Source organism: Streptomyces venezuelae (assembly GCF_008642315.1).
GTDB lineage: Bacteria > Actinomycetota > Actinomycetes > Streptomycetales > Streptomycetaceae > Streptomyces > Streptomyces venezuelae_D.
Genome location: NZ_CP029192.1, coordinates 4,549,895 through 4,607,565, shown reverse-complemented (window position 1 = coordinate 4,607,565; position 57,671 = coordinate 4,549,895). Strand labels below are relative to the sequence as shown.

Below are 57,671 nucleotides of genomic sequence, written 5' to 3'. Positions count from 1 at the left end.
TTCTCCAGGATCACCTGCTGTGTGGGCCCCTCCTCCGCCAGCCGTGCCGCAGATGCCTGCGTCTCCCGATCGATGGCGCGCTGCTCGCGTTCGTCGCGGGCGTCCGCTCGCCGCAGCACTGCCTCGCTGCGGTTCAACCGCTCCTCACTGGTCTCGACCAGAGCACGGGCCCGGGCCAGCTGTTCGTATGCCCGTTCTCGGGCAGAGGGGGCGTGCCGCGCCGGCTCAGGGGCCGGACTGTCCAGGGAGGTTTCTCGCTCCGCGAGCTTCGCTTCCCGCTCGTCGGCGGCCTGCTCCCGCTCGTCGGCGGCCTGCTCCCGCTCGTCGGCGGCCTGCTCCCGCTCGTCGGCCACACGCTCCCGCTCATCGGCTGCGACATCCCGCCGGTCGGCACCAGCGGCTGCCTCTCGTCTCCGCTGTCCGTCCCGGCGAAGGCCCTTGCTGGAGCGGTGCTCGGCGTCCGAGCGCTCATTCCCCATACAGTCAGTATGCGCAGTTGAGCATGTGGTCATCACTCGTTCGTCCTGCCCCCTATGCCCCCGGTGGCAGGCCCCGTTCGAGCGCGGACGCGGTCCACGCCTGGTCCACACGCACTGATCCACCACATGACATTCGCGGATCAAGGTGGGACGGCCGCCCACGACAAAGGGTGTCTCCCAGTGAGAGACACCCTTCTGCCCAGTCAACACGCTGACCTGCTGCGGTGGGTGTGGGATTTGAACCCACGGTGGCGTGAACCACGACGGTTTTCAAGAGCGTCGCGCTGCTCGGGCCTTCCCGGCTCTGACCTGGCACGATGCGTCGACCGTTCCGTGTTCAGTGCGCGTTGGCCCACACATGGCCCACGGGCTCCGCACTGAGACTCACTACTGACCGCTCAGGCGCGACGCCATGCTTCGAAGAATCGCTCGCGATCCTCTGACGTTTCGCACTCCCGCTGGCTGGCCATCGCGACGCGCCGCGCACTCATCTCTGCGTCGCGTAGCCCCAGCTCGCCCCTGTACCGGCCGCTGACGCCGATGGTGCCGCTGTCGAGGGCTGAGCCGGTGACCTCTCCGCCACCTAGAGGAGATCGTATATATCCTCATCCGGCTCCGGAACCAGCTCATCGAATGCCCGCAGTAGTGGGTAACCTACGTCTGGCTCGACTGCGGCGATATAGCATGCCCAGCCCAGCAGACGACGCCGAAGCATCACCTCGTTCGCGCCGCCGAACTCGCTCATATAGGTGTAGTAACCGAATTTCGATATCACATGCAAGATCCATCGCATCTTACGCTTTACCTGACGCGGGATCCGTGGCCCGCCCGATTCGCCGACATACAAACCGGTTACGTATTGCGGACCACCGCGGCGCATGAAAGCGGTTTTGCGCGTGTTCACCGACCAGCCGGCGTCGTCGAGGATCTGAGCGATATCCACTGAATGGCGGTCAGTGACATCACCAGAGAATGTTAGATCGTCCACATAACGTGTAAACGACAATCCCTCTGACTGTGCATACTCGGCGAGGGATCGGTCTGTGCTCAGGAAGGCCAAATTAGACAAGAGGGGTGAAGTGCTAAGTCCGATCGGTAGCTTGCCGCCGATAGTGACGAGATTGACGGCAATGTCCGCGGCCTTCTCTTCGTAACCTTGCTCTCCCAACGTAGCCTTTATTGTTGCGGCGCCAATTGACGGAAAGAAATCCTCGAGATCCATGCGCAAAACGCACGGTTTTGCTAGGTGCTGACCGGCATTGCTGACCGTGGAACGCCCGCGAACAAATCCGTGAACATGATTGGGCGGATCATACGAGAACAGGTGCAGAAAGCTTCGATGCAAATTCTTGCTAATAGTAGCCAAGGGTTGCCTTGGATTGAATACTTCTCGTATTCCGCCGTGCTTCTTGCGGTATATTCGTTGATCGTAGAGCCGCCCGGCGCCCGCAGGGAGAGCCGAGGATAGCGCTTCTAGGATTTCGACCGATACACCGGCTTGCTCCGCCAGGTCATCAACCAAGTATGGCACTGCCCCCCCTGTAATGGGACAAAAAGAGGTAGGGCCGCACTCCCATGCAAGGACTATCATGCAACGCACGCGAACTCGCGTACAATGTTGACCGCGACCCTACCTCGCCCGCGATTATATCATACTTCAATGAAGTGGGTCCTTCCGGCTGGAGATGCGACCGAGCTCGAATGAATAGAGCATAGAAATGGACGGCTCGATCTCGCGGAATGCCCTATAGGCCCAGTCTTTCGTTTTTGTGGTGCAGCTCGCTTGGAGCCATCTACTTACTGCTGCCATGGCATAGTCGATGATGGCCGTAGACATGTAGTCGCTCTTGGCGACCATTGTGATCTTCATCTGCGGCAATGGTGTGACCTTGCCGATCGTTTTGCAGGCCTGCCTGGCGACGTTATCGGGAAGTCGGCGAATAATTGCAGCCATACCCTCGCTCTGCTCTATGTAGCAAAGCAACTCAGATTCGTGGCGATGACGGATCAATAGATCACTCAGCAATTTCACATACATGGACTCGATCGCCCCGGATTCCGTGCTGCTAGGGACACCCGTTCGATCGGTTACGACCATGTATGATCGAAAGAAGATGGTCCGCATGAGCTCTAGAAATGGACCGGAGACTTCTAGCGGATCGGTTGAGCTGTGAAAACCGTTCTTGCGAAACTCTTCGAAGCTGGGAAGTCCGGCCAGGCTACTCTTCGCAGATAGCCTTTTATGCAGATCTCGAATCTTTCCCTCTATGTCATCTGCATCTTCACCGAGTTCAACCGCGCCGACGATCAGCGGCTGGTAGGTATTCCCGTTTCCTGACTCGTCCATAAATAGCTTCACCGCAAAGAGCCTTTCGTGAGGCCTACCGCAAGGCCGCCAAGCCGTCCGCGTCGTCGCGCTGGTATTGACAGCCGCGAGAGTTGCACCCTCATCGGGTACGGGACAACCCCTAGGGTGCGCTGCGACGGCGTCAGCTCCTCTGCTTGAGGGCAGTGTCGGCTCAGCTCAGTAGCCTGCGCCACGCTACAGGTAGTCTTCTGGCGATTCCATTATTTCGTCTAGCATTTGATCTATGCGGCGATTTAGTGGGCCGTTTGCTGATAGCTCAGAGAACCTGCCATCGGGCCTATCGCGACGGTAACAGATGGTCTGGGCAACCTCTTCGATCTCCCTAATCGTCACCTCGGCGTCTTCATCGCGCTCGCTCTCGAACAAAGGGCACGATCGAGCGGCTAGGTCGAAACCCACCGCACACGGCTGGCCATGTTGCTCAAGGATTAGACTCCTGCCGTCTAGGGCTGGAAGTTCAGGATTGAAACGGCGCCAGTATCGAGGCCCTCTGGGAGTATCCTTCAGAACCACTCCGGGATCAACCGACATTCGCACACAGTCCTGCGAGCAGGCGTCCAAGAGCTCACTTTTTAGATAGCTCCACATGGGGCGCAGGAAGCTTTGCCGCCAACCATCCGACGATCGTGAGAATTTCTCCCAGTCTCCGTCAAGGTATTCGAATGGGTTGTACAAAAGCTTTCTCACGAAGTTTGCTGGCAAGAGTGGCAGCGCCCATTGCATGAGGTAGGCGCTCGTCGCTGTCGCCTTGGCGTCTGCAAGAACTTTCGTTCTAAGCATCACCATTGGTAGGCCGACGAGTGCCTGCACAGCCGCATCTATAGCTTTTGAATCATGGATGATGGCGGCCCAAGGACGTTCCGCCAGGTCACCGAGAACAACTTCCGCGTAGGTTAGGCATGCGACTTCTCGAGCCTCCGTCACCCATTGCTGGTTCTCCCAGAAGTAGGAAAGATCCTCTTCTAGCGGCATCCGACCGACATGTTCGAATTGCTCAACCAGTAGGGAGAGCCGCTCTTTCCCTTGAATGATTTCAGGGATCACTCGTGCGGAAATCACCGGATTATCACGAACGAGCTTGTCTAGAACGTTTTTATCCCAGAGACGCACCCGCGGACGCCTGTGCGTGCGCTGCCATTCCTTGACCCAGTCGCGAGTCGGGTTCGTGTAGTCACTATTCGACGCAACTACCAAAACGTCCACGTCATCATTTCCTGCCGCATTGAGGACGGCAGACTTTACGGCGAGGGGCTCTACGGATTTCGATCGCCCTTTAACTTCGACCCACCATTTTTCTCGGTCTACGTCGCCGTCGGGAGTTGGATGCAGGAAGCTAACTTCGATGTCGCGCCCTCCATCAGCAGCTCCGTCCCCGGTCCCACCGGTTCGCCAAGTTACATCGACTCCACCCATGGCACCTAGGAGCTCAAATAGGAGCTCCTCCAGCATTTTTCCCTTTACAGTTTTCCATGGGACGTCCCAAGCGGCTGAACTTGCGTGCATGCTTACCCCTTATTGCGGACGACTTCGTCAGGGCCAGGCGCAGGTACGTTCGACAGAGCAGGAGGCAAATCCACTCACCGCTTGCGCGGCTCCATCTGCTCCGGTGTCGCTATGCAACGGAATCCAGTGTCGTCGTCGTGCATCGTGTCGTTCGCGTCATTGGGAACCGCTGGCACTCCCCGAAACAGAGGGCTCGTGAAGGCACTTCCACGGAGTTCGTAACGACCGGGCGTTGTCGGCGTCGAAAGCCACTCCCACACATTGCCCACCATGTCGTAAACCCCGTATGGAGAAACTCCGCTGTGGTACCGAGATACGGACGTCGTGCGCTCCGCCCCAGTCTCGCGGACATTGCATTTTGCAGCAGTCTTCTGGTCGCCTCATGGGAAGGTACGGCCGGATGTCCCACGCGCCGCCTTCTCCCACTGCTCGGCTGTCGGCAGAGACTTCCCTGCCCACGTCGCGTACGCGCTCGCGTCGCGCCAAGTCACGTGCACAACCGGATGGTCGTACAGTTCACGCGGACACCGACCGTTCTCCCAGTGCTCCGGCACCGGGTGCCGAGTAGCCGCACAGAATCGCGCGTAATCGGCGTTCGTGGTCGGGAAGGTGTCGATGTGGAATTCATCCACCCACAGCGGTTCGTCGTCCTCACCAGATGAGAAGATTCCTTCGGGCACGCGCGCCATGAGCTTTCCGTCTCCGGGATGCTTCACGTACTCGCCACTGCTCGTCTGGCCTTCGTCAGGATCGATGACCGCTTGGGTGGGTATGTCATCCGCCGCGAGGATGCCGACGAAGCGTCCCTGGGCGTCCTGGTCGGCTTTGGCTAGCAAGGTGTCCAAGGCCGCCTGATTCACCATGCGCAGGGTGGCTCGCTCGCCGTCAGCTTCCCACCGCGACACGATCCGGTCGGACACCCCGAGTCTCTCGGCGAACTCCATGAGGCTCATCCGTACAGCTTCACGCAGTGCCTTAACTTCACGGCCGGTCCATTTCGTAACGAGTGGCATGGGCTACCTCTGTCGTGAATCGCTGCCCCAACGGGTAGCGGATCGCGCCTACAGTCGGTCGCCGGAAATTCCGACGTATCCGACGCGCAGCGCTTCGAGCACGGGGTGATCCTGCGGGAACTGCACGTCGTCGATCACGCTCACGGAGCGCACGCCGATCGTTGTGTTCGTGGCAAAAGCCGCGGCCATGTTGGGAAGGTCGGCGAGCTGTACCGAGGCTGTGACCTGCCTGGGAGCGTCCAAGCTTTGGAGGAGGAGCATCGTCGTACCGGGGAGGACAGGGGCGTCCGGCCACGTGACAGTCCCGTCCTGGTCGACGAAGCCCAGGTTCCACGTGCCGCCCTCAGAGACGCGACCGTCCGGCTCGACGAACACCGCATCGTCAAAACCGGCGAGCTGTGCATCACGCCGAATCCGGAGCTGCGAGTGAAGACCGATGTGCTTCACCACCGCACTGTCCCGGGTGAAGGTGAAGGACTTGGCGGTAAGCGGGAGCGGGGGCATGGCGCCCGCCGGCCGCAAGTTCACGAGAACATGGGGGTCCTTGGCATCACTGGGACGCCCCATGTCGATCCCAGGGTCGAAAACCGTGACTCGGAGACCGGCAATCCCGGTGACGCCTTCCGCTGCCTTACGGATGTAGCTCAGCGTCCGCTCGCGGTCCAACTCCACCCCGAAGACGATGCGGCAGTCCCGAACCAACCGATCGAGGTGAAGCGACAGGCCACGAATCGTGCCGTCCTCCATGCGCATGGAGGTGAAGTGGCCGTAGTTGGTGAGGGCAAGGCTCTGGAGTTCGTCGAGGGTGACGGGTTTCCCGTTCAGTTCAGCCATGGGGCCAGTCTTACAGCCCCTGACGATCCGCCAACACCCAGCTAAACGGCGAAAGTTCGGATTAGTTCGGTGCGGGGGCGGCGAGAGTACGTACTCACGGAGCGCTCGCCGGGACACGCTATGAGCATGATGGCGGACACACCCCGAGAGACGCTAAGCGCCGGGCTCCTCGTTGGCGGGACCCACGACCGCTTCAAGCTGCTTGACGCGCTCGACAAGGCCGGCCAGTTCGGTCGAGACGCGCGCGACCTCGGCTTGCAGCTCGGTCAGGCGCTGAGCGGCCTCACGGGGCGCCTGCTCGCCGGGAGCGGGGTCACGGACGTAGGTGCCGCTTCCCGTGCGGCCTTCGACCAACCCTTCTTCCAGGGCGCGGGGAAGTCCACCGGCGGGCGGATGCTGATCCGGCTCATCGAGGGCATGACGGGGGACCTGCGTCGCGCCCCGAAGGACGAGGACAACCTGATCGCGGCCGTGGCCGCGGGATGGGTCACGGCGCTGGACAACCTCTCCCACATGACCCCGGACCTGTCCGACGCCATGTGCTGCATCGTCACCGGAGCCGAGAGCGTCAAGCGCGCCCTGTTCACCGACGGAGACGTCTTCCGCGCCCGCTACCGCCGCCCCCTGCTCCTGACCGGCATCGACGTCGGCGTCATCCGCCCCGACCTCGCCGAACGCCTCCTCCCGCTCCGCCTGGAACGCCCGAAGGTGCGGCGCACTGAAGCGGAGCTGTGGGCGGAGTACGCCGAAGCCCTGCCCGTCATGCTCGGCTCCCTGCTGGACCTGACCGTCACGGCCCGCGCCGCCACCGCCGAGACGCCAACCGACCTGCGGATGGCGGACTTCGCCCACCTGTGCGCGCAGCTCGACGCGGCGATGGGCCTCGGGGCGCTGGCGGCCTACCGGGCCGGGCTGGACGACCTCAACGACGACGTCATCGAGGGCGACCTGCTCGCGCAGACCGTGCTCCAGTACGCGGCCGGCATGCAACCCGGGGCACAGGAACGGATGGCGTCCGCAGAGTGGCTGCACCTCCTCACCCGGCTCTACAGCGGCGAGGACTGCCGCCCACTGCCCAAGGGGTGGCCGACCACCGGCAAGGTCCTCTCCGACCGGCTCAAGCGCCTGCAGCCCACCCTCGCCGCCCGCGGCCTGGTCGTGGACTGGGGACGCACCCGCGAGGCCCGCTACATCGAGCTCACCGAACCCGCGCCGGCACCCGGGCCGCAACAGGGGGCCGCGTTCTGAACGCGAGGTCACCGCACAACAGCAAGAAGAACACCCGGGCCGACGCGGCGATGGGTGCTCCTCTTGCTGTTCGGTGCGCAGCACCGCCCGAAGGACGTGCCGCGCAGCGGCTCCTTCTTCGCGCTCTGAGCCGCGCACAACAACAGACACCACCCCCTCTTTTTTCCTAAGTAGGGGAACGCTGCGTCACCTGCGTCACGCGCGACAGAACACGGCCCCTGAACAGCCGGAAGGAGCGTGACGCAGAGCCGATCCGTCTGCGTCATCGTGCGTCACCTGCGTCACGCCACCGTGACGCAGGTGACGCGGCAGTGACGCACCCCCGCCGTGCTGTGTCACGGATTCCCCCAGGTCAGGACCCTGGATGACGCAGGTGACGCTGTGACGCAGAAATCCGAACCTCGGACAGGTGCCAGCCCGCCATGACCAGAGCCTCGAAGGAGTCGACTGTGGCACGCCCTCAGATGCTCAAGCTCCCCGAAGTCCTCGCAGAGATCAAGATGAGCCGCGCCGCCTTCTACCGCATGCGCGCCCGCGGCCAAGCCCCCCGCCTCCGCAAACTCCCCAACGGCCAAGTCCGCGTCAGCCGCGCCGACCTTGATGCCTGGTGGGAGCGCTGCGAGCAGCACGCCGCATAGATCAAACCGCTTCACCGGGGCCCGCGCTGAGCGCGGGCCCCTCGTCACGTCTGGAGAGACATGCTCACGTATGACGTCGATATCTGGTCCATCCGCAAGCGCGCCGGCCGTCCCAAGCCGTGGGAACTGCGCTGGAGGGTTGGCGAGCGACCCCACTCCCGCAGTTTCAAGCTGAAGCCGCAGGCAGATGGGCGCCGGGCCGAGTTGATGGCGGCCCTGCGGGATCAGCAGCAGTTCGACGAGGAAACGGGCCTGCCTGCACGTGAGTTGATGGCTCTGACCTCTCCGTCGTGGTACGAGCACGTGACGGAGTATGTACTCATGAAGTGGCCGCGCGCCGCCGCCAAGCACCGGGCGAGCATCGCGGAATCCCTCGCGGTCGTGACACCCGCGCTCGTTACAAGCAAGCGGGGGGCGCCCCACCCCTCAGTGCTGCGTGACGCGCTCTATCAGTGGGCATTTCGCGCAGTTCGAGGGCCGGACGGCACCTGGGTCCCGCGCCACGCAGTCGAGGAGCCCCCGGCGGAGATCCTTAAGGGCGGTCAGCAGAACTCCAACGACCTCATCTCCCGCGCGCTCGACGAAGGGGAAGAGTCCTGACCCTGGCCCACAGATGGCCCATACGTACTGGTCAACGCTGGGATATGGGCGAGAAAGGGTGAGACAGGGTCCATGCGGAAGGGGTGCCGCTCCGGAGAGTGGCACCCCTTCTGACCTGCATAGCTTCTGACCTGCGCGGTGGGTGTGGGATTTGAACCCACGGTGGCGTGAACCACGACGGTTTTCAAGACCGTTCCCTTAGGCCGCTCGGGCAACCCACCCCGCGCCGCCGTCCACCGGAAAGACGTCCGGAATCGGACGGCGCGGGGACAAGACTAGCGGGTCAGCTGTCGCCCTTGCGCTGGCCCAGCGTCACGTCGGCCGTGCGCTCCTTGCCGTCGCGCTCGTATGTGATCTTGACCTTGTCGCCGGGCTTGTGGGTCCAGATCTGGCCGATCAGGGTCGGGCCGCTGTCGATCACCATGTCGTCCAGCTTCGTGATGACGTCGCCGGGCTTCAGGCCCGCCTTGTCCGCCGGACCGTTCGGAGTGATGGGTTCCGAACCGCTCACGGCCTCCCGTGAGATCGTCGCGCCGTTCGCGCCCTCCTGCTGGAGGGAGACCGACGCGCCGATGACGGGGTAGACCGGCTGGCCGGTCTTGATCAGCTGCTGGGCGACCTGCTTGGCCTGGTTCACCGGGATCGCGAAGCCGAGGCCGATGGAGCCGGACTGTCCCTGGCCGCCCAGGCCGCCACCGCTCTCCGCGGGCTTGATCGCGGAGTTGATGCCGATGACCGCGCCGCGCGAATCCAGGAGCGGGCCGCCGGAGTTGCCGGGGTTGATCGAGGCGTCGGTCTGCAGCGCGCTCATGTACGAACTCTTGCCGCTCTGCCCGCCGTCGCTGGAGGTCACCGGGCGGTTCTTCGCGCTGATGATGCCGGTGGTGACCGTGTTCGAGAGACCGAAGGGCGCGCCGATGGCGATGGTCGAGTCGCCGACGGCCACGCGGTCGGAGTTGCCGAGCTTGAGCGGCTGCAGGCCGGACGGGGCGTTCTTGAGCTTGATGACCGCGACGTCGTACCCCTCGGCGCGGCCGATGACCTCCGCGGCGTACTTCTTGCCGTTCGAGAACGTCACCTGGAGCTTGCCGCCCTCGGCCGCCGACGCCACCACGTGGTTGTTGGTGAGGATGTGGCCCTGCGTGTCGTAGACGAAGCCGGTGCCCGTGCCGCCCTCGCCGCCGCCGCTCTGCGCCTCGATGGTCACGACGCTGGGCAGGGCCTTGTTCGCGATGTCGGAGACCGAGCCGGGCTCGCGCTTCAGGTCGGCGGGCGTGTCGGGCGCGGAGACCGTGGTCGAATTCGTGTCGCTGTCGCCGCGCTCGGCCGCCCAGTAGCCGACACCTCCGCCGATGCCGCCCGCGAGCAGGGCGGCCGCGAGCACCGCGGCGACCAAGCCGCCGCGCCGGCCGCCGGGCTTCGGCTCCTGCGGGTGGTACGAGGCGCCCCAGCCCGAACCGGAGCCACCGCCCGTCGCGTACGAGGGCATGGCGGGCGGCTGCGGCGGAGGCCAGTTCCCGGCGCCGGAAGCGGCCTGCGGGCCGGCCTGCGGAGCGCCGTGATGAGCACCCTGGTGGGTGCCGGAGTGGATGCCGGGGTATGTGCCGTGGAGCGTGTCATGGGGGGCAGCCCCGTGCGGCGCTCCGTGCGGAGTGCCCTGCGCGGAGCCGTAAGGCGCCCCCTCCGGAGGAGCCGCCTGAGGAGCATGGCCCGCAGTCTGACCGGACGCCGCCTCGGAGGGGGCGTGCGCGGGAGCAGAAGGCGCCCCCTCGTGCCCCTGCTGCCCGGCGGAGTCGGTGGCGGCAGTGGGGGCGGTGGAGGCGGCGGAGTCTGCGGGAACAGCGGGAGCGTCCACCGGCGCGGGGGGCGCGGACGGGGCCTGGGGTACCTCGTTGCCCTCGTTCTCGGTGCTCACAGCTCTTCTCCTCGGTCCATGCTGTCGTTACGTGCGTTCTCGGTCACGGCCTGGCGGTGCCGACTGTGCAGTTGTCTGCAGTCAGCTTTTCCCATGGGCTGTCAGGGCACCATAAGCCGATCCTGTGTGTCCGGCGCTCCGGGAGGGCCTCGCCCGGCGAGCCTCCGGGTACCCCGTGATGGCACCATGACGCGGTGACCCTCGCACGACAGCACCAGATTCAGGTCGTCGCCCACCGCGGAGCCTCCGAGGACGCTCCCGAACACACGCTGGCCGCCTACAGGAAAGCGGTCGAGGACGGTGCCGACGCCCTCGAATGCGACGTACGGCTCACCGCCGACGGCCACCTCGTCTGTGTCCACGACCGGCGCGTCAACCGTACGTCGAACGGCCGCGGCGCCGTCTCCGCCCTCGAACTGGCCGATCTGGCCGCCCTGGACTTCGGCTCCTGGAAGAAGCACCACGGAGAGGCGGAGGAGGACCCCGACTGGGCCTCCGCGACGGGTGAGGCCACGGGTGCGGACACCTCCGTCCTGACCCTGGAGCGCCTCCTGGAGCTCGTGGCCGAAAGTAACGCTTCGGGCCGCCGCGTACGGCTCGCGATCGAGACCAAACACCCCACCCGTTGGGCGGGCCAGGTGGAGGAGCGCCTGCTTCTGCTGCTGAAGCGGTTCGGCCTGGACGCGCCGCCCGCGGAAGGCCCTTCGCCGGTACGTGTCATGAGCTTCTCGGCACGTTCGCTGCACCGCGTCCGGGCCGCTTCTCCGACGCTGCCGACCGTCTACCTGATGCAGTTCGTGTCGCCGCGCCACCGTGACGGGCGCCTCCCCGAGGGAGTACGCATCGCTGGTCCGGCCATGCGGATCCTGCGCAGCCACCCTTCGTACGTCGCGAAGCTGAAGCGTGCGGGGCACCAGGTTCACGTATGGACGGTGAACGAGCCGGAGGACGTCGAACTCTGTGCGGAACTGGGCGTCGACGCGATCATCACCAACCGCCCCAAGCAGGTTCTGTCACAGCTGAACCAACTGGGACTCCATTAACTCCGGTTACAGGGAGTGCACCGGCGCGTTCGGTCCGTATTCGATCGTCACGAGTGCGTCACCGGACGTGGTTTGGCCGGTTTCCGGTCCAGTCCAATGGGGCATCCACACCGTGGCGTGGGGCGAAGGAGGTCTCGGGGGTGGCGTTGGTGGTGGCACGGGAGGTGCCCACGTCGTCGAGCATGGCCGTTCCCCATGGCCCTGCGGGCGTGGGGGAAGCAAGGCACCACATGCGCAATCAGCTGCGCATGAGCGGGGTGTCCGAGTCGGTCGTCGACGACGCCGTTCTGATCCTGTCGGAACTGCTCAGCAACGCCTGCCGGCACGGCAGGCCACTGGGCCGAGGAATGGTCGGAGACGGCGACGTGCGCGTGGCGTGGCACGTCGACAAGACGGGCCGGCTGACGGTCGAGGTGACGGACGGCGGCGGCCCGACCCGCCCGGTGCCGGCCACTCCGTCGGTCACGGCGCACGGCGGCCGGGGGCTCAACATCATCACGGCGCTCTCCGACGCCTGGGGCGTGCGCGACGACGTGCACGGCGAGGTCACCGTGTGGGCCGTCGTGCAAGGAGGGCACCATCACGAGGATTTCGCTACGCGCGTCGCCGCCCCGTCGGCGGCCGCGATATCCGAGCTCGCCTTCGTGGACCCCTTCGACGATCTGGACTGAATCCGCGAACGGCTAGGCTCGCGCCCGTACGGAAGAGTGCAACAGAGCCGCAGCCGGGAGACACCCAGATGGCCAAGAAGCGCCCTCAGACCAAGGGCAAGCAGCAGTCGCAGGTCAAGGACGGAGCCCGCACCGGCGGCGCGGAGAACTATCCGGTCGTCGGCGCCCGTGAACCCTGCCCCTGCGGCTCGGGCCGGCGCTACAAGGCGTGTCACGGCCGGGCCGCCGCGCACGCGGTGACCGAACTGGTGCAGCGCCCCTTCGAGGGTCTGCCCGGCGAGTGCGACTGGATCGCGCTGCGCGAGCTGGTGCCCGCCGCCACGGTCGAGCTGACCCTCAAGGACAAGCTGCCGGACGGCATTCCGTCGGTGTCCCTCGCCACCGTGCTGCCCATGGCCTGGCCCGCGCTGCGCCGCGACGACGGTTCGGTCCTGCTCGGTCTCCAGAACGACACCGCGTCCGGCGACATCAGCCGCGACCTGGCCGACACCCTGCAGCGCGCGCTGGAGGCCGAGCCGGGTACGCCGGTGAAGGGCCGCCGCGCCCCGGCCGAAGGACCGCGGCTGCAGGACCTGATCGACCCGGAGGGCCGTTTCGAGCCGGTTGTGCACTCGGGCTTCGAGTTCTGGGTGCCGGACGCGGAGAACGCCACGCCCGAGGTGTCCGCATCCCTCGAACGGGCGAACGACGCCGCCATTCCGACGGTGAAGCTGACCGGCGTGGACGCCGCGTACTGGTGCGAGACGCCGGACAAGAACCACCTGCGCTGGGTCATGCCGCACCCCGAGGAGCAGCTCCTCGACGCGCTGGCCCGGCTGCACGCGGCCGGTACGTCGAGTCTCGGCGAGGGCACCCGGCTGGTCGGTTCCTTCCGTGCGCACGGTCTGACCGTCCCGGTGTGGGACCTGCCGACCGGTGTCTCGGCGGCCGATGTCGAGAAGCCCGCGGCGGAGTTCGCCGAGCGGCTCGCGGCGGCACTCGCCTCGCAGACCCCGCTGACCGCGGACGAGCGCCGGGCGCGCGGTGGCCTCACCAACCGCCAGGTCACGCTCAGCTGACCCCGCCGCCCTCGCGCGTGCCGTCCCGTACCGACTGACGCACCGGTCAGTCGGTACGGCTGCGAACGGAATCGGTGACTCCAGTCACAACTCCCGGTAGCGGTAAGTAAATCCCTGTCCGGATAACTGGGATCGAATTTGCCAAGAGCCGATCTCTTGTTACCGTTCAGGTAGCCCGGTTGCTGGTGCATCCCCCGTCGCCAGCAACCGGGCCCTTGCATGTCCGGGGACCGGTCGAAGGCTCAACTGTCCTGCGAGGGCGCCGAGTTGCTGCCCGAACGCAGCAGCAGTCCGGCCGTCTCGCCCGCCGCGTACTCCGCCACCGCCGAGTACGCCGCCGCGTCGCCCGCCGACCGCTCGCGCGGGGTCTCGCACGCCGCCGGTTCGTCCCCCGCCTCCACCTCGCAGTGCATCTGCACGGTGCGTCCGCCGGGGCCCATCAGGGTCAGGACGGCGGTCAGCTCGTCGCCGGTGGCGTTGCGGTAATAGGTCCGCGCCCAGGTGTCGCGGCCCAGGGTGAGCACACAGGTCTGGGCCTCGATGCCGTCGGGCGAGGAGAGTTCGGGGCCGCACCGGGACGCGGTGTCCGCGCGCGGCTCCGCAGGGGTGTTCGAAGGAGCTGCCGAGGGGGTGGGGAGGGGCGACTTCGCGTCACCGTCGCCCACGGGCCCCGCGGACGCCCCGGCGAGCGGCAGGAGAACCGTGACGGCCGCGACGCCCAAGAGCATGATCAGGCGGGGTTGCATGGACCGAAGATAACGACAGCGGGCGCGCGGTCAGCTCGCCGCGCGCCCAATTCCCCTACAACTCGGGCGCGCTCACACCCGTACGAGTGAGGGCGTCGACGACGGCGTCCACGACCGCCTCGACGTCCGGCACCCAGGGGGCGGCCGATCCGGGCAGCGGCGCGCGCTCCCAGCTGACCTGACCCTGTCCGGTCACGGAGGGCGGCAAGGCGATGTAGCCACCCTCGCCGTGGAAGCGGAGGGATCCCGGGACGTAGTCCTTGGCGTAGAGGAGCTCGCCCAACTGGGCCAGCGAGTACGGCGCGACGAGGATGTGGAGTCTGGCGTCGGTGGCGACCACCGGGCCGAGCCTGATGCCCGCCTCGTCGAGCGCGGCGAGGGCGCGCGCGCCGGCTTCCGCGGGGAGGCTGACGGCGCACGGGGCGCGGTCTCCGGTGGCGAGGACGATGGGCGCGCCGGGTCGGTTGGTCCACCACCAGCGGACCATCCGCTCGTCGGTGGTGGCGGCGAGGAGGCCGGGGTCGAGGGGGTGCGCGCCCGGTACCGCGCAGTCGAGGTCGGGGCAGGCGCACCGGGTGCCGTCACGCCGGTCGAGACCGACTCCTGGCAGTACGGGCCACCGCCATGCGGTCGCGAAGGTCAGAGCCGCGCCGAGCTGTCCGGCGCTCCGGCCGGGCTTCCTTCCGATTCGCCAGGACAGGAGCCTGCGTCGCCTTCCGAGGATCTCGCGCATGAGCGCTCGTTCCTTTCCGTTGCACGCCGGCGTTAGCCGGGGAGACTGCGGGCCACATCACACCATGTGTGGATCACTTCGCTGTACGTACGAGCTGGCACATCTGCACCCAGCCTGCGGCATGGGGAACCACTCTGAACCGAGCGTTGACGTGGCGTGGGGTGGCGGCGCCTGGCGTTTGCCGTCCCGCGATATTGCTTGCCGCCTCCGCCACGGGAGGATGGGGCACGGTCGTCGTGAGTTAGGACGCCCGGGTCCTTCGACAGGTTCCGGATCGATCCCAACTGCCCCTGGCCATCACTGAGTACGTACCCAGCGCGACCACTGCAACGCTTTACCGAACAACGTCAGTCGACCCTAATATGCCCTAACCCGGCGCTGTTTTCAGCCAACTTTCCAAGATCTTTTACAGTTCACGGAATTCCCCCGAACACCATGAATCCCGGCAGGACAATGCTGGACATCCCCTCACCAGTGCGTGTACATCTGGAGACATTGCTAGCGGCGCATAACGACATGGGGGTTTGCGATGCTTTTGAGCATTACGCACCGGCCGGAAAGCCGTCAGCCATGAACGCCCCGCACCTTCCGAAAGTGGCCGGAATCGATTCCACAGTTCCGCCACCGGCACACACTGTCGCGCCCATCGCGCCGACCACACCCGCCGCGCCACGCGCGGAGGGCACTCCCGTACCCAGCGCCCCCGGAGCCCTGATCCAGGACCGGCTCGCGGGCTGGGTCTCCGATCTCACCACGCTGCACGAACTCACCGAGCGGCTCGCCCGCACGGCCGCCCTCGACGAGGCACTGCGCGAGCTCCTGCGCGCCGGAGCGGCCCTCGTGGGCGCCCGGCGCGGCCTCGTCGTCATCGAACCGGCCGACGGACTCGGCCCCGAGACCACGATCGGCCTGGGACTCGACCGCGCGGACCTCGGGCACATCGAGACGGTGCCGCGCCGCGCCACCTCGTACGGCAGGCTCCTGGACGCCGCCGAGGGCAGACCCGGCACCGTGCCGGACGAGATCGCCCAGCCAGACCTCCTCGCCGACGAGGGCCTCGACCCCCGCCACCGCGAAGTCGCCGCCGTCCTCGGCTACGCGGCGAGCTACGCACTGCCCCTGGCCACCGAGACGGCAGGCCGGATCGGCGCCGCCGTCTGGCTGTACGACGAGCCCGCCGAACCGGACGCGCGCCGACGCCACCTCGTGGGGCTCTACGCACGCCAGGCGTCCGAGCACGTGGCGCGGCTGCTCGTCCTGGACCGCGCCCGCACGACCGAGGCCACCCTCCGCGAGGAGCTCATGCCCTCGCGGCTGCCGCGGGTCGCCGGGGTGCAGCTCGCCGCCCGGCACCGCACCGGGCCGCGCGGCGGCGGCGACTGGCACGACGCGCTGCCGCTGCCCGACGCCGCGCTCGGCCTCGCGGTCGGCTCCGTCACCGGGTCGGGCCCGAGCGCCGTGGCCGCGATGGGGCGTCTGCGCGCGTCCCTGCGGGCGTACGCGGTGATGGAGGGCGAGGACCCCGTGGCCGTCCTCTCCGACCTGGAGCTGCTGCTGCGGCTGACCGAGCCCGCGCGGTCGGCGACGGCACTCTTCGCGTACTGCGAGCCCGCCCTGCGCAAGATCGTCCTCGCCGGTGCCGGGCACAGCCCGCCGCTGATCATCGGGGAGCGGCGCACGGAGTACGTGGAGACCTCCCTGTCCGCGCCACTCGGCATGCTCGCCTGCTGGGAGGCGCCGAGCGTGGAAATCTCCCCGGAGCCCGGAGAAACGGTGCTTCTCTACACCGACGGTCTCCTGCACCGCACGGGCGACCCGATGGACCGGGCCTTCGCGCGGCTGCACGCGGCGGCGGCGAGCGTCCCCAAGGGCATCAGGGACGACCCCGGGGCGATCGCCGACCACGTGCTGCACACCGTCCTGCCCGACGGGCTCGACGTCGCGGACAGCGACGAGGACGTCGTGCTCCTGGCGGCACGTTTCGAGTGATGCGTGTCCACGCGCGCGTGGAGGCTTCCCGGTGAGGCTCCGGGCACGCTGTGTAAGTGGCCTTCCGGCCCTGGGACCCCTTCCGTACGCCCGTACGATGGAGGGTGGCCCAGTGTCGTACATAGGAGGCAGATCGTGTCGGAGGCGCTCAACCCGGCGACCCCGGAAGAGACCGAAGAAGAGCCGATCAAGCAGCGCAAGAACGGCCTGTACCCGGGCGTTTCCGACGAGCTCGCCGAAAGCATGAAGTCCGGCTGGGCCGACACGGAGCTGCACGACCTGCAGCCGGTCGCGCAGGCCGAGAACACCGCCGCCCGCCGCGCGGCGCTCTCCGCGCGCTTCCCGGGCGAGCGTCTGGTGATCCCCGCGGGGAACCTGAAGACCCGCTCGAACGACACCGAGTACGCCTTCCGCGCCTCCGTCGAGTACGCCTACCTCACCGGCAACCAGACCGAGGACGGCGTCCTCGTCATGGAGCCGGTCTCCGACGGGCACAAGGCCACGATCTACCTGCTGCCGCGCTCGAACCGCGAGAACGGCGAGTTCTGGCTGGACGGCCAGGGCGAGCTCTGGGTCGGCCGCCGCCACTCCCTCACCGAGGCCGGGAAGCTCTACGGCATCCCCGCGTCCGACGTGCGCGAGCTGACCGGCAAGCTGAGCGAGGCCACCGGCCCCGTCCGTGTCGTGCGTGGCTACGACGCCGGCATCGAGGCGGCCCTGACCGACAAGGTCACCGCCGAGCGCGACGAGGAGCTGCGGGTCTTCCTCTCCGAGGCCCGCCTCATCAAGGACGACTTCGAGATCGGCGAGCTCCAGAAGGCCGTCGACTCCACCGTCCGCGGCTTCGAGGACGTCGTGAAGGTCCTCGACAAGGCCGAGGCCACCAGCGAGCGCTACATCGAGGGAACGTTCTTCCTGCGCGCCCGCGTCGAGGGCAACGACATCGGCTACGGCTCGATCTGCGCCGCGGGCCCGCACGCCACCACCCTGCACTGGGTGCGCAACGACGGCGCCGTCCGCTCCGGCGAGCTGCTCCTGCTCGACGCCGGCGTGGAGACGCACTCGTATTACACCGCGGACGTCACGCGCACGCTGCCGATCAACGGCCGCTTCGACGCGCTCCAGAAGAAGATCTACGACGCCGTGTACGAGGCCCAGGAGGCCGGCATCGCGGCGGTGCAGCCGGGCGGCAAGTTCCGCGACTTCCACGACGCGTCGCAGCGCGTGCTCGCCGAGAAGCTGGTCGAGTGGGGCATCGTCGAGGGCCCCGTCGAGCGCGTCCTCGAGCTGGGTCTGCAGCGCCGCTGGACGCTGCACGGCACCGGTCACATGCTCGGCATGGACGTCCACGACTGCGCCGTCGCGCGCACCGAGACGTACGTGGACGGCACGCTGGAGCCCGGCATGTGCCTGACGGTCGAGCCCGGTCTGTACTTCCAGGCGGACGACCTCACCGTGCCCGAGGAGTACCGCGGCATCGGCGTCCGCATCGAGGACGACATCCTCGTGACGGCCGACGGCAACAAGAACCTGTCGGCCGCGCTGCCGCGCACGTCCGACGACGTCGAGGCGTGGATGGCGCGGCTCAAGGGCTGACATCCGAGGCTGTACGGCGAAGGGCCGGTTCCCCCGGAGGGGAACCGGCCCTTTCAGTGGGCGACGCGCTCGTCCTCGCCCGCGACCTTCGCGGTGCTCAGGGCGATGCGGTTCCAGGTGTTGATCGTGAAGATCAGGGCGAGGACCCGGGCCAGTTCCGCCTCGTCGAAGTGCCGAGTGGCCTCTACGTAGACGTCGTCCGGGATGCCGCCCTGTGCCACGAGCGTGACGGACTCGGTCAGGGCGAGGGCGGCCTGCTCCTTCTCCGTGAAGAAGTTACGGGCCTCGCGCCACACGGCGACCATGTGCAGCCGCGCCTCGTCCTCGCCCGCCTTGCGGGCGTCGGAGGTGTGCATGTGGAGGCAGTACGCGCAGCCGTTGAGGAGCGAGGCACGGATCTGGATGAGCTCTACGAGGGCCGGGTCCAGACCGTCGCGGGCGGCGGCGTCGAAGCCGATGAGGGCCTTGAAGGCCTTCGGGGCGGCCTTGGCGAAGTTGAGGCGGGGGGCGGGGGTGGTCTGCGCGGCGGTCGTGGTCTGCGTGGTGTTCGTGTTGTTCGTCATGACTATGAATCTAGGCGTGCGAAAGACCTCCAGTAGGGTGCATTTCCATGCCGGAATCATGGGTCAATTTGGCGGAGCGCATCGGCAGTGACCTGCATGTCGATCTGTCAGGTCCGGGCAGTCGCCGGGCCGTTCTCGCTCGCGCGCTGCGGGATGCCGTACGTGAGGGCAGGCTCGCCCCCGGCACCCGGCTGCCGCCCTACCGTTCCCTCGCCGCCGACCTCGGTCTCGCGCGCAACACGGTCGCCGACGCCTACGCCGAACTGGTCGCCGAGGGCTGGCTGACGGCGCGGCAGGGGTCGGGGACGCGCGTGGCGGAGCGTGCGAAGCCGCCCAAGCGCCCGCGGCGGCCGAAGCCCGCTCCCACGCGCCCCGAGGCGCCCGCGTACAACCTGCGCCAGGGGCAGCCGGACGCCGCGTCCTTCCCTCGCACGGCCTGGCTCGCTGCCGCCCGGCGGGCCCTGAACGCCGCGCCCAACGACGCCTTCGGGCCCGGCGACCCGCGCGGCCGCGTCGAGCTGCGCGAAGCGCTCGCCGACTATCTGACGCGGGCGCGGGGAGTGCGCGCCGACCCCGAACGCGTCGTGGTCTGCTCGGGGTTCGCGCACGCGCTGCGGCTGCTTTTCGCGGGCGCGCGCGGATCGGGCGGCGGTGTGCTGCGCGGTCCGTTCGCCGTTGAGTCGTACGGGCTCGGGTTCCACCGCGAGATCCTGGAGGACTCGGGCGTACGGACGGTGCCGTTGGGCCTGGACGAACAGGGCACGCGCGTGGAGGAGTTGACCGGCGAGCAGGCTCCACGCGTGCGTGGTGTGCTGCTCACGCCCGCCCACCAGTTCCCGACCGGCGGCCCACTGCACCCCGCCCGGCGCGCGGCGGTCGTCGACTGGGCGCGTGCTGGTGGCGGCCTCGTCCTTGAGGACGACTACGACGGGGAGTTCCGCTACGACCGCGAGCCGGTCGGCGCCGTGCAGGGACTCGACCCCGAACGGGTCGTCTATCTCGGCTCGGTCAGCAAGAGCCTGTCCCCCGCGGTGCGCATCGGCTGGATGGTCCTGCCCGAGCAGCTCGTGGCCGGTGTCCTCGCGGCCAAGGGGGAGCGGGAGGCGTGGGCGAGCGTGCTCGACCAGCTCACGCTCGCCGAGTTCATCGCCTCCGGACAGTACGACCGGCACATCCGCCGGATGCGGCAGCGCTACCGGCACCGCCGCGACCGGCTCGTCACCGCCCTCGCCGAGCGGGCCCCGCACATCGCGGCCACCGGCATCGCGGCGGGCCTGCACGCGGTGCTGCGGCTGCCGCCGGGGACGGAGGCGTCCGCGGTCAAGGCGGCGGCCTGGCAGGGGATCGGGCTGGACGGACTCGCGGCGTTCCGCCACCCGAGGGCGACGATGCCCGCCGAGGACGGCCTCGTCGTCGGCTACTCGACGCCGACGGAGCACGCGTACGGGACGGCGCTGGAGGCATTGCTACGGACGCTGCCACCGGCCTCCTGAGGGGCCCGCCGGTCACGTGTGAAGTGAGCTCACGCCGTCAGCAACGGCATCATCAGTGGCGCGTCCTCGCGCCACTTGAGGATCTTGTCGAAGGTGATCACCGCTCCGCCGCCCCTGCCCGGTTTGTTGCCGAGGTGGACGTGGTCGGCGAGCTCCTCGATCAGGCCGAGGCCCCGGCCGTGCTCGTCCGTCGCCGAGGCGGCGGGCCGGGGCGCGGGACAGCCCCGTGACGTGCCGGGAAAGCCGGGTCCGGAGTCGGTCACCTCGATGCGGCACTTCTCGCCGTCGAGATAGGCGGTGACCCGGTAGCCGCCCGGCGTGCTCCCGGGGGCGCCGCCCCCGTGCTCGACGGCGTTCGCACACGCCTCGCTGAGGGCGACCGACAGGTCGTAGGAGACGTCCGGGTCCACGCCCGCGGTCTCCATCGTGCCGATCAGCAGACGGCGGGCGAGCGGGACGCTCGCGGCTTCGCGCCGCAAATGGAGAGACCACCACATGCTCATGCTCCAGCCTCCTGGCTGCGGCTCGACATACCGATACGTATTGCCGCCCACGCCCCCGAATAAGCGCGCGATGGACGTGATGCCGCCCATACGGCGGATGCGCGCCACCCGCCACTCGGTGTAGGACGCCGGGACGGGGACGGCCCGCCGTGACCCGCCTGTTCCCCGCTCATGCCCCACCTATCACCTGGAACAGGACCTTCCGGACCTGCCGTGTGCACGGGGTGGGCCCAGTGCGATGATGGCCCGGCCATGACTGCCCCCCACCAGCGCCAGCCGCGCGACGGAGCCGATTTCCGGCTGTTGAGGGCCGCGACGTTCGCCGCGGTCTGCGTCGCGCTGTCCGCCGGGGGCCATGTGCTCGCTTCCTGCGCCGCCGTCCCGCTGTGGACGCTGGGCGTGGGCTTCCTCGTCGTCTTCGCGGTCGCGCTGCCGCTCGCCGGGCGGGCCCGCTCGCTGCCCGGCATCGCCGCGCTGCTCGCGGCCGGGCAGCTGGGCCTGCACGCGCTGTTCGGGCTCGGCCAGCACGGCACTGCGGCGACGTCCGCCGCGGGCGGCGACGCCTCCCTGGTGGCGCGGGCCGCGCGCCTGGTCTGCGGGGCGGGCGCCTCGACGATCACGCCGGCGCAGGCCCACCGGATCCTCACCACCGCCGGGCTCGGTCCGGGCGGAGCGGGTGGTTCCGGGGCGGCCGGCGCCGGGCACCGGCACGGTGGCGCCACCGCCGCGGACTCGGCGCTGGACTCGCTGGCGGCCGGTACGCCGGGCGGCGGGGGCATGGGATCGATGGGCGGCATGGGGCTCGTGCCGTCCCTGCCGATGATCGTCGCGCACGTCCTCGCGGCCCTCGCCGCGGGATGGCTGCTCCGACGCGGCGACCTCGCGCTGCTCCGCCTCGTCCGGCTCGCCGACGGGGCGCACGGAGTCGCCGAGGGGGCGCTCGTACGTGCCCTGCGCTCGGCGCTCACTCTCGTACGCGCCCTGCGGGCGGGCCTGCCCGGCGCACCCGAGACGGCCGGACCACGGGCTCCCCGCACCGCGCTGCTCGTACCCGCGAAGCCACGCACGGTCGCGCTCGAGGACGCGGTGATCAGGCGCGGCCCCCCGGCCGGTGCCCGCGACGTCGAACTCGCCGCCTGAAGCGACACACTCCACAGCGCAGTACGGAGGGGTCGCTCGGCGCGCACGCGTGCGTGCCCCCGCGGTCGCACGCACCCCTGTATCCCGTCCTACGCATCCCGTACCCGGCGCGGTGCCCTTCGCGCCCCCTGCCCGGTACACCACTGACGAAAGTGGAGTGTTCCTGTCATGAAGATGTCCCGTATCGCCGCCGTCGGCACCGTCGCCGCCTCCGCCGTCGTCGTGCTCTCGGCGCCCGCGTTCGCGCACGTCAGCGTCTCGGCCGAGGGCCAGGCCGCCAAGGGCGGTTACGCCACGGTCAACTTCAAGGTCCCGAACGAGCAGGACGACGCGTCGACCAACAAGGTCGAGGTCTCCTTCCCCAGCGAGCACCCGCTCGCCTCCGTCATGACGCAGCCCGTCCCCGGCTGGACCGCGAAGGTCACCAAGTCCAAGCTCGACAAGCCGCTGGAGATCCACGGCGAGAAGATCGACGAGGCCGTCACCAAGGTCACCTGGACCGCCGACGGCAAGGGCATCCAGCCCGGCACCTTCCAGAAGTTCCCGGTCTCCATGGGCCAGCTCCCCGAGGACGCCGACGAACTGGTCTTCAAGGCGATCCAGACGTACGACAACAAGGACGTCGTCCGCTGGATCGAGCCGCAGCAGAAGGGCCAGGAGGAGCCGGAGCACCCGGCGCCCGCCCTCACCCTGACCGCCGCCTCCGACGGGCACGGCGCCGCCGCCGACACCGCCAAGGCGGACGACAAGGGCGGCAAGTCCGAGAACGCGTCGTCGGACTCCTCCGACAGCAGTGACACCACCGCGCGCGTGCTCGGCATCGTCGGCATCGTCATCGGCGCCGCGGGCGGCGCGTTCGGCGTGCTCGCGGGCCGCCGCCGCGCCACGAGCTGAGCCGCCGGCTGAGCCCCCTCGGGGTGCGCCGACGCGGCGTACAGCCGCCCCGGCGCACCCCGGCCCCCTCACATCTGGGACATTTTCGTATGCGCACCAAGAGCACGAACAAGAAGCTCGCCGCCGCTGCCCTGCTGGCCGTGGCCGCCCTCACCCTGACCGCCTGCGGCGGCGGTGACGACAAGAAGCCGGTCGCCGAGGTCTCCGCGGAGACCGACTCCGGCAAGGCCGCCACGGTCCTGGACAAGCCGTACAAGAAGCCGAACCTCGTCCTCACCGACACGCACGGCAAGAAGTACGACCTGCGCGAGGAGACGAAGGGCAAGCCGACGCTGATCTACTTCGGCTACACGCACTGCCCCGACGTCTGCCCGCTGACGATGAACAACATCGCGGTCGCCAAGAAGGCGCTGCCCAAGGCCGACCAGGACAAGCTCAAGGTCGTCTTCGTCACCACCGACCCCGAGCGCGACACCCCCGCCGAGCTCGGCAAGTGGCTCAAGGGCGTGGACGCCGACTTCGTCGGTCTGACGGGCGACTTCGCCACCATCCAGGCCGGCGCACGCCAGCTCGCCATCAGCATCGAGCCGTCCAAGAAGGACAAGAACGGCAAGATCGTCTCGATGCACGGCACGCAGGTCCTCGCGTTCTCGCCGAAGAACGACGCGGGATACGTCCTCTACGGAGAGGACGCCACCGCCGGCGACTACACCAAGGACCTCCCCAAGCTCCTCAAGGGACAGACTCCGTGAACCACCGCACCACCAAGCACCGCGCACTCACCGGCGGGGCGCTCGCACTGACTGCCGTCCTCGCCCTCGCGGGCTGCAACGACGACTCGGGCTCCGACTCCGGGGCCACCGCGAAGAAGCCGGAACTCAAGGTCGGCGGGGCGTACGTCCCCGAGCCCACCATGGCCGACATGGCGGCGGGCTTCTTCACGCTGACGAACAAGGGCGCCGCCGACAAGCTGACCTCCGCCACGAGCGACGCCGCGGGCGCCGTCACGCTGCACAGCACCAAGGGCGGCGCCATGAAGGAGGAGAAGTCCTTCGACGTGCCCGCGGGCGGTGAGCTCGCCTTCGTGAGCGGCGGCAACCACGTGATGTTCGAGAAGCTGAAGCACAAGCCGAAGAAGGGCGAGAAGGTCGCCCTGACGCTGCACTTCCAGAAGTCGGACCCGATCACCGTCGAGATGCCGGTCAAGGAAGCGACGTACAGCCCGAAGCAGCACGGCGACACCACCGCCTCGCACGGCTCAAACGCCTCGCACAAGTCGCACTGAGGGACGGACCGTTGATGCAGACCATCGCTCCCCGCCGCAGGATCCCGCGCCTCTGGCAGCTCCTCCTGGTGCTCACCGCCGCGACCGGCGTCTTCTTCGCGGGCGCCGCGCCGTCGTCCGCGCACGCCGCGCTGACCGGCAGCGACCCGAAGCAGGGAGCGGTGGTCGACCGGGCCCCCGACCAGGTGAAGCTCACCTTCTCGGAGAAGGTCGCCATGTCGGACGGCTCGGTGCGGGTGCTCGACCCGTCCGGCAAGCGCGTCGACACCGACAAGACGACGGACCTGGGCTCCAACACGTACGGCGTGAAGCTGCGTGCGGGCCTGCCCGACGGCACCTTCACCGTCGCCTACCAAGTCGTCTCCGCCGACAGCCACCCGGTCGCCGGCGCCTACACGTTCTCCATCGGCGCGCCCTCCGACACGGAGGTCGCGCTGCCCGACCAGGAGGCCGGCGGCGGCCTGGTCGGCGCGCTCTACGACATCGCGCGCTACCTGTCGTACGCGGGGTTCATCCTGCTCGTCGGCGGTGCCGCCTTCGTCCTCGGCTGCTGGCCGCGGGGCGCGGGTGCGCGGTCCGTCCAGCGGCTCGTGACGGGCGGCTGGGTCACGCTCGCCGCCTCCACCCTTCTCCTGCTGCTCCTGCGCGCCCCCTACACGGGCTCGGGCAAGCTCGCGGACGCCTTCGACATGGGCAAGCTCGGCGACGTCCTGAACACCAAGACCGGCGCGGCCCTGGTCTCCCGGCTGCTGCTGCTCGCCGCCGCCGCGCTGTTCATCGCCGTGCTCTTCGGGGCGTACGAGAAGCGGGAGGACCCCAAGGAGAAGAAGGACCTCACCTTCGGGCTCGCCATCGGCGGCACCGTCGTCGCCCTCGGCATCGCGGCGACATGGGCCATGGCCGAGCACGCGTCGACCGGCATCCAGGCGGGCATCGCCATGCCCGTCGACGTGCTGCACCTGCTGGCCGTCGCCACCTGGCTCGGCGGTCTCGCGTCGCTGCTCGTCGCGCTGTTCCGCACGACCGCGGTGGACGCGTCCGCCGTGCGGCGGTTCTCGGCCGTGGCGTTCACCAGCGTCGTCGTGCTGGCCGCCACCGGCACCTACCAGTCGTGGCGCCAGGTCGGCTCGTGGTCGGCGCTCACCGGCACCTCGTACGGGCAGCTGCTCCTCGTCAAGATCGGACTGGTCGTCGTCCTGGTGGGCGTCGCCTCCGTGTCGCGGCGGTGGACCGGGCGGATCGCCGCCGAGGCGGGCGGTCTCGCTCCGGAGGCCGCGGCCGCCGTGGTCGTCGAACAGCGCTCGAAGCAGACGTCGCTGCAGGCGTCCAAGCAGACGTCGAGGAAGCCCCAGAAGAAGGCGGCCGCGAAGCCCGCCATGAAGCCGGTCACCGTGCCGGCCTCCGGACAGGACGGGGACGACCCCGAGCGCTCCGCCCAGCTGGCCCGCCAGCAGGCCGCCATGGACACCGCCCGCGAGAAGCGCATCCGTGACGCCGACCCGTACCGCTCCGGCCTGCGCCGCTCGGTGCTCGCCGAAGCGGGCATCGCCGTCGTCCTGCTGGGCGTCACGACGTTCCTCACCACGACCGAGCCGGGCCGCACCGAGGAGGAGGCCGCCAAGGCCACGTCCGCGGCGGCCGCGCAGCGCTCGGGCCCGCTCCAGCTCAAGATCCCCTTCGACACGGGCGGCACGGACGGCAAGGGCACCGTGCAGCTGGACCTCGACCCCGGCCGCACCGGCAGCAACACCATGCACCTGTATGTGAAGCGGCCCAACGGCAGCGCCTTCGACGTCCCCGAGGTGAAGGTCTCCCTCACCAACGAGGCCAAGGACGTCGGCCCGCTGCCCGTCGCCCCGGACCACATCGCCACCGGACACTGGAGCGCGAGCGGCGTGCAGGTCCCGATGGCAGGCACATGGAAGATCGCGGTGACGGTGCGGACCTCCGACATCGACCAGATCACCGTGAAGAAGAACGCGCAGATCGGCTGAACGGAACAACCACCATGGCGGACAACGGGATTTCCAGGCGGCGGCTGATCGGCACGGCCGGCGCGACGGGCCTCGCGCTCGGCGCGGCGGGCGGCGTCGCCGGGTACGCGGCGGCGCCCTCGGACGGCGCGGACGCCGCGGCCGCCGCCGGCTCTCGGGCGGAACTCGCCTCCCTGGGCTCCGATCAGGTGATGTTTCACGGGAAACATCAGCCCGGCATCACCACTCCTCTGCAGTCCCGAGGCCATCTGATCGCCTTCGACCTGACGGCGGGAGCGGGCCGCAAGGAGGCGGCGGCCCTGCTGCGCCGCTGGTCGGCCACGGCCGAGCGGCTGATGGCGGGAGAGGCCGCCGACGGCAGGGACACGGCGGTCGCCCGGGACGCGGGCCCGTCCTCGCTGTCCGTCACGTTCGGGTTCGGCGCCTCCTTCTTCTCCCGCACGGGTCTGGAGAAGCAGCGTCCGGCCGCCCTCGACCCGCTGCCCGACTTCTCCTCCGACCACCTCGACAAGGCGCGCAGCAACGGCGACCTGTGGGTGCAGATCGGCGCGAACGACCCGCTCGTCGCGTTCCACGCCCTGCGCGCGATCCAGCAGGAGGCGTCGGGGGCCGCGCGGGTGCGGTGGCAGATGAACGGCTTCAACCGTTCGCCGGGCGCCACCGCGCGGCCGATGACGACCCGCAATCTGATGGGCCAGGTCGACGGCACGAACAACCCGAAGCCTTCGGAGAAGGATTTCGACGAGCGGCTCTTCGTGCCCTCGAACGGCGACCCTTCGTGGATGGCGGGCGGTTCCTACGTCGTCGTGCGCCGCATCCGGATGCTCCTCGACGACTGGGAGAAGCTCGGCACGAGGGCGCAGGAGGCGGTGATCGGCCGGCGCAAGTCGGACGGCTCGCCGCTGACCGGCGGCACGGAGACGACCGAGCCGAAGCTCGACAAGACGGGACCGGACGGCAAGGTCGTCATCGCGGCCAACGCGCATGCCCGCATCACCCGTCCCGACCAGAACGGGGGCGCCGCGATGCTGCGCCGCCCGTTCTCGTACCACGACGGCTTCGACGACAAGGGAGAGCCGGACGCGGGGCTGCTCTTCATCTGCTGGCAGGCGGACCCGATGCGCGGGTTCATCCCGGTGCAGCGCAAGCTCGACCGGGGGGACGCCCTGTCGGAGTTCATCCGGCACGAGGCGAGCGGGCTCTTCGCGGTGCCGGGCGGGGCGGGGAAGGGCGAGTACGTGGGGCAGCGGCTGCTGGAGGGGTAGGCGCGCGTTTGGAGTGCGGGAGGCGCGCGTTTGGAGTGCGGGAGGCGCGTGTCCGGAGTGCGCCCCCTCAGGGGCCGGTGCCGCTCCGTGAGACGCGTGAGCCGCGCCACGTCCGGCCCATTAGGGTGACGGTATGTCGGCGACGCGCTATACGTACCTGGGCCCCGAGGGCACTTTCACCGAGGCGGCTCTCCGTACGCTGCCCGAGGCGGCCACCCGGGAGCTCGTCCCGATGGTCTCCGTCCCGGCCGCGCTGGACGCCGTCCGCGGCGGTGAGGCGGCGGCCGCACTGGTGCCGATCGAGAACTCGGTCGAGGGCGGCGTCACGACCACCGTCGACGAGCTCGCCAAGGGCGAGCCATTGATGATCTACCGCGAGGTCGTCCTGCCGATCGCCTTCGCGCTGCTCGTGCGGCCCGGCACGAAGCTCAAGGACATCAAGACGGTGACGGGTCACCCCGTGGCCCAGCCGCAGGTCCGCAACTGGCTGGCCGCTCATCTTCCGGATGCCGTGTGGGAGTCGGCGGCGTCGAACGCGGACGGCGCCCGGCTGGTCCAGGAGGGCCGGTTCGACGCGGCCTTCGCGGGTGAGTTCGCGGCGGCCACGTACGGCCTGGAGGCGCTGGTCAGCGAGATCCACGACGCGGCGAACGCCGAGACCCGCTTCGTGCTGGTCGGCCGTCCGGCCCGGCCCGCCGCGCCGACGGGCGCCGACAAGACCTCCGTCGTCATCTGGCTGGGCGACGACCATCCCGGTGCCCTGCTCGAACTGCTGCAGGAGTTCGCCGTGCGCGGCGTCAACCTGATGCGGATCGAGTCGCGGCCCACGGGACAGGGCATCGGCAACTACTGCTTCTCGGTGGACGCCGAGGGGCACATCACGGACCGCCGGGTCGGCGAGGCCCTCATGGGGCTCAAGCGGATCTGCCCGCAGGTGCGCTTCCTCGGGTCGTACCCGAGGGCCGGGGTGGCGACGGAGGACGTCCGGCCGCCGCGGCCCGGGACGACGGACCCCGAGTTCATGGCGGCGTCGGACTGGCTGACGCGCTGTGCGGACGGCCGTTTCTAGCCAGCCCCTGCGGTCCTACCTGCAGATTTACGTTATCCACAGAAGTTATCCACAGGCTTGTGTCTCGACCTGGGGACAAGTCGACAACGAAGCGTGACATGGTCGACAAATCGCCCTGGAGCGCCCAAGACCGTCCACAGCCCCGCACGTCACCCCTCGTCCACTCTTTTCCATTGATCAACTCTTTGGAGCGAGGTATTTCCACTCGAAAGTGGGTGTGCGGGTGGTTTGGGAAGGGAATCCCTGGGCGCATGAACGGCTAACGGAATGGGATGTTCCAGCATCCACAGATCTTTCGCACACCCTGTGGATAACCGTCCGGATCCCCTGGTTCCTGTGGACAACGATGGTGGACAAGCGGCCCAAGTCCCGCCTCGCACAAGGGGTTCGGGTCAAAGCGGCGCGCACGCTCTGCCCCGTTTCGGGGAATGCCGTCCTTTTTATTGACCGAGGGATTCGAGTGGCCATCGGAGGCCCGTCGGCGGCTCGATCCCAGGAATTCACATTCCGGCAAATCGGGCATAACGTACGCAACTGAATATCGAGTCGTGGGCCGGAACCGCGCGACGGTAGCCTTGAGGGGTGATTGACCTTCGCCTGCTCCGTGAGGACCCCGACCGTGTTCGCGCCTCCCAGCGCGCCCGTGGAGAGGACGTCGCGCTCGTCGACGCCCTGCTCTCCGCCGACGAGCGGCGCAGGTCGTCCGGCCTCCGCTTCGACGAGCTCCGTTCCGAGCAGAAGGCGCTCGGCAAGCTGATCCCCAAGGCCGCGCCGGAGGAGAAGCAGGAGCTCCTGAAGAGGGCGGGCGAGCTCTCCGCCGCCGTCAAGGCCGCGGACGCCGCCCAGGACGAGGCCGACGACGAGACCAAGCGCCTCCTGCAGCAACTGGGCAACCTCGTCCACCCCGACGTCCCGGTCGGCGGCGAGGAGGACTTCGTCGTCCTCGACACGATCGGCACCCCGCGCGACTTCGCCGCCGAGGGCTTCGAGCCCAAGGACCACCTGGAGCTCGGCGAGGCGCTCGGCGCCATCGACGTCGAGCGCGGCGCGAAGGTCTCCGGCTCGCGCTTCTACTACCTGACGGGTGTCGGCGCCCTCCTGGAGCTGGCCCTCGTCAACGCGGCGATCGCCCAGGCCACGGAGGCCGGGTTCGTCCCGATGCTGACGCCGTCGCTGGTCCGCCCCCGCGCGATGGAGGGCACGGGCTTCCTCGGCCAGGCCTCGGAGAACGTGTACCACCTGGAGAAGGACGACTACTACCTGGTCGGCACCTCCGAGGTCCCGCTCGCGGCGTACCACATGGACGAGATCATCGAGGCCGACAAGCTCCCGCTGCGGTACGCGGGCTTCTCGCCCTGCTACCGCCGCGAGGCCGGCACGTACGGCAAGGACACCCGCGGCATCTTCCGCGTCCACCAGTTCGACAAGGTCGAGATGTTCTCGTACGTCGACCCTGAGGACGCGGAGAACGAGCACAAGCGCCTCCTGGAGTGGGAGAAGCAGTGGCTCACCGGGCTCGGCCTGCCCTTCCAGGTGATCGACGTGGCCACGGGTGACCTCGGCGCATCGGCCTCGCGCAAGTACGACTGCGAGGCGTGGATCCCCACCCAGGGCAAGTACCGCGAGCTGACCTCGGCCTCGAACTGCGACAGCTTCCAGGCCCGCCGCCTCTCGGTGCGCATGCGCGAGGGCAAGAAGGTGCAGCCCCTCGCGACGCTGAACGGCACGCTGTGCGCCGTCCCGCGGACGATCGTGGCCATCCTGGAGAATCACCAGCAGGCCGACGGCTCCGTGGTGGTGCCCGAGGTCCTGCGTCCGTACCTCGGGGGTCGAGAGATTTTGGAGCCCATCGCCAAGTGAGCCACCCAGCTCCGGTCACGCCCTCCTTCCCGTACAAGCTGGTCGCGACCGACCTCGACGGGACGCTGCTGCGCCCCGACGACACGGTGTCGGAACGTACGCGCCTCGCGCTCACCGCGGCCACCGCGGCGGGCGCGGCGCACATCGTCGTCACCGGCCGTGCCGTGCCCTGGACCCGCCACATCCTCGACGACCTCGGCTACGACGGCATCGCGGTCTGCGGCCAGGGCGCGCAGGTCTACCACGCGGGGGAGCACCGCCTGCTGACCTCGGTGACGCTCGACCGCCAGCTGGCCGGTCTGGCGCTCGCCAAGATCGAGGCGGAGATCGGCCCGCTGGCTCTCGCGGCGAGCCGTGACGGCATCGACGGCGAGGTCCTCGTCGGCCCGGGGTACGCGGTCCAGGAAGGCCCGCTCCCCGCGACCCCCTTCACGGACATCGCCGACCTGTGGGCGGCGCCGCTGAACAAGCTGTACATCCAGCATCCCGGCCTCGGGGACGACGCGCTCACCGACGTGGCACGTCAGGTCGCGGGCGATCTGGTCGGCGTGACCATGGCGGGCGAGGGCATAGTCGAACTCCTGCCGCTCGGCCTCTCCAAGGCGACGGGCCTCTCGCTCGCGGCGCGACGCCTGGGCGCGAAGGCCGTCGACACGATCGCGTTCGGCGACATGCCGAACGACATCCCGATGTTCGCCTGGGCGGCGCACGGCGTGGCCATGGCCAACGCCCACGAGGAGCTCAAGGCGGTCGCCGACGAGGTGACGACGTCGAACGAGGCGGACGGCATCGCCGTGGTGCTGGAGCGGTTGCTGGGCTGAGGCCCACTCCGGATCTTCTCCGGCTGGGGCTTTGGCCCCCTCTGGGGGGGCGGCCCGCGCAGCGATGCGGATTCTGCGCGCTCGAAGCGGCCGCCCCGGGCAGCTCCCCCGTGCGCGGACTCGACGGAGCGAATACCTGCTCCGGAGCCTCTCACGGCTGCCCTGCGGGGAACTCGACGGACCGTACGGAACGGTCGTGCCGGCTCCTCTCCCAGAAGGTGAGCGTCAGATGTTCCTGACGCGGTGTGGCACCAACTACTGTGCCTGCGGCCCGACTTCACCGCCACCGAATAAAAACCGGTCACTTCTTTTGGAGGCCGGTCACTCCTCGCCCGCCAGCGTCAGCGAGCGGAGCTTCTGGCCCGCGTACCAGGTGGCGGCCGCCGTGACCGCGAGCAGCAGGACCGCCGCGGTCGTCAGGCCGACGTCCGAGGTGATCAGGTCGCCCTTGCCGACCTTCTGCGCCACGGCGAGGGACCACTGCTGGACGCTGAGGGTGCGCGCCCCGGAGACCAGCGATCCGAAGAGGGCCTCCCACACCAGGGCGTAGACGAGGCCGAAGACCACGGCGTGCCGGGTGATCGTGCCGAGGAGCAGGAAGATCGCGGCGTACGTGATGGAGGCGACCAGGGCCGCGATCGTGTAGGCGATGGCGATCTGCTGGCCGTTGCCGTTGAGGATCATTCCGGCGATGAACGTGGGGATCGCGGAGAACGCCATGGTCACGGCGATGGCGACGATCAGCTTGGTGAAGATGATCGTGGGCCGCTTGATGGGCTTGGAGAGCAGGTAGACGACCGAGCCGTCGTCGATCTCCGGGCCGATCGCGCCGGTGCCCGCGATGACGCCGATGATCGGCACCATCGTGGCGAGCGCGAATCCACCGAGGACGTCGACGGCCACTTGGTCGTCGGCGCCGCTGAAGCCGCGTACCGCCGCGGAGATGGCGATGAGCAGGACGGGCAGGGCGAAGAGGATGAGGGCCCGGCGGCGGCCGAGCAGGGCCCGGTAGGTGAGCCGGGCGACAGTGGGGTCGTACATGAAAGGCTCCCTTCAGGCCGCGACGAGGTAGGAGAAGACCGACTCGAGGGACTCGTCCGAGGGCGAGACCGTCAGGAGCCGGATGCCGTGCTCCCGGGCGACCCGGGGCAGCAGTGTCGTGAACCGGCCGAAGTCGACCGCCTGGACGCGCAAGGCGCCCTCCTTGAGGTCCACTTCGATGCCGGCCGTCGACGGGTCGGCGATCAGTGCGGCGGCCAGGGCGCGGTCGTCGCTGGAGCGGATCAGATAGCGGTGGGGCCGGTCGGTCATCAGCCGCCGGATCCGGCGGAAGTCGCCGCTGGCCGCGTGCCGCCCGGCGACGATCACCTCGATGTGGGAGGCCAGTTGCTCGACCTCTTCGAGGATGTGCGAGGAGAAGAGGACCGTGCGGCCCTGGCCCCCCATGGTCCGCAGGAGCTCCATCAGCTGCATGCGCTGGCGCGGGTCCATGCCGTTGAAGGGCTCGTCGAGCAGCAGCACGGCCGGATCGTGGACCAGGGCGGACGCCATCTTCACGCGCTGGCGCATGCCCTTGGAGTACGTGGAGATCTTCCGGTCCTGCGCGTACTCCATCTCGACCGTGGCCAGCGCCTTCTTGGCGGCCCGCTCGTCGAGGCCGTGCAACTCGGCGTTGGCGACGACGAATTCGCGACCCGTCAGGAAGTCGTACATGGCCTCCCTCTCGGGGACGATGCCGATGTCCTTGTAGATCTGCTCGTTCCGCCAGATCGGCTTGTCGTCGAGGGTGACGCTGCCGGTGGAGGGGGCGAGGAAGCCGCCCATCATGTTGATGAGGGTCGACTTGCCGGCGCCGTTCGGGCCGAGGAGGCCGGTGACGCCCGGACCGATGTTCATGGTGATGTCGTTGACGGCCACCACGTTCCCGAACCAGCGGGAGGCGTGGTCGATCTTGATCGTGCTCACAGCCCGACCTTTCGGTAGCGGCGCATCATCGCGCCGTAGCAGCCCGCGATGAGGCCGAGGACGACGACTACGTAGACCACGCCCACGCCGGACGAGGGGCCTTCCCCTCCGGGGAAGGCGGAGGTCGCGCCGAGGAACGCCGTCTGGACGCCGTCGATGAGCGTGATCGGCGAGAAGAGTCCGAGCCAGCTGATGGCGTCCGCGCTGCTGCCCTGTTCGTACGCGATGGCCTGGACCGTGGACACCGCTCCGTAGGTGATGGTCAGGACGGCGATGACGGCGGCGATACCGAATCCGCGGCGGGGCGTGATCGCCGAGATGACGAGGGCGATGCCGGAGAAGAGCAGGGAGAGCAGCGCCACGGAGACCAGTCCCTGCGCGAATCCCTTGCTCTGGTCGGCGAAGTCGAGCTTGGCGAGCAGCGCTCCCACGTAGAGCACGAGGAGCGGGGCTGCCGTGAGGACGAAGAGCGCGGAGGTCATCGCGGCGAACTTCGCCAGGACGTAGTCGCCGCGCTCGATGGGCCGCGAGAAGTAGAGCGGGACGGTCTTGAAGCGCAGGTCGCGCGAGACGGTCTGGGGCGCCTGGGCGGCGAGGAAGAGGCTGATGACGGCCTGCATGACGATGGCGTAGCGCGTGTAGTCCAAGGGGAGGTCGTCGGCCTTGGTGGCCACCGCGACGGCCACCATGATCGCCGCGGGCACGCACATCACCGCGAAGAGGATCATCGGCAGGACCTTGGACTTGGCGGAGCGCCCGAGTCCGTACGCGCCGCGCACGCTCTGGGAGAAGAGCGAACGGCGGGCGTAGGCGCGGCCGAGGCGGGGGCCGTCGTAGTTCCGGTAGCCGATGTTGTGGATCTGGGTGGACTCGGTGCTCATCGCGCCCCTCCCTCCTTCTGCTGTGCGGCGGCAGCCTGCTGAGCGGCGCCGGCCTGCTGTGCGGCGGCCGTGGCCGCCCAGGCGGCCGCGCGTTCGGTCACGGGCTCCTGTCCCGGCTCGTCCTTGAAGACCTCCGCGATGTGGTGCCTGCGCTGTTCCATGCGGACGAGGCCGAGGCCGAGGTCGGCGACGAGGTCGCGCACGACGTCGTACGTCTCCTCGCCCTCCGCGGTGAGCAGGATCGTGTGCCCGGCGCCGGGCAGTTCGCCGCCGGTCTCCGTGTCGATGCCGCGCGTCCGCAGGGCGTCGCGCAGGGCGGTGGTGCCGTCGGGGTGTTCGTCGTTGTCCGTGACCTCGACGGCCAGCGTCGTCGTGGTCTGGGTGAAGTCGGTGGTGGAGCTGGACCGCAGGAGCTTGCCGCCGTCGATGACGACGACGTGGTCGCAGGTGCGCTCCAGCTCGCCGAGGAGGTGCGAGGTGACCAGGACCGAGATGCCGAAGTCGGTGTGGACGCGGCGGATCAGGCCGAGCATCTCGTCGCGTCCGACCGGGTCGAGGCCGTTCGTCGGCTCGTCGAGGAAGACCAGCCGGGGGTCGTGGACGAGCGCCTGGGCGAGCTTCACGCGCTGCTTCATGCCGGTGGAGTAGCCGCCCATGGGGCGGTACCGCTCTTCGTAGAGCCCGACGTGGCGCAGGGTGTCCGCGGTGCGTTCGCGGGCCGCGGTGGGCGGAAGTCCTGACATGCGCGCCATGTGGACGACGAACTCGGTGGCCGAGACGTCGGGCGGCAGGCAGTCGTGCTCCGGCATGTACCCGACGCGCTCGCGGATCTCGCCGCCGCGGGTGGCGACGTCGAGTCCGAGCACGGCGGCGCTGCCCTCCGTGGCCGGGGACAGACCCAGCAGGATCTTGATCAGTGTGGACTTGCCGGCTCCGTTGGCTCCGACGAGTCCGGTCACACCGGGCCCGATATCCATGGAGAGCCGGTCAAGCGCGGTCACCCTCGGGAACCGCTTGCTCAGGCTTTCGGTCGCGATCACAGTCACGGTTCGACCGTAGTGGCGCAGCCCACATCGGGTCGTCAGACCATGGGCTTGGCCTGCCCTCACTCTGGAGTATTACGGGCCCGTAAGGGTCGTCCTGAAGTCGCCCCTTGAGGGTTCTTCCGGACCTTCCCCGCAGGGTTGGGCAGAACTATTGACGTAGCCGCCGGGCATTGTCACATTCATCAGTGTCAAGTTACGACCGCGTACGGCGATGGACCGGACACGGGAAGACCGGACTCGGGACGGACGGTGGCATGACCTCAGCAGTGGCAGGCGAACTCTCCGCGGAACTGCGGGGGTTCAGAGAGGTTCAGACTCTGGCGTACGCGTGCGCGGAAGCGGTCGCGGCCCAGCTCAGGCCGGGTGTGACGGAGCGCGAGGCGGCGCGGATGCAGCGCGAGTGGCTGCGCGAGCGGGGCGTGCGGGACTGGTTCCACCTCCCCTTCGCCTGGTTCGGCGACCGTACGGCGTTCGTGAACTTCCGTGTGCCGCTGCAGTTCTTCCCGACCAACCGCAGGCTGGAGCCGGGGATGCCGTTCATCCTCGACATGGCCCCGGTCTACAGAGGATTCACAGCGGACATCGGCTATTCAGGCTGTCTCGGCCTCAACCCCGTGCACGACAAGCTCCTCGCCGACCTGGAGGCGCACCGCGAGCTGATCCTGCGCGAGGTCCGCGAGCGCAGACCCCTCCGCGAGATCTACGAGAGCGTGGACCGCCTCATGGTCCGCCAGGGGTACGCGAACCGGCATCGGGCGTATCCGTTCGGCGTCATCGCGCACAAGGTCGACCGGGTCAAGGAGCGCCGTCTGACCCCGCACCTGTTCGGGTTCGGCACGCAGTCGCTGAAGGGCCTGGCGAGCGACGCCCTGCACGGACACCGGGACGGCTGGTCGCCCCTGTGGTCCCCGTACAAATTCTCCGACCACCCGCCCCGAAAGGGGCTCTGGGCGGTCGAACCGCACCTCGGCTTCAGGGGTACGGGCGCGAAGTTCGAGGAGATCCTGGTCGTCACCGACTCCAAGGATCCCGAACAGAGCGCGTTCTGGCTGGACGACGATCTGCCGCATGTGCGGCGCTGGGCTGAGGAGAGGGCCGCCGCATGACGACCGGAGACATCGCCAAGGGCACCGGCAGGGGCACGGACAAGGGCACCGGCAAGGGCCTGCGGGACGCGCGTGAGCGCTGGGTGCGGACGGGCGGCGTGGAGCTGTGCGTCGCCGAGCTCGGCGACCCGGAGCGGCCCACGGTCCTGCTGGTGCACGGCTATCCGGACTCCAAAGAGGTGTGGTCCGAGGTGGCGGAGCGTCTGGCCGACGACTTCCACGTCGTGTTGTACGACGTCCGGGGCCACGGCAGGTCGACCGCCCCGCGGCCGCTGCGCGGCGGCTTCACTCTGGAGAAGCTGACCGACGACTTCCTGGCGGTCGTCGACGCGGTCAGCCCGGACGGGCCGGTGCACGTGGTCGGGCACGACTGGGGCTCGGTGCAGTCCTGGGAGTTCGTCACGGTCAAGCGGACGGAGGGCCGCATCGCGTCCTTCACGTCGATGTCGGGGCCCTCGCTCGACCACTTCGGCCACTGGATCAAGAAGCGGATGACACGGCCGACCCCGCGCCAGGTCGGCCAACTCCTCGGCCAGGGCGCCAAGTCCTGGTACGTGTACATGCTGCACACCCCCGTCCTCCCCGAGCTCGCCTGGCGCGGACCGCTCGGCAAGCAGTGGCCGAAGATCCTGCAGCGCATGGAGAAGGTCCCCGCGGGCGACTACCCGACGGCGTCGCTCCCCCAGGACGCCGCGCACGGCGCCTGGCTCTACCGGGACAACGTGCGCGCACGGCTGCGCAGGCCGCGCGCCGATGCGTACGCCCACGCGCCCGTGCAGCTCATCACGCCCTCCGGGGACATCTTCCTGTCCGAGCGGCTCTACGACGAACTGGAGCTGTGGGCCCCGCAGCTGGTCCGGCGCACCCTGCCGGCCAAGCACTGGGTGCCGCGCACCAGGCCCGACCGGCTGGCCGCGTGGATCGGTGAGTTCGTCACGGCGAACGAGGACGGCTTGCCCTCCCAGGCCAGTTCGGCAACCGGGAAGCACGCCGACCGGTTCGGCGGCCAGCTCGTCCTGGTCACGGGGGCGGGCAGCGGCATCGGGCGGGCCACCGCCTTCGCGTTCGCCGAGGCGGGCGCCCGCGTGGTGGCCGTCGACCGGGACGCGGAGAGCGCGGCCCGCACGGCGGAGATGTCCCGCCTGATAGGCGCCCCGGACGCCTGGGGCGAGACGGTTGACGTCTCCGACGAGCAGGCCATGGAGAAACTCGCCGCCCGGGTCGCCGCGGAGTACGGCGTGGTGGACGTCCTGGTGAACAACGCGGGCATCGGCCTCGCGGGCTCATTCCTCGACACCACGGGTGACGACTGGAAGAAGGTCCTCGACGTCAACCTGTGGGGCGTGATCCACGGCTGCCGGCTCTTCGGCAAGCAGATGGCCGAGCGCGGTCAGGGCGGCCACATCGTCAACACCGCGTCGGCCGCGGCGTACCAGCCGTCCAAGGCCCTGCCCGCCTACAGCACCTCGAAGGCGGCGGTCCTGATGCTCAGCGAGTGCCTGCGCGCGGAGCTCGCGGACCAGGGCATCGGCGTCTCCGCGATCTGCCCGGGCATCGTGAACACCAACATCACGTCGACGTCCCGTTTCGTGGGCGTCGGGGCGGAGGAGGAGAAGCGCCGCCAGAAGAGGTCCGCCCGGCTGTACGGCCTGCGGAACTACCCGCCGGAGAAGGTCGCCGACGCGATCCTGCACGCCGTGGTCAAGAACCAGGCGGTCGTCCCGGTCACCCCCGAGGCGCGCGGCGCCCGCTTCATGTCGCGCTTCAGCCCGAAGGCCCTGCGTGCGATCGCCCGATTGGAGCCGCCGTTGTGAGCACGGAGAAGGAGACCGGCACACACGCCGAGGAGCACTACGCGATCGTCCCGCGCCGCGTCTCGTTCGACTGGCACGGGACACCACTGCACTGGATACCGGACGAGCCGACCGCCACGCACGTCATCAACGTCCTGCATCTGCTGCTTCCCGCGGGGGAGCGGTGGTTCGTGAAGGTCTTCAAGGAAGGCCTGCCGCTGATCACCGATCCGGTGCTGCGGGGCGACGTGAAGGGGTTCATGGGCCAGGAGGCCACGCACAGCGTGCAGCACGCGCACGTGCTGGACCATCTGGCGGCCCAGCGCCTGGACACCGCCGCCTTCACGAAGTACGTCGACTTCCTCTTCGAGAGGCTCCTCGGGGAGAGGCCGCCGCTGGGGGCGCCGGTGCCGACGCAGGAGTGGCTGCGCTTCCGGCTGTCGGTCATCGCCGCGATCGAGCAGTTCACGGCGGTCCTCGGCGACTGGGTCCTGCACGCCGAGGGCCTCGACCGCGCGGGGTCCGACGAGGTGATGCTCGACCTGCTGCGCTGGCACGGCGCGGAGGAGGTCGAGCACCGCGCGGTGGCCTTCGACATGTTCCAGCACTGCGGCGGGCGCGGCCTGCCCCGGTATGCCCGGCGCATCGCGGGCATGACGGTCACGGCTCCGGTGATGCTGTACCTGTGGGTGTGGGGGACGGCCTATCTGATCCGTCACGACCCCCAACTCGCGGGCCGCTTGCGGTACTCACTGGCGGAGCACAACAGGGCGGTCGGGAAGGGCCTGCTGCCCACCTGGCGGGAGCTCGGCACGGCGATACCGCGCTACCTGCGACGGTCGTACCATCCCTCGCAGGAAGGCTCGTTGCGCAAGGCCGTCGAGTATCTGGCGCAGTCGCCCGCGGCGCGGGTGGCGGCGGGCGCGATCGGCAGGACGGCCACCGCCTAGGGCCTGTGTCGGAAGTCCCGTCGTCCGCCCGGAGGGCGGGCCCCGCGGCGTCCGGTGCGTGCGATCGCAAGGCGGAGGGTCGCCCCGATACTGGTTGTATCGGGGTGTGCCCGACAACGCGGCGAGCGTGCGTGCCGGGCGTCGCGGGGCAGGCGGGACTTCCGACACAGGCCCTAGGCCCATCACGGAGGACGAGCAGCGTGGAGTACCGCATCGAGGACCTGGCGCACCACAGCGGTGCCACGGTCCGGACCATCCGCGCCTATCAGGACCGCGGTCTGCTCCCCCGCCCGGAGCGCCGCGGCCGGGCCAATGTGTACGGGGACGCGCACCTGGCTCGGCTGCGGCAGATCGCGGACCTGCTGGACCGCGGCTACACCCTGGCCTCCATCAAGGAGCTCCTGGAGGCCTGGGACGCCGGGCGCGGGCTCGGCGGGGTGCTCGGTCTGGTCGCCGAGGTCGACGGGCCGTGGACGGACGAGAAGGCGGACCGGATCACCCGGGCCGAGCTCGACGCGGCGTTCGGCGGCACTCCGGACGAGGCGGCGGTGGCCGACGCGGTCGCTCTGGGCGTGCTGGAGCCGGTGCCGGGCCGCGAGGACGAGTACCTGGTGCCGAGCCCTCAAGAGTTGTCCGTGGCCGTCGAGTTGTACGCGGCCGGTGTTCCGCTGCTGGCGATCTCCGGGCATTTGCGCGAGTTGAGGGTCCAGGTCGAGCACATAGCCTCGCGTTTCCTGGAGTTCACGACCGAGCACGTCTTCGCGCGCTATCTCGATCATCATCCGCCGACGGAGGCGGATGCGGCCGAGGCTGCGTCCCTCGTGCGCAAGCTGCGACCGCTCGCCCAGCAGTCGGTCGACGCCGAACTGGCGCGCGCGATGCGGATGTTCGCAACCAAGCACCTGCGGCAGCATCTGGAGTCGGGTGCGGTGCCGCCAGTGGCGGAAGAACCCCAGTATGTGGCTCTGCCTGTTTCCACAATGCGGGCTGTGCAGGCGCTTGTTGGCGAGGAGAACGCGGCGGCTTTCATCGCCGCGGCTGCCGAACGTGAGGTGCAGACACGGACATTGGACGCCCTTTCCGCACATAGCCGTAGCAGTAGTTAAGTTGGGCAAATGCCCTTTCTCGGTTGCGAGTTGTCCACAGAATCGTCAACTGGCCTGTGGATAACCGGACTTGGTTGTGGATCAAACATGCGAGCCGGAATCTTTCGATGAAAAGCCGGTGGACAAAAATCGAGTGCGCGGAGAACGGGTGAGCGCGACGCTGAGCGCATGAAAGAAGGACGTCCCACAGAAGAGGGACCCCGTGCAGCGGACGAACAGCGCACCGTGAAGGTGTCCAAGTACCTGTCGAAACACCTGCGCCACAGCCCGCACCGGATCGGACTCACCCTCGACGCGAACGGCTGGGTGGAGATCGACGCGCTCCTCGCCGCGGCCGCCGCCCACCGCTTCCCGTTCACCAGGGCCGAGCTCGACCACGTGGTGACCGTCAACGACAAGCAGCGCTTCGCCATCGAGGGCGACCGGATCCGCGCCAGCCAGGGCCACTCCGTCGAGGTCGACCTCGACCTGCCCCCGGCCTCCCCGCCCGCGTACCTCTACCACGGCACCGTCGCCGCCCACCTGGCCGCGATCCGCGCCGAAGGCCTGCGCCCCATGAACCGGCACGCCGTGCACCTCTCGCCCGACCGCGAGACAGCGACGCGCGTAGGCGCCCGCAGGGGAAGGCCCGTCGTCCTGTCCGTCGACGCGGGCACGATGCACCGCGCCGGGCACGTCTTCCAGGTCAGCGCCAACGGCGTCTGGCTCACGGCCGCGGTGCCGCCCGGCTTCCTGCGGCTTCCCGAGCCGCGCTGAGAACCCTCTCGGGACTCGGCCTCAGCCGAGCTGGGCGATCGCCTCCGTGGCGATCTGCTCGAACACCGACTGGTCCGCGGCGAAGTCGGACCCGGGAATCGGCCAGTGGACGGCGAGCTCGGTGAAGCCGAGCTCCTGGTGGCGCCCCGCGAAGTCCACGAAGGCGTCCAGCGACTCCAGCGGACGGTTGCGGTCCGGGGTGAAGCCCGTCAGAAGGATCTTGTCCAGTTCGGCCACGTCGCGGCCGGCCTCCGCGCACGCCTTGCCGAGCTTGTCGACCTGGCCGCGGATCGCCTCGCGGGACTCCTCGGGCGTGCCCGACTCGTAGAGCTTCGGGTCCCCCGTGGTCACCCACGCCTGCCCGTGCCGGGCCGCGAGGCGCAGACCGCGCGGGCCGGTGGCCGCGACCGCGAAGGGCAGCCTCGGCCGCTGCGCGCAGCCCGGGATGTTGCGCGCCTCACGCGCCGAGTAGAAGGTCCCCTCGTACGTCACCGCGTCCTCGGTGAGCAGCCGGTCGAGCAGCGGCACGAACTCGCCGAAACGGTCGGCCCGCTCACGCGGGGTCCACGGCTCCTCGTCGCCCTTGAGCAGCGTCGTCGCGTCGAAGCCGTTGCCTCCGGCGCCGATGCCGAGGGTGATCCGGCCGCCGGAGATGTCGTCGAGCGAGATGAGTTCCTTGGCGAGCGTCACGGGGTGCCGGAAGTTGGGCGAGGTGACGAGCGTGCCCAGCCGCAGCCGCTCGGTGACCGTCGCGGCGGCCGTCAGGGTCGGCACGGCGCCGAACCACGGGCCGTCGCGGAACGTGCGCCAGGCCAGGTGGTCGTACGTGTACGCCGTGTGAAAGCCGAGCTCCTCGGCCCGCAGCCACTGTTCGCGGCCACCTTCGTTCCAGCGGTGCACGGGGAGAATCACGGTGCTCAGGCGCAGACTCATGCCTCAGAGCTTACGGGGGACAGCAGCGCGCCGGCCCACTCAGATGTGCGCCCCAGCGCACGCCCGTGCAGACATGTGCGGGACAATCGACGGCGTGACCTCAGCTACCCCTGGGCCCCGGACCCCGGCCCCCTCCGCCCCCGCAGCCAGCAGCCCGGCCGCACCGCGGCCGCGGCCCCGGCTGATCGCGACGGACCTGGACGGCACATTGCTGCGCGACGACAAGTCGGTCTCCGACCGCACGGTCGCCGCCCTCGCCGCCGCCGAGGCCGCCGGGATCGAGGTCTTCTTCGTGACCGGTCGCCCGGCGCGCTGGATGGACGTCGTCAGTGCCCACGTCCACGGCCACGGCCTCGCCATCTGCGGCAACGGCGCCGCGGTCGTCGACCTGCACGGCGGCCCCGGCACCCACAGCTTCGTCAAGGTCCGCGAGCTGACGCGGGAGTGCGCCCTCGACGTCGTGCGCCGGCTGCGCGCCGCCGCGCCGGGCACGTCCTTCGCGATCGAGCGGACCGGGGGACTGCACCACGAGGAGACGTACCCACCGCTCCACATGGAGCCGGGCGAGAGCGTCGCGCCCGCCGAGAAGCTGCTCGCCGAGACCCTCGCGGACTCCGCGGTCGCCGAACAGCCCGTACTGAAGGTGCTCGCATTCCACCCCGGTCTCGCGCCCGACGAGTTCCTGATCCTCGCCCGCGCGGCCATCGGCGACCGCGCGACGGTCACCCGGTCGAGCCCCAGCGCCCTCCTGGAGATCAGCGGCCCGGGCGTCTCCAAGGCGAGCACCCTGGAGCTGTACTGCGCCGAGCGCGGCATCACGCCCGCGGAAGTCGTCGCCTTCGGAGACATGCCGAACGACATCGAGATGCTCACCTGGGCGGGTACGTCGTACGCGATGGGCAACGCCCACCCGGACGTCATCGCCGCGGCCTCCGGGCGCACGGTCGCCAACAACGACGACGGGGTGGCGGTCGTGATCGAGCAGATTCTGGCGGACCGGCGGGCGTCGGACGGCGTCTGACACCAGCCCCACGTTCGACGTCTGACATCAGCCCCACGTTCACAAGGCGACCCCTCGCTCCGCCAGCCACTTCCGCGGGTCCACCCCCGACCCCAGGTAGGGCGTGAGCCGGACCTCGAAGTGCAGGTGCGGCCCTGTGGAGTTGCCGGTCGTGCCCGCCTGCCCGACCCACTGCCCCGTCCGTACCCGGTCCCCCTGGTCGACGGTGACGGCCGCGAGGTGCGCGTACTGCGTGAAGTACCCGCCCGCGTGCCGCACCACGACCTCGATGCCGAAGCCCCCGCCGCACGACACGCTCTCCACCCGCCCGGCACCGACCGACCGCACCGGCGCCCCGATGCCGACGGCGAAGTCCTGCCCGGTGTGCCGGTGCGCCCAGCGCTCACCGGCGCTGTCGAACCCCGCCGAGAGCTCGTACGACTCCACGGGCGTCACCCACGCGCGCGTGACGGGCGTCCGCTGCTGCGTCAGCCGTACGGCACCACGGCACCGCCCCGCGGCGACCGACCGGTCGGCCTCGCCCTGCAGGGTCCACCGCGCGGTCTCCAGCTTCCGTTCGATACCGCGCTTGAGGTCGCCCAGGCGCGCGTTGCGCCGGTCCAGGGAGCGTTTGGCGCGGTCCGCCCTGCGCTTGGCGACGGCGAGGCCCGACGCCGCACGCCGGGTCTTGGCGACGGCACTGTTGACGGCCAGGTCCGCCTGCAGCATGGCCTGCTTGCCGCGCATGAAGGCGTCCGGGCTTTCGGCCAGGAGGAGCTGCACGGTGTAGGGCAGTCCGCCTCCTGAGCGGTACTGGGCGCTGGCCAGCCTGCCCAGGTCCGCGTGCAGCACCGCCATGTGACGCCGCTTCGCGACCAGGAGTCGGTCCAGTTTCCGGACCTTCTTCTTCTGGACGCGCGCCGCCCGACGGCCCTCTACATAGCGTGCGGTCGCGGCGGAGGCCTCTTCGTAGAGCCGCGCCACGTCGGCGCTCGCACTAGGGCCTGTGTCCGAGGAATCCGAGGAAGAGGAGGCGGCGGGCGGGGCGGGTCCGAGCAGCGCGCACAGCAGCACCGGCACACAGACGAACGGGTGCGGACGGCGGCGGCGCAGAGGCATGACACGGATCGTTTCCCGCCGGGCGGCACGGGCCCTGTGGGACTCGTGTACCGGGGGACGCGGTGCCCCGTACGGCCCAGACGCGTACCGCCGAACAGGGCGGTGGTCACCTCCGAACAGGGGCGGTCAGTACGGCGCTTCCCACACCACCGTCGTCCCGCCCCCCTCCTCGCCGATGCCCGGCCCGTACCAGCTGTCGCCGCCGAGCGACTCGGCCCGCCGCTTGAGGTTCTTCAGGCCGCTGCGCCGACCGCCCTCCGCGATGCCCACGCCGTCGTCGGCGACCGTCAGACGTACGCCGTGCTGCCCGTCCGCGAGGACCACCGTCGAGTCCACGACGACGTCGATACGGGCCGCCTGCGCATGCCGGAACGCGTTGGACAGCGCCTCCCGGAGCGCCGCGATGAGGTTCTTGCCCGTCAGTTCGCCGACCACCGCGTCGACGGGGCCCACGAAGTGGTGCGAGGGCTTGAAGCCCAGCGGCACGGCGGCCATGTTGATCTCGCGCAGGACGCGGGTGCGCAGCCCCGACGGCGCCTCCGCGGGACCCTGCTGCAGCGCGAAGATCGCCGTGCGGATCTCCTGGATCGTCACGTCCAGCTCGTCGACGGCCCTGCCGACACCGACCTGCACCTCCGGCACGACCGACCTGCGCTGCGCGCTCTCCAGCATCATCCCGGTCGCGAACAGCCGCTGGATGACGAGGTCGTGCAGGTCCCTGGCGATCCGGTCGCGGTCCTCGTACACCGCGAGCCGCTCCCGGTCCCGCTGGGCCTCGGCCATCATCAGCGCGAGCGCGGCCTGCGAGGCGAACTGGGTGGCGAGGGTCCGCTCCGCCTCGCTGAAAGGGCGCGCCCCACGCGCGCGGGGCGTCACGAGCGTCCCCAGGACACGGCCGTCGCTCTGGAGGGGCAGCATCATGACGGGGCCGTAGGCGCGGGCGATGTCGGTCATGATGCGGGGGTCGGACGCCGCGTCGTCGACGAAGACCGACTCTCCTTCCAGGAGGTCGGCGACGATGCGGCTCTCCGGAGGGACGATCACGCCGAGCGCCCCGCTGGGCTCGTCGGAGGAGACGGCGACGACCTCCATGCCGCCCTCGTCGTCGGGCAGCAGCACGATGCCGGCGGCGGAGTCCGCGAGGTGCCTGGCCTGCTCGGCGACGACCGCGAGTGCTTCCTCGGCGTCGCTGCCGGACAGCAGTGCGGTGGTCACCGCCACGGAGCCGTCGATCCACCGTTCGCGCTGTTTGGCCGCTTCGTAGAGGCGCGCGTTGCCGATGGCGATGCCCGCCTCCGTGGCGAGGACACGGACCATGTGCACGTCGTAGTCGTTGAATTCCGCGCCGTCGCGCTTCTCGGTCAGGTAGAGGTTTCCGAAGATCTCGCCCTGGACGCGGATGGGGACGCCGAGGAACGTCCGCATCGGCGGGTGGTGGGCCGGAAAGCCGCAGGAGCGCGGGTCGGCGGAGAGGTCCGCCAGACGCAGCGTCCTCGGCTGGTGGATGAGGGCGCCGAGGAGCCCGCGGTGTCCGTCCGGAAGGCGCCCGATCCGCTCCGCGGTCGCTTCGTCGATGCCGTGGTAGACGAAGTCGGAGAGGCCCTCGCCGTCCTCGGCGACGACGCCGATCGCGGCGTAGTGCGCGTCCGCGAGCTCGGCGGCGGTCTCGCAGATGCGGTCCAGGGTGGTGTGCAGTTCGAGCCCGGTGCCGACCGATCGCATGGCTTCGAGCAGCTGCGGCACCCGCGATGTCAGCTCGGGGGACAGCCCTTGGAGGCTGCGGGTCGCCCGCCCCGCCGCGGCTTCCACCATGTCCGGTGAGCCGTCGGGGAGCGGGGAGTCGGCTGAGGCCGAGGGTACTGACATGCCTTTGAGCCTAGTAAGTCCTATTTACCGGGGAAAGTCGAAGCTGTACACGTCGGGCCACTCGAGACCGTGCGCACCGGGCCGCCTTCACCCGGCCACCAGCAGATCTGCCGCCCTCTCGACGTCCAGCATCCGCCGCAGCGGCCCCTCCTCCGCCGCCAGTTCCGCGTACGTGCCGCGCTGCGCCACCCGGCCCGCGTCCAGGACGATCACCTCGTCCACGGCGTCGAGCCCGGCCAGCCGGTGGGTGATGAGCAGCGTCGTGCGCCCCTCGGTCGCGGCCAGGAGGTCCGCGGTCAGGGCGTCGGCGGTCGGCAGGTCGAGGTGCTCGGCGGGCTCGTCCAGTACGAGGACGGGGAAGTCGGCGAGGAGCGCGCGGGCCAGCGCGAGCCGCTGCCGCTGCCCTCCGGAGAGCCGCGCGCCGTGCTCGCCGACGAGCGTGTCGAGACCGTCGGGCAGCGCGTAGGCCCAGTCGTCGAGCCGCGCACGCTCCAGGGCGTCGCGCAGTTCGTCGTCCGTGGCGTCCTTCTTGGCGAGCAGCAGGTTCTCACGCACGGAGCTGTCGAAGATGTGGGCGTCCTGCGCGCACAGGCCGACCATGCGCCGCACGGTGTCGCCGTCCAGCGCGGGCACGCCGCCGCCACCGGCCGCGCCCGCCCCACCGGCCACGTGCGTTCCACCGGCCGCGCCCGTCGTCCCACCGAGCGCGTCCGTCCCACCGAGTGTGTACGTCCCTTCGTACGCTCCGAGGAATCGCAGCAGCACCTGCGCCAGCGTCGTCTTGCCGGATCCGGACGGCCCGACGACGGCGATCCGGCGTCCGCGCTCCAGCGTGAGGCCGACGCCCGCGAGGGCGTCCCGGTCCTGACCCTCGTAGCGTGCGCGCAGCCCCTCGACACGCAGCGGGAAGGGCGTCTGAGGCGCCTGTGCGGGCTCGGCGGGCTCGGGTACCGGCACGGGTGCGTCGAGGACTTCGTAGACGCGCTCAGCGCTCTTCAGGACCCGCTGGCGGTACTGCACGGCGAGGGGCAGCCCCATCACCGCCTCGAAGGCGGCGAGCGGGGTGAGGACGACCGCGGCGAGGGCGACGCCGCTGAGCCGGCCGTCATGGACTGCCTGCACGCCGACGAGCGCGGCCGCGGCCACGGTGAGCCCGGTGACGAGGGCGCCGAGTCCGTCGCCGAGCGCGGTGGCGGTGGCGCCGCGGGAGGCGATGCGGGTCAACTCGGCATCGGCCTCACCGGCCCTGGCGGTACGCCGCTTCAGCGCACCCGCGACGGTCAGCTCCGCGGTCCCCGTGAGCAGGTCGGCCACACGCGTGGCGAGCACCCCGCGCGCGGGAGCCAGCTTTCGCTCCGCGCGGCGGGCCACGGCGCCGCTCACCAGCGGCACGGCGACACCCGCCGCGAGCAGTCCGGCGGCGAGCACGGCACCCGCCTCGGGCAGCAGCCAGGCGGTGAACCCGACGGCTCCCGCGCCGACGACGGCGGCGGAGGCGGCCGGGAGCAGCCAGCGCAGCCAGTAGTCCTGGAGCGCGTCGACGTCGGCGACCAGCCGGGTGAGGAGGTCGCCGCGCCGTGCGCCGCGCAGCCCTGCCGGGGCCAGCCGCTCCAGGCGGCGGTAGACGGCGACCCGGGTGTCGGCGAGCATCCGCAGCACGGCGTCGTGCGAGACGAGGCGCTCGGCGTACCGGAAGACGGCGCGGCCGATGCCGAAGGCGCGGGTCGCCGTCACGGCGATCATCAGGTACATCACCGGGGGCTGTTCCGAGGCGCGCGAGATCAGCCATCCGGAGGTGGCCATGAGCCCGACGGCGCTGGCGAGCGCGAGGCTTCCCAGGAGCAGCGCGAGCGCCAGCTGTCCGCGCCGCGCCTGGGCGGCGTCCCGGACCCTGGCCAGCACCCCGGCGCCCGAACGCGACGGCTCACTCGTGGGCTCGCTCTTCGGAGCGTCGGGCCTCATCGCGTCACCGGCCACGCCCTCCGTGCCGCGGGCGGCCGGACCGGCCTTGCTGCCGGCGACCGGGTGGGCAACGCCGTCGCCCACCTCCAACCGCACCACGCGGTCGGCGACGGCCAGCAGCGCGGGCCGGTGCACGACCAGCAGAACCGTCCGCCCGACGGCCAGTCGGCGAACCGCTTCCACCACGCCCGCCTCGGTCCCGCCGTCCAGCGCCGCCGTCGGCTCGTCGAGCAGCACCACGGGCCGGTCCGCGAGGAACGCGCGGGCCAGCGCGAGCCGTTGCCGCTGCCCGGCGGAGAGTCCGGTGCCGTCCTCCCCGAGGAGGGTCTCCACCCCGTCGGGCAGCGCGTCCACGAACTCCAGCGCACCCGCGTCCCGCAGCGCGTCCCGCAGCAGCGCGTCGTCCGCGTCCGGCCGCGCCAGCCGTACGTTCTCCGCGACGCTCCCGGCGAACAGGTGCGGCCGCTGCGGCACCCACGCGACGCGCTCGCGCCACCGCTCGGGCGAGACCTCCGCCAGATCGACGCCCCCGACGCACACCCGCCCCTCGACGGGCCGCACGAAGCCGAGCACCACGTTCAGCAGCGTCGACTTGCCCACCCCGCTGGGGCCCACGAGCGCCACGGTCTCCCCGGGCGCGACCTCGAGGGACGCCCCGGAGACGGCGTCGGCCGTCCGCCCCGGGTACCGGACCGTCACGCCCTCCACGCTCAGGACACCCGAAGGCGCCGCCCCGGTCCCGGCAGCCGGCACCGGGGTCTCCAGGACCTCGAAGATCTCCTCGGCGGCCGAGAGCCCCTCCGCCGCCGCGTGGTACTGCGCGCCGACCTGCCGCAGGGGCAGGTAGGCCTCGGGAGCGAGGACGAGGACGACGAGTCCGTCGTACAGCTCCATCTCGCCGTGGACGAGCCGCATGCCGATCGTGACCGCGACCAGCGCGACCGAGATCGTCGCGAGCAGTTCCAGGGCGAACGACGACAGGAAAGCGATGCGCAGCGTCCGCATCGTCGCCTGCCGGTACTCACCGGTGATCTTGCGGATCGACTCGGCCTGCGCTTTGGCACGGCCGAACACCTTCAGGGTCGGCAGCCCCGCGACCACATCGAGGAAGTGCCCCGACAGGCGCGAGAGGAGCCGCCATTGGCGGTCCATGCGGTTCTGCGTGGCCCAGCCGATCAGGATCATGAACACCGGGATGAGCGGCAGCGTCACGACGATGATCGCCGCCGACACCCAGTCCTCGGTGACGATGCGGGCGAGCACCGCCACCGGCACCACCACGGCCAGCCCCAACTGCGGCAGGTAGCGCGAGAAGTAGTCGTCGAGCGCGTCCACGCCGCGCGTCGCGAGCGAGACGAGCGAACCGGTCCGCTGACCGGTCAGCCACCCCGGGCCGAGCTCCCCCGCCCGCTCCAGAAGCCGTCCCCGCAGCTCGGACTTGACCGCCGCGCTCGCCCGGTGCGCGGCGAGCTCGGTCAGCCAGGAGACCAGCCCCCGTCCTGCCGCGACCACCGCGAGCAGCACCAGGGGAGTGCCCAGGTCACCTACGGAGTGCCCGTCCTGGAAGGCGCCCACCACGATCTCGGCGATGAGCATCGCCTGTCCGACGACCAGGCCCGCTCCGGCCAGCCCCAGGACCACGACCGCGACAAGGAAGAAGCGAGTGGCGCGGGCGTACCGGAGCAGACGCGGGTCGATCGGTTTCACGTGAAACACACCCTCCGAAGAGCAGGGAACGGGCAGTTCGTAGCGGTCTCAGTGCGCGGCGTCCGCGATGTGCTGCGTCCCGATCCGCTTGCGGAACACCCAGTACGTCCACGACTGGTAGAGCAGCACGACCGGCGTCGCGATGCCCGCGCACCACGTCATGATCTTGAGGGTGTACGGGCTGGACGAGGCGTTGGTGACCGTCAGGCTCCACTCCTCGTTCAGCGACGACGGCATGACGTTCGGGAAGAGCGTGAGGAAGAGCATCGCGACGGCCGCCGCGATCGTGATCCCCGACAGCGCGAACGACCAGCCCTCACGGCCGATCTTGATGGCCGCGATGGCTCCCACCAGGGCGACCACCGCCACGATCATCGCGATCAGGCTCTTGCCGTCCCCCTTGTCGGCCTGGGTCCAGATCATGAAACCGAGGGCGAGAACAGCGGTGACGAGCCCCAGGCCGAGCGCCGTCTTCCGCGCCCGCATCCGGATGTCGCCCACGGTCTTCAGCGAGGCGAACACCGCGCCGTGGAAGGTGAACAGCGTCAGGGTGACCAGGCCGCCGAGGATCGCGTACGGGTTGAGCAGGTCCCAGAAGTTGCCCACGTACTCCTTGTGGGCGTCGATCTTCACGCCCCGCACGATGTTGCCGAACGCGACGCCCCACAGCACCGCCGGGATCAGCGAGGTCCAGAAGATCGCGTGTTCCCAGTTGGTCTGCCAGCGTTCCTCCGGCCGCTTGGCGCGGTACTCGAAGGCGACGCCGCGCACGATCAGGCAGATCAGGATGATCAGCAGCGGCAGGTAGAACCCGGAGAAGAGCGTCGCGTACCAGTCGGGGAAGGCGGCGAAGGTCGCGCCGCCCGCGGTGAGCAGCCAGACCTCGTTGCCGTCCCAGACGGGCCCGATGGTGTTGATGAGGACCCGCTTCTCGACCCGGTCACGGGCGAGCAGCTTGGTCAGAATGCCGATCCCGAAGTCGAAGCCCTCCAGGAAGAAGTAGCCGATCCACAGGACGGCGATCAGTACGAACCAGACGTCGTGAAGTTCCATGTCCGCGTCACTCCTTCCTTCAGTACGAGAAGGCCATGGGCCGGTCGGCGTCGGAATCGGAGTCGGAGTCCGAGCCGGTGCCCTTGCCCGAGCCGGGTCCGCCGATCTTGGTGGGCGGGTTGAGGTCCGCCTCCGTCAGCTCGGGCGGGCCCTTCCTGACGTACTTGAGCAGCAGCTTCACCTCGATCACGGCGAGGATCGCGTAGATCAGCGTGAACCCGATGAGTGAGGTGAGCACCTCGCCCTGCGAGACCCCGGGGGAGACCGCGTCCCGGGTGCGCAGGACTCCGTAGACCACCCAGGGCTGTCGTCCCGTCTCGGTGAAGATCCAGCCCCAGGCGGTGCCGATGAGGGGGAAGATCAACGTCCACTGCGAGAGCCGCCACCACCAGTTGCCGAGCTTCGGCGACAGCTCCGTGTTCTTGGTGAGCATCAGCTTGGGGACGTCGTCGGCACCGGTGCGGTGCTCGGGTGCGAGCCAGAACTTCTTCCGCGTCAGCCACAGGCCCGCGGTGCACAGCGCCATCGAGACGCCGCCGAAGCCGATCATCCAGCGGTACGACCAGTAGGTGGTGGGGATGTTGGGCCGGTAGTCGCCGGGCCCGTACTTCTCCTGCGCCTGCTTGTTGAGGTCGTTGATGCCGGGGATCTCGGCGCTGAAGTTGTTCTTGGCGAGGAAGGACAGGACGCCGGGCACCTCGATGGCGACGTCGTTGTGTCCCTTGGCGACATCGCCGTACGCGAAGAGCGAGAACGGCGCCGGCTTCTCGGTCTCCCACAGCGCCTCGGCGGCCGACATCTTCATCGGCTGCTGCTCGTACATCACCTTGCCGAGGGTGTCGGCGCTGACGACGGTGAGCAGGGTGCCGACGAACGCGGTGACCAGGCCGAGCCGCATCGACATCCGCATGGTGCGGATGTGCTGCTTCTTGCGCAGGTGGACGATGGCGATGCCGGTCATGAAGGCGCCGCCGACCAGGATGGCCGCCGAGATGACGTGGAAGAAGTTGACCAGCGTCGTCTCCTGGAAGAGCACCTTCGCGAAGTCGGTGAGCTCCGCGCGCTTGGTGCCGTCCCGCTCCACGATCTTGTAGCCGACCGGGTGCTGCATAAAGGCGTTGGCGGCGATGATGAAGTACGCCGACAGGACCGTGCCGATGGAGACGATCCAGATCGTCGCGCAGTGCAGCTTCTTCGGCAGCTTGTCCCAGCCGAAGATCCACAGGCCGATGAAGGTCGACTCGAAGAAGAAGGCGATCAGCGCCTCGAAGGCGAGCGGCGCCCCGAAGACGTCACCGACGAAGCGGGAGTAGTCGGACCAGTTCATGCCGAACTGGAACTCCTGCACGATGCCGGTGACGACACCCATGGCGATATTGATCAGGAACAGCTTTCCCCAGAACTTCGTCGCCCTGAGGTAGTGCTCCTTGCCCGTCCGCACCCATGCCGTCTCGAGGATCGCCGTCAGGGCGGCGAGCGAGATCGTCAGGGGGACGAACAGGAAGTGGTAGACGGTCGTGATGCCGAACTGCCATCGCGCCAGGGTTTCCGGCGCCAGAGCCAGGTCCACTGCGTCTCTCCTTACTCGCCGTGCCCACAGAGACCAGTCGCCCCATTTTTCCCACCCATCTCGGGACGAAACGGGGCACGCTTGTGAACGCGTTCACATTCACAAGCATTATGTCGTACTGATGACCGGAGCCCCAAAGGGGGGTCCCTCTTACCGAGGGAAACGCCTCGGGCGCGAGAAAAGGCCCCGGACGGATACGCCCGAGGCCTTCCCTGGAACTTCAACATATTGTTGAATCCGCGCCATGCAGATACGGATCTCCTGGCCCGCAGGCCACCTCACCGCGACCCTCGCCGAGACTCCGACCAGCCAGGAGCTCGGCAAGGCCCTGCCGCTCTCCGCCACCGCCAACACCTGGGGCGAAGAGGTCTACTTCGACACGGGCGTCAGCGTCCCGCGCGAACCCGACGCCCAACAGGTCGTCGAGCCCGGCACGGTCGCCTTCTGGACCGACGGGGACGCCCTCGCACTCCCCTACGGGCCGACCCCGATCTCGCGCGGCGACGAATGCCGCCTCGCGAGCCCGTGCAACCTCCTGGGCCGGATCGACGGCGACCCGGGGAAACTGGCCTCCGTGCGCGCCGGCGACCCCGTACGGGTCGAACTCGTCCAGGACTAGGGCGCACCCAGCGAAGACGCACCCGGCGAGGACGGCCTAGAGCTCCTTGCGGAAGGCCTCCGCCGCCTGTAGGAAGAGGTCGTTGGCCTCGGTCTCGCCGATCGTGGCCCGCATGCCCTCGCCCGCGAAGGGCCGCACGACCACACCGGCCTTCTCGCACGCCGTGGCGAAGTCCGTCGTACGGTCCCCGAGCCGCAGCCACACGAAGTTCGCCTGCGTCTCGGGCACCGTCCAGCCCTGCCCCCGCAGCGCCTCGACCACCCGCGTGCGCTCGCCGACCAGCGACCCGACCCGGCCCATCAGCTCGTCCTCGGCACGCAGCGACGCCACCGCCGCGTCCTGCGCCAGCTGGCTCACGCCGAAGGGCACCGCCGTCTTGCGCAGCGCGGCGGCCACCGGCTCGTGGGCGACCGCGAAGCCGACGCGCAGCCCCGCGAGGCCGTACGCCTTCGAGAACGTCCGCAGAACGCAGACGTTCGGGCGGTCGCGGTAGATCTCGATGCCGTCCGGCACCTCGGGGTCACGGATGAACTCGCGGTACGCCTCGTCCAGGACGACCAGGACGTCCTTCGGCACACGGTCGAGGAACCGCTCGAGCTCCGCCCTGCGGACGACGGTGCCCGTGGGGTTGTTGGGGTTGCAGACGAAGATGAGACGGGTGCGGTCGGTGATGGCGTCGGCCATCGCGTCGAGGTCGTGCACCTCGCCGTCCGTCAGCGGCACCCGCACCGACGTCGCGCCGCTGACCTGCGTGATGATCGGGTACGCCTCGAAGGAGCGCCACGCGTAGATCACCTCGTCACCCGGCCCCGAGGTGGCCTGCAGCAGCTGCTGGGCGACGCCGACGGAACCGGTGCCGGTGGCGATGTGCGACGCGGGCACTCCGAAGCGGTCGGCCAGCTCGCTCATCAGGGCCGTGCACGCCATGTCGGGGTAGCGGTTGAAGGTCCCGGCGGCGGCGAGTGCGCTCTCCATCACGCCGGGCAGCGGCGGATAGGGGTTCTCGTTGGAGGACAGCTTGTAGGCCGCGGGACCGTCGGCCGCCGCAGCGGGCTTGCCCGGCTTGTAGGTGGGGATCCCCTCCAGCTCGGCGCGCAGCCTCGGGTTCGTCTCGCTCACCGCAGTCCTCCTCTAGCCATGCACACTCGTGCCGTCACATCAGTTCGAATACTGCTCACCTTATGAGGATTCGGCCCCGCTGCAATGGGCTGCCGGAATCCGCGTACGAACCCTCCGGATCCGTCCCCCGCGCAAGGCGCGCGGAGAGGGGGGAGCGCCCCATGCTCCCCCATGCGCCGGTGGCTCGCTCCGTGGCGCGCGTCCCTCGTGAAGGTGAGTTGAGACCTCTTCGAGACCTGACACCTTTGGCAGGCCCGTGCGGGACGATCAGGGGCAGCTACCCCTTGAACCGTTCAACTCCCTTGCATTCCAAGGTCATTGACCCTCTTCCGCCATGCAGAAACGTGCCTGTCAACGAGTGAATATGCGCCCCTGCTACCCACCCTCATGAGCCCTACTATCGGCTCGCCATGACAGCAGCAGGGAAGCACCAGGTGAGCCGAGCGGAGACCGCACGCCGGGGCAACCGGCAGAGTCGAGCGGGCATCAGAGACGTCGCCGCCGCCGCCGGTGTCTCCATCACGACTGTCTCCGACGCCCTCAACGGCAAGGGTCGGCTGCCCGACGCCACCCGACGCCACGTCCGCGAGGTCGCAGAACGGCTGGGCTACCGCCCGTCCGCCGCGGCCCGCACCCTCCGTACCGGCAAGTCCGGCCTCATCGGCCTGACCGTGACGACGTACGGGGATGAACCTTTCACCTTCACCGAATTCGCCTACTTCGCCGAGATGGCCAGAGCCGCCACCTCGGCCGCCCTCGCCCGGGGCTACGCCCTGGTCATCCTGCCCGCCACCTCCCGCCGCAGCCCCGTCGACGTGTGGTCCAACGTCGCACTCGACGGCACCGTGGTCGTCGACCCCTCCGACCACGACCCCGTGGTCAGCGAGCTGGTCCGACAGGGCCTGCCCGTGGTCTCCGACGGCCGCCCGGCAGGGTCCCTGCCGGTCACCGCCTGGGTCGACAACGACCACGAGGCCGCGGTCCTGGAGATCCTCGACCACCTGGCCGCCGCCGGCGCCCGCCGGATCGGCCTCCTCACCGGCACCACCACGGACACGTACACCCACCTGTCCACGACCGCGTACCTGCGCTGGTGCGAACGCGTCGGCCAGGACCCCGTCTACGAGTCCTATCCCGCACACGACCCGTGCGCGGGCGCCGTCGCCGCCGACCGGCTGCTCGCCAGACCCGACCGGCCCGACGCCGTCTACGGCCTCTTCGACCCCAATGGCACCGACCTGCTCGCCGCCGCCCGGCGGTACGGCCTGCGCGTCCCCGACGACCTGCTGCTCGTCTGCTGCAGCGAATCGACGGTGTACGCCACCACGGAACCGCCCATCACCACGCTCTCGCTCAAACCGCGGCGCATCGGCACGGCCGTCGTCCAGCTCTTGATCGACGCCATCGAGGGCCTCGATTCGGGCCGTCCCGTCGAGCAGGTGATACCGACCGAACTGATCGTGCGCACCTCGTCCGAGCGACGGCCCCCGCGCACGACGGTCAGCCCGCCCCGCTCGCCCGGCTCCGGCTGATCGCTCCCGCCCGCCATCCCCGACGCGGGCAGAGGTAGGCGTCCAACCCGCCACCAGCGGGGAAACCTCTGCCCAATTCGGGAGAAAAGCGCGGCGAATCGTGCTCCGGCACCGATTCACCACCCCTGGTGCACCACACAGCGGGAGCCGCATTCCTATGATGGGCGGACGACACCGCGGGCCGCTGCGACCAAGCAGTCCGATCTCGGTGCAGATGCGGCGCAATGGTGGTGGAGGGGTCGATGACTCAGGGGGCCGGTCAGGGACCCGATGTGCGGACGGCGACGCTGCGCGACTTCCGCGTTCCCGCGTACATCCATGAGACGACCGGACCCGCCCCGGCGAGCCCCGGCGCACCGGTCGCCGCGCCGGACGAGGGATACACCCCGACCCAGCGCGACCTGCCGGTCATCAACCGCGGCGACACCGTCCAGGTGCAGGTCATGCCGGAGCCCCCGCAGCCGCGGGCGAGCGAGGAGTACGGCCCGCTGTTCGTCGTCGGCGACGTCCACGGTTACCTGGACGAGCTCGTCGCGGCCCTCCAGGAGCAGGGCCTCCTCGACGCCGAGGGCAACTGGTCCGCGGGGAACGCGCGCCTCTGGTTCCTCGGCGACTTCACCGACCGCGGGCCCGACGGCATCGGCGTCATCGACCTCGTGATGCGGCTCTCCGCGGAGGCCGCCGCCGCCGGTGGCTACTGCAAGGCGCTCATGGGCAACCACGAGCTGCTCCTGCTCGGCGCAAAACGCTTCGGCGACACCCCGGTGAACTCGGGCGCCGGCACCGCCACCTTCCAGGCCGCCTGGCTCCTGAACGGCGGGCAGAAGACCGACATGGAGCGCCTGGAGGACCACCACCTGCAATGGATGGCCCGCCTCGACGCCATGGAGGAGGCCGACGGCCACCTGCTCGTGCACTCCGACACGACCGCCTATCTGGATTACGGTGACTCGATCGAGGCGGTGAACGACACCATCCGGGAGACCCTCACGCGCAACGACGCGGACGAATGCTGGGACCTCTTCCGCAAGTTCACCAAGCGCTTCGCGTTCCGCGACGAGTCGGGCCCCTCCGCCGTGCGCGAACTCCTCGACATGTACGGCGGCACGCGCATCGTCCACGGTCACAGCCCCATCCCCTACCTCCTGGGCGACGTCGGCTCCGAGGACGAGTCGGACGGCGCGGGACCGGTCATCGAGGGCCCGCACGTGTACGCCGACGGTCTGGCCATCGCCATGGACGGCGGAGTGACCATGGCCGGAAAGCTGCTGGTCTGCCAACTCCCGCTATCTGTCTGAGCGTTAAACAAGACACCGCCCCCCTACACGATCACGCTGGCCAGGGGGGCAATTTCCGGAAACCCCCTGTCACCGCGTGCCGTCACGGCTCTACCATCGGCTTATCCGTAGCAGGCTCCCCTCCGTTTCTGCCCAACGGCTCGTAGCCATGCGAGCCTCAGCCCTACGGAGCATCGGGGGATGCACATGAACAGCGCTCCACACCTGCTCAATGAGGACCGCCCCGAGTACGAGCGGATCCTCGACGAGGCGCTGCGCACCGCACCTGACCGTCCCGAACTCGCCGCAGTGGGCCGGCGGCTCAACACCGAACAACTGCGCACCATGGCCCTGAACGCGACAGCACTGATCACGGCCGCGGCCGCGGCCGAGTACGCGCACTACGTGAAGGTTCGCGAGGAGTTGCGCGAACCTCGACCGACATCCACCTCGATCCGCGAAGGGAGCGGACAGAGCGCCGCGGAGTCGGGCTCCGGCGGCGTCGGCCTCGCCACCACGATGGGCGAGGTCGCCGAACCGGCGGCAGCGGCGGGCGCCGGAGCGATCGCCGTGGTCGCGGTCCTCGCCCCCGTCCTCGCGGGCACGGCCGCCGCGATCTTCCTGCTCGTCGGCTACATCCTGAAGATGCTCAACCCCGAGCCCGCCTTCGCGGACACCCTGCTCACCGCGGGATGGCTGTTCGGCGCGCTCACCGCGGGGGGCATCCTGGTCGCCGCGGGCGGTCTGCTCCTGACCGCCCTGCGCAACGGGTCCACCTCGCTCCCGGCGGGGCTCCACGGCGAGCGGCACGAGGAGGTGTCCCGAGCCAGGGAAGACTGGGGCCGGGCGCTCCTCGAGCGGGGCGTCGTGCCGTTCCTCCGGGAGGCCCTGACGGAGCCCGGCGGCACTCCCGCCGGTCGTACGCCGTCGGGGAAGTCGAGCGGCGCAGGCGCCAACAGCCGCATGCCTCAACTCGGCTATCACAGGCCG

The 57,671-nt window shown here is 69.6% G+C and carries 48 protein-coding genes, 1 tRNA gene and 2 pseudogenes (2 of these 51 running past the window's edge); 28 read left to right on the top strand and 23 right to left on the bottom strand.

Translation table 11 applies throughout. The features are described 5' to 3' along the window. The 6 genes and pseudogenes from DEJ48_RS20000 to DEJ48_RS19975 form a co-directional block, all read right to left on the bottom strand. Nucleotides 1-479, bottom strand: partial view of a hypothetical protein gene (locus DEJ48_RS20000; RefSeq protein WP_150217507.1) — the 5' portion only. Its footprint begins 205 nt before the window's first position; only the first 479 of its 684 coding nucleotides appear in the window; its start codon is at nt 477-479; the stop codon falls past the left edge of the window. A gap of 583 nt (nt 480-1,062) precedes the next feature. After that, nucleotides 1,063-2,001, bottom strand: a complete 939-nt coding sequence (locus DEJ48_RS19995) for a reverse transcriptase family protein (RefSeq protein ID WP_190537485.1) — start codon at nt 1,999-2,001, stop codon at nt 1,063-1,065. 135 nt (nt 2,002-2,136) lie between these two features. Continuing rightward, a complete protein-coding gene (locus DEJ48_RS19990; RefSeq protein WP_150217505.1) occupies nt 2,137-2,826 on the bottom strand; it encodes a hypothetical protein in 690 nt (229 codons plus the stop codon). Nucleotides 2,827-3,021: 195 nt separating this feature from the next. Continuing rightward, nucleotides 3,022-4,350 (bottom strand): restriction endonuclease, encoded by a 1,329-nt coding sequence (locus DEJ48_RS19985; protein ID WP_150217504.1) that lies wholly within the window; start codon nt 4,348-4,350, stop codon nt 3,022-3,024. Nucleotides 4,351-4,424: 74 nt separating this feature from the next. After that, nucleotides 4,425-5,363, bottom strand: a pseudogene (locus tag DEJ48_RS19980) (SUMF1/EgtB/PvdO family nonheme iron enzyme). Between the two features lie 48 nt (nt 5,364-5,411). Further along, complete coding sequence (locus tag DEJ48_RS19975) at nt 5,412-6,197, bottom strand: aminotransferase class IV family protein (RefSeq protein WP_150217503.1); 786 nt, start codon at nt 6,195-6,197, stop codon at nt 5,412-5,414. 363 nt (nt 6,198-6,560) lie between these two features. On the opposite strand from DEJ48_RS19975, the pseudogene DEJ48_RS19970 reads away from it, so the two are divergent. The 3 genes and pseudogenes from DEJ48_RS19970 to DEJ48_RS19960 all read left to right on the top strand — a co-directional run. After that, nucleotides 6,561-7,445, top strand: a pseudogene (locus DEJ48_RS19970) (ATP-binding protein); the annotation flags it as partial. Between the two features lie 449 nt (nt 7,446-7,894). Continuing rightward, the gene (locus DEJ48_RS19965; RefSeq protein ID WP_150217502.1) at nt 7,895-8,083 is read left to right on the top strand and encodes a helix-turn-helix transcriptional regulator; all 189 of its coding nucleotides are present in this window, start codon (nt 7,895-7,897) and stop codon (nt 8,081-8,083) included. 60 nt (nt 8,084-8,143) lie between these two features. Beyond that, the gene (locus tag DEJ48_RS19960) at nt 8,144-8,683 is read left to right on the top strand and encodes a hypothetical protein (RefSeq protein WP_223832109.1); all 540 of its coding nucleotides are present in this window, start codon (nt 8,144-8,146) and stop codon (nt 8,681-8,683) included. Nucleotides 8,684-8,819: 136 nt separating this feature from the next. On the opposite strand, the gene DEJ48_RS19955 is transcribed toward DEJ48_RS19960, so the two are convergent. Together DEJ48_RS19955 and DEJ48_RS19950 are read right to left on the bottom strand one after the other, a co-directional pair. After that, a tRNA-Ser gene (locus DEJ48_RS19955) sits at nt 8,820-8,904 on the bottom strand. A 62-nt stretch (nt 8,905-8,966) separates the two neighbouring features. After that, entirely contained in the window at nt 8,967-10,598 is a 1,632-nt protein-coding gene (locus tag DEJ48_RS19950; RefSeq protein ID WP_150217501.1) for a S1C family serine protease, read from the bottom strand. Between the two features lie 194 nt (nt 10,599-10,792). Between DEJ48_RS19950 and DEJ48_RS19945 the strand changes: the two genes are divergently transcribed. From DEJ48_RS19945 to DEJ48_RS19935, 3 genes are all read left to right on the top strand, one after another. Continuing rightward, on the top strand, nt 10,793-11,641 hold the full coding sequence (locus DEJ48_RS19945) for a glycerophosphodiester phosphodiesterase (RefSeq protein WP_150217500.1): 849 nt from the start codon (nt 10,793-10,795) through the stop codon (nt 11,639-11,641). A 53-nt stretch (nt 11,642-11,694) separates the two neighbouring features. Then, nucleotides 11,695-12,312: an ATP-binding protein gene (locus DEJ48_RS19940; RefSeq protein WP_150217499.1), complete on the top strand. Its 618-nt coding sequence runs from the start codon at nt 11,695-11,697 to the stop codon at nt 12,310-12,312. 68 nt (nt 12,313-12,380) lie between these two features. After that, a complete protein-coding gene (locus tag DEJ48_RS19935; RefSeq protein ID WP_150217498.1) occupies nt 12,381-13,370 on the top strand; it encodes a DUF5926 family protein in 990 nt (329 codons plus the stop codon). Between the two features lie 242 nt (nt 13,371-13,612). On the opposite strand, the gene DEJ48_RS19930 is transcribed toward DEJ48_RS19935, so the two are convergent. Both DEJ48_RS19930 and DEJ48_RS19925 read right to left on the bottom strand, forming a co-directional pair. Continuing rightward, complete coding sequence (locus DEJ48_RS19930; protein WP_150217497.1) at nt 13,613-14,116, bottom strand: hypothetical protein; 504 nt, start codon at nt 14,114-14,116, stop codon at nt 13,613-13,615. Between the two features lie 55 nt (nt 14,117-14,171). Beyond that, entirely contained in the window at nt 14,172-14,849 is a 678-nt protein-coding gene (locus DEJ48_RS19925; RefSeq protein ID WP_150217496.1) for a bifunctional DNA primase/polymerase, read from the bottom strand. A gap of 453 nt (nt 14,850-15,302) precedes the next feature. Between DEJ48_RS19925 and DEJ48_RS19920 the strand changes: the two genes are divergently transcribed. Both DEJ48_RS19920 and DEJ48_RS19915 read left to right on the top strand, forming a co-directional pair. Then, complete coding sequence (locus tag DEJ48_RS19920; RefSeq protein ID WP_150221271.1) at nt 15,303-16,838, top strand: PP2C family protein-serine/threonine phosphatase; 1,536 nt, start codon at nt 15,303-15,305, stop codon at nt 16,836-16,838. A 135-nt stretch (nt 16,839-16,973) separates the two neighbouring features. Next, the gene (locus DEJ48_RS19915; RefSeq protein WP_150217495.1) at nt 16,974-18,434 is read left to right on the top strand and encodes an aminopeptidase P family protein; all 1,461 of its coding nucleotides are present in this window, start codon (nt 16,974-16,976) and stop codon (nt 18,432-18,434) included. A 53-nt stretch (nt 18,435-18,487) separates the two neighbouring features. Here DEJ48_RS19915 and DEJ48_RS19910 read toward each other — a convergent pair whose 3' ends face one another. Further along, entirely contained in the window at nt 18,488-18,997 is a 510-nt protein-coding gene (locus DEJ48_RS19910; protein ID WP_150217494.1) for a carboxymuconolactone decarboxylase family protein, read from the bottom strand. A gap of 47 nt (nt 18,998-19,044) precedes the next feature. Between DEJ48_RS19910 and DEJ48_RS19905 the strand changes: the two genes are divergently transcribed. Next, a complete protein-coding gene (locus tag DEJ48_RS19905; protein ID WP_150217493.1) occupies nt 19,045-20,490 on the top strand; it encodes a PLP-dependent aminotransferase family protein in 1,446 nt (481 codons plus the stop codon). 29 nt (nt 20,491-20,519) lie between these two features. Here DEJ48_RS19905 and DEJ48_RS19900 read toward each other — a convergent pair whose 3' ends face one another. Continuing rightward, complete coding sequence (locus tag DEJ48_RS19900) at nt 20,520-20,993, bottom strand: ATP-binding protein (protein ID WP_150217492.1); 474 nt, start codon at nt 20,991-20,993, stop codon at nt 20,520-20,522. A gap of 252 nt (nt 20,994-21,245) precedes the next feature. On the opposite strand from DEJ48_RS19900, the gene DEJ48_RS19895 reads away from it, so the two are divergent. From DEJ48_RS19895 to DEJ48_RS19855, 9 genes are all read left to right on the top strand, one after another. Further along, nucleotides 21,246-22,133, top strand: a complete 888-nt coding sequence (locus DEJ48_RS19895; protein WP_150217491.1) for a hypothetical protein — start codon at nt 21,246-21,248, stop codon at nt 22,131-22,133. 168 nt (nt 22,134-22,301) lie between these two features. Then, nucleotides 22,302-23,027: a YcnI family protein gene (locus DEJ48_RS19890; protein ID WP_150217490.1), complete on the top strand. Its 726-nt coding sequence runs from the start codon at nt 22,302-22,304 to the stop codon at nt 23,025-23,027. An 89-nt stretch (nt 23,028-23,116) separates the two neighbouring features. Next, nucleotides 23,117-23,779 (top strand): SCO family protein, encoded by a 663-nt coding sequence (locus DEJ48_RS19885; protein ID WP_150185037.1) that lies wholly within the window; start codon nt 23,117-23,119, stop codon nt 23,777-23,779. Beyond that, nucleotides 23,776-24,312 carry a copper chaperone PCu(A)C gene (locus DEJ48_RS19880; protein ID WP_150217489.1) on the top strand — a complete coding sequence of 179 codons (537 nt, stop codon included), beginning with the start codon at nt 23,776-23,778 and terminating at the stop codon, nt 24,310-24,312. Before DEJ48_RS19885 ends, DEJ48_RS19880 begins: the two co-directional genes overlap by 4 nt. Before the next feature lie 14 nt (nt 24,313-24,326). Beyond that, nucleotides 24,327-26,306, top strand: a complete 1,980-nt coding sequence (locus tag DEJ48_RS19875; protein ID WP_150217488.1) for a copper resistance CopC/CopD family protein — start codon at nt 24,327-24,329, stop codon at nt 26,304-26,306. 14 nt (nt 26,307-26,320) lie between these two features. After that, on the top strand, nt 26,321-27,571 hold the full coding sequence (efeB, locus tag DEJ48_RS19870; RefSeq protein ID WP_223832108.1) for an iron uptake transporter deferrochelatase/peroxidase subunit: 1,251 nt from the start codon (nt 26,321-26,323) through the stop codon (nt 27,569-27,571). Nucleotides 27,572-27,704: 133 nt separating this feature from the next. Further along, nucleotides 27,705-28,640, top strand: a complete 936-nt coding sequence (gene pheA / locus DEJ48_RS19865; RefSeq protein ID WP_150217486.1) for a prephenate dehydratase — start codon at nt 27,705-27,707, stop codon at nt 28,638-28,640. 582 nt (nt 28,641-29,222) lie between these two features. Beyond that, entirely contained in the window at nt 29,223-30,500 is a 1,278-nt protein-coding gene (serS, locus tag DEJ48_RS19860) for a serine--tRNA ligase (protein ID WP_150217485.1), read from the top strand. Next, nucleotides 30,497-31,321, top strand: coding sequence for an HAD family hydrolase (locus tag DEJ48_RS19855; RefSeq protein ID WP_150217484.1), 825 nt, complete (start codon nt 30,497-30,499; stop codon nt 31,319-31,321). The genes serS and DEJ48_RS19855 overlap by 4 nt, the downstream gene beginning before the upstream one ends. Before the next feature lie 321 nt (nt 31,322-31,642). On the opposite strand, the gene DEJ48_RS19850 is transcribed toward DEJ48_RS19855, so the two are convergent. From DEJ48_RS19850 to DEJ48_RS19835, 4 genes are read right to left on the bottom strand one after another with little or no spacing between them, the layout of a single operon-like run. Then, nucleotides 31,643-32,362: an ABC transporter permease gene (locus tag DEJ48_RS19850; protein WP_150217483.1), complete on the bottom strand. Its 720-nt coding sequence runs from the start codon at nt 32,360-32,362 to the stop codon at nt 31,643-31,645. Nucleotides 32,363-32,374: 12 nt separating this feature from the next. Further along, a complete protein-coding gene (locus DEJ48_RS19845) occupies nt 32,375-33,286 on the bottom strand; it encodes an ABC transporter ATP-binding protein (RefSeq protein ID WP_150217482.1) in 912 nt (303 codons plus the stop codon). Then, nucleotides 33,283-34,167 carry an ABC transporter permease gene (locus DEJ48_RS19840; RefSeq protein WP_150217481.1) on the bottom strand — a complete coding sequence of 295 codons (885 nt, stop codon included), beginning with the start codon at nt 34,165-34,167 and terminating at the stop codon, nt 33,283-33,285. Before DEJ48_RS19840 ends, DEJ48_RS19845 begins: the two co-directional genes overlap by 4 nt. Further along, nucleotides 34,164-35,207, bottom strand: a complete 1,044-nt coding sequence (locus tag DEJ48_RS19835; protein ID WP_150221270.1) for an ABC transporter ATP-binding protein — start codon at nt 35,205-35,207, stop codon at nt 34,164-34,166. Before DEJ48_RS19835 ends, DEJ48_RS19840 begins: the two co-directional genes overlap by 4 nt. 260 nt (nt 35,208-35,467) lie before the next feature. On the opposite strand from DEJ48_RS19835, the gene DEJ48_RS19830 reads away from it, so the two are divergent. The 5 genes from DEJ48_RS19830 (at nt 35,468) to DEJ48_RS19805 (ending at nt 40,924) form a co-directional block, all read left to right on the top strand. After that, nucleotides 35,468-36,319 carry a M24 family metallopeptidase gene (locus DEJ48_RS19830; protein ID WP_150217480.1) on the top strand — a complete coding sequence of 284 codons (852 nt, stop codon included), beginning with the start codon at nt 35,468-35,470 and terminating at the stop codon, nt 36,317-36,319. Next, a complete protein-coding gene (locus DEJ48_RS19825; protein WP_150217479.1) occupies nt 36,316-38,133 on the top strand; it encodes an SDR family oxidoreductase in 1,818 nt (605 codons plus the stop codon). The genes DEJ48_RS19830 and DEJ48_RS19825 overlap by 4 nt, the downstream gene beginning before the upstream one ends. Beyond that, on the top strand, nt 38,130-39,062 hold the full coding sequence (locus DEJ48_RS19820; RefSeq protein ID WP_150217478.1) for a metal-dependent hydrolase: 933 nt from the start codon (nt 38,130-38,132) through the stop codon (nt 39,060-39,062). The genes DEJ48_RS19825 and DEJ48_RS19820 overlap by 4 nt, the downstream gene beginning before the upstream one ends. A 200-nt stretch (nt 39,063-39,262) precedes the next feature. Further along, a complete protein-coding gene (locus DEJ48_RS19810; RefSeq protein WP_223832107.1) occupies nt 39,263-40,168 on the top strand; it encodes a MerR family transcriptional regulator in 906 nt (301 codons plus the stop codon). A 168-nt stretch (nt 40,169-40,336) separates the two neighbouring features. Then, a complete protein-coding gene (locus DEJ48_RS19805; RefSeq protein WP_150217476.1) occupies nt 40,337-40,924 on the top strand; it encodes an RNA 2'-phosphotransferase in 588 nt (195 codons plus the stop codon). Nucleotides 40,925-40,945: 21 nt separating this feature from the next. Here the strand turns inward: DEJ48_RS19805 and DEJ48_RS19800 are convergent, their stop codons facing one another. After that, entirely contained in the window at nt 40,946-41,857 is a 912-nt protein-coding gene (locus tag DEJ48_RS19800) for an LLM class flavin-dependent oxidoreductase (protein ID WP_150217475.1), read from the bottom strand. 94 nt (nt 41,858-41,951) lie between these two features. Between DEJ48_RS19800 and DEJ48_RS19795 the strand changes: the two genes are divergently transcribed. Further along, a complete protein-coding gene (locus DEJ48_RS19795; RefSeq protein WP_150217474.1) occupies nt 41,952-42,878 on the top strand; it encodes a Cof-type HAD-IIB family hydrolase in 927 nt (308 codons plus the stop codon). A 39-nt stretch (nt 42,879-42,917) separates the two neighbouring features. Here the strand turns inward: DEJ48_RS19795 and DEJ48_RS19790 are convergent, their stop codons facing one another. From DEJ48_RS19790 to DEJ48_RS19770, 5 genes are all read right to left on the bottom strand, one after another. Then, nucleotides 42,918-43,970 carry a M23 family metallopeptidase gene (locus tag DEJ48_RS19790; protein ID WP_411757543.1) on the bottom strand — a complete coding sequence of 351 codons (1,053 nt, stop codon included), beginning with the start codon at nt 43,968-43,970 and terminating at the stop codon, nt 42,918-42,920. Nucleotides 43,971-44,102: 132 nt separating this feature from the next. After that, nucleotides 44,103-45,788: a GAF domain-containing sensor histidine kinase gene (locus DEJ48_RS19785; RefSeq protein WP_150221269.1), complete on the bottom strand. Its 1,686-nt coding sequence runs from the start codon at nt 45,786-45,788 to the stop codon at nt 44,103-44,105. A 141-nt stretch (nt 45,789-45,929) separates the two neighbouring features. Then, nucleotides 45,930-49,520: a thiol reductant ABC exporter subunit CydD gene (gene cydD / locus DEJ48_RS19780; RefSeq protein ID WP_411757467.1), complete on the bottom strand. Its 3,591-nt coding sequence runs from the start codon at nt 49,518-49,520 to the stop codon at nt 45,930-45,932. Nucleotides 49,521-49,559: 39 nt separating this feature from the next. Next, nucleotides 49,560-50,564, bottom strand: a complete 1,005-nt coding sequence (gene cydB, locus DEJ48_RS19775) for a cytochrome d ubiquinol oxidase subunit II (protein ID WP_150217471.1) — start codon at nt 50,562-50,564, stop codon at nt 49,560-49,562. Nucleotides 50,565-50,583: 19 nt separating this feature from the next. Next, nucleotides 50,584-52,134, bottom strand: coding sequence for a cytochrome ubiquinol oxidase subunit I (locus tag DEJ48_RS19770; protein WP_150217470.1), 1,551 nt, complete (start codon nt 52,132-52,134; stop codon nt 50,584-50,586). 244 nt (nt 52,135-52,378) lie between these two features. Between DEJ48_RS19770 and DEJ48_RS19765 the strand changes: the two genes are divergently transcribed. Next, a complete protein-coding gene (locus tag DEJ48_RS19765) occupies nt 52,379-52,753 on the top strand; it encodes a cyclophilin-like fold protein (RefSeq protein ID WP_150217469.1) in 375 nt (124 codons plus the stop codon). A gap of 36 nt (nt 52,754-52,789) precedes the next feature. Here the strand turns inward: DEJ48_RS19765 and hisC are convergent, their stop codons facing one another. Beyond that, the gene (gene hisC / locus DEJ48_RS19760) at nt 52,790-53,872 is read right to left on the bottom strand and encodes a histidinol-phosphate transaminase (RefSeq protein ID WP_150217468.1); all 1,083 of its coding nucleotides are present in this window, start codon (nt 53,870-53,872) and stop codon (nt 52,790-52,792) included. 410 nt (nt 53,873-54,282) lie between these two features. Here hisC and DEJ48_RS19755 point away from each other — a divergent pair, with 410 nt between their 5' ends. From DEJ48_RS19755 to DEJ48_RS19745, 3 genes are all read left to right on the top strand, one after another. After that, the gene (locus tag DEJ48_RS19755) at nt 54,283-55,404 is read left to right on the top strand and encodes a LacI family DNA-binding transcriptional regulator (RefSeq protein ID WP_055565761.1); all 1,122 of its coding nucleotides are present in this window, start codon (nt 54,283-54,285) and stop codon (nt 55,402-55,404) included. A 242-nt stretch (nt 55,405-55,646) separates the two neighbouring features. Beyond that, nucleotides 55,647-56,702 (top strand): metallophosphoesterase, encoded by a 1,056-nt coding sequence (locus tag DEJ48_RS19750; RefSeq protein WP_150217467.1) that lies wholly within the window; start codon nt 55,647-55,649, stop codon nt 56,700-56,702. Between the two features lie 180 nt (nt 56,703-56,882). Further along, on the top strand, nt 56,883-57,671 hold the 5' portion of the coding sequence (locus DEJ48_RS19745) for a hypothetical protein (protein WP_150217466.1). Its footprint extends 105 nt past the window's final position; the window shows 789 of its 894 coding nt (coding positions 1-789); its start codon is at nt 56,883-56,885; its stop codon lies beyond the right edge, outside the window.

What these genes read in the sequence shown, in the direction of transcription:
- DEJ48_RS19990 (WP_150217505.1), bottom strand. Translation starts at nt 2,826, where the DNA reads ATGGACGAGTCAGGAAACGGGAATACCTACCAGCCGCTGATCGTCGGC.
- DEJ48_RS19985 (WP_150217504.1), bottom strand. Translation starts at nt 4,350, where the DNA reads ATGCACGCAAGTTCAGCCGCTTGGGACGTCCCATGGAAAACTGTAAAG.
- DEJ48_RS19975 (WP_150217503.1), bottom strand. Translation starts at nt 6,197, where the DNA reads ATGGCTGAACTGAACGGGAAACCCGTCACCCTCGACGAACTCCAGAGC.
- DEJ48_RS19960 (WP_223832109.1), top strand. Translation starts at nt 8,144, where the DNA reads ATGCTCACGTATGACGTCGATATCTGGTCCATCCGCAAGCGCGCCGGC.
- DEJ48_RS19935 (WP_150217498.1), top strand. Translation starts at nt 12,381, where the DNA reads ATGGCCAAGAAGCGCCCTCAGACCAAGGGCAAGCAGCAGTCGCAGGTC.
- DEJ48_RS19930 (WP_150217497.1), bottom strand. Translation starts at nt 14,116, where the DNA reads ATGCAACCCCGCCTGATCATGCTCTTGGGCGTCGCGGCCGTCACGGTT.
- DEJ48_RS19925 (WP_150217496.1), bottom strand. Translation starts at nt 14,849, where the DNA reads ATGCGCGAGATCCTCGGAAGGCGACGCAGGCTCCTGTCCTGGCGAATC.
- DEJ48_RS19920 (WP_150221271.1), top strand. Translation starts at nt 15,303, where the DNA reads ATGCTGGACATCCCCTCACCAGTGCGTGTACATCTGGAGACATTGCTA.
- DEJ48_RS19910 (WP_150217494.1), bottom strand. Translation starts at nt 18,997, where the DNA reads ATGACGAACAACACGAACACCACGCAGACCACGACCGCCGCGCAGACC.
- DEJ48_RS19905 (WP_150217493.1), top strand. Translation starts at nt 19,045, where the DNA reads ATGCCGGAATCATGGGTCAATTTGGCGGAGCGCATCGGCAGTGACCTG.
- DEJ48_RS19900 (WP_150217492.1), bottom strand. Translation starts at nt 20,993, where the DNA reads ATGAGCATGTGGTGGTCTCTCCATTTGCGGCGCGAAGCCGCGAGCGTC.
- DEJ48_RS19895 (WP_150217491.1), top strand. Translation starts at nt 21,246, where the DNA reads ATGACTGCCCCCCACCAGCGCCAGCCGCGCGACGGAGCCGATTTCCGG.
- DEJ48_RS19890 (WP_150217490.1), top strand. Translation starts at nt 22,302, where the DNA reads ATGAAGATGTCCCGTATCGCCGCCGTCGGCACCGTCGCCGCCTCCGCC.
- DEJ48_RS19885 (WP_150185037.1), top strand. Translation starts at nt 23,117, where the DNA reads ATGCGCACCAAGAGCACGAACAAGAAGCTCGCCGCCGCTGCCCTGCTG.
- DEJ48_RS19875 (WP_150217488.1), top strand. Translation starts at nt 24,327, where the DNA reads ATGCAGACCATCGCTCCCCGCCGCAGGATCCCGCGCCTCTGGCAGCTC.
- efeB (WP_223832108.1), top strand. Translation starts at nt 26,321, where the DNA reads ATGGCGGACAACGGGATTTCCAGGCGGCGGCTGATCGGCACGGCCGGC.
- pheA (WP_150217486.1), top strand. Translation starts at nt 27,705, where the DNA reads ATGTCGGCGACGCGCTATACGTACCTGGGCCCCGAGGGCACTTTCACC.
- DEJ48_RS19850 (WP_150217483.1), bottom strand. Translation starts at nt 32,362, where the DNA reads ATGTACGACCCCACTGTCGCCCGGCTCACCTACCGGGCCCTGCTCGGC.
- DEJ48_RS19840 (WP_150217481.1), bottom strand. Translation starts at nt 34,167, where the DNA reads ATGAGCACCGAGTCCACCCAGATCCACAACATCGGCTACCGGAACTAC.
- DEJ48_RS19830 (WP_150217480.1), top strand. Translation starts at nt 35,468, where the DNA reads ATGACCTCAGCAGTGGCAGGCGAACTCTCCGCGGAACTGCGGGGGTTC.
- DEJ48_RS19825 (WP_150217479.1), top strand. Translation starts at nt 36,316, where the DNA reads ATGACGACCGGAGACATCGCCAAGGGCACCGGCAGGGGCACGGACAAG.
- DEJ48_RS19805 (WP_150217476.1), top strand. Translation starts at nt 40,337, where the DNA reads ATGAAAGAAGGACGTCCCACAGAAGAGGGACCCCGTGCAGCGGACGAA.
- DEJ48_RS19800 (WP_150217475.1), bottom strand. Translation starts at nt 41,857, where the DNA reads ATGAGTCTGCGCCTGAGCACCGTGATTCTCCCCGTGCACCGCTGGAAC.
- DEJ48_RS19785 (WP_150221269.1), bottom strand. Translation starts at nt 45,788, where the DNA reads ATGGTGGAAGCCGCGGCGGGGCGGGCGACCCGCAGCCTCCAAGGGCTG.
- cydB (WP_150217471.1), bottom strand. Translation starts at nt 50,564, where the DNA reads ATGGAACTTCACGACGTCTGGTTCGTACTGATCGCCGTCCTGTGGATC.
- DEJ48_RS19765 (WP_150217469.1), top strand. Translation starts at nt 52,379, where the DNA reads ATGCAGATACGGATCTCCTGGCCCGCAGGCCACCTCACCGCGACCCTC.
- DEJ48_RS19755 (WP_055565761.1), top strand. Translation starts at nt 54,283, where the DNA reads ATGACAGCAGCAGGGAAGCACCAGGTGAGCCGAGCGGAGACCGCACGC.
- DEJ48_RS19750 (WP_150217467.1), top strand. Translation starts at nt 55,647, where the DNA reads ATGACTCAGGGGGCCGGTCAGGGACCCGATGTGCGGACGGCGACGCTG.